Annotated in this window: 56 protein-coding genes and 1 riboswitch (2 of these 57 cut by a window edge); of the genes, 29 read left to right on the top strand and 27 right to left on the bottom strand. The window is 70.4% G+C overall.

Features of this window, described 5'->3' with window-relative positions; translation table 11 throughout:
* Positions 1-640, top strand: the 3' portion of a protein-coding gene (locus tag ACZ7OO_RS00525; RefSeq protein ID WP_471500045.1) for a hypothetical protein. It extends 341 nt beyond the left edge of the window; the window shows 640 of its 981 coding nt (coding positions 342-981); its start codon lies beyond the left edge, outside the window; its stop codon occupies positions 638-640.
* A 126-nt stretch (positions 641-766) separates the two neighbouring features.
* Positions 767-1,417: a peptide deformylase gene (def, locus tag ACZ7OO_RS00520; RefSeq protein ID WP_471500043.1), complete on the top strand. Its 651-nt coding sequence runs from the start codon at positions 767-769 to the stop codon at positions 1,415-1,417.
* A 42-nt stretch (positions 1,418-1,459) separates the two neighbouring features.
* Here the strand turns inward: def and ACZ7OO_RS00515 are convergent, their stop codons facing one another.
* Entirely contained in the window at positions 1,460-2,425 is a 966-nt protein-coding gene (locus ACZ7OO_RS00515; RefSeq protein ID WP_471500041.1) for a helix-turn-helix domain-containing protein, read from the bottom strand.
* A gap of 93 nt (positions 2,426-2,518) precedes the next feature.
* On the opposite strand from ACZ7OO_RS00515, the gene ACZ7OO_RS00510 reads away from it, so the two are divergent.
* Positions 2,519-2,770 (top strand): hypothetical protein, encoded by a 252-nt coding sequence (locus ACZ7OO_RS00510; RefSeq protein WP_471500039.1) that lies wholly within the window; start codon positions 2,519-2,521, stop codon positions 2,768-2,770.
* On the opposite strand, the gene ACZ7OO_RS00505 is transcribed toward ACZ7OO_RS00510, so the two are convergent.
* From ACZ7OO_RS00505 to ACZ7OO_RS00480, 6 genes are all read right to left on the bottom strand, one after another.
* On the bottom strand, positions 2,683-3,696 hold the full coding sequence (locus ACZ7OO_RS00505; protein ID WP_471500037.1) for a ribonucleotide-diphosphate reductase subunit beta: 1,014 nt from the start codon (positions 3,694-3,696) through the stop codon (positions 2,683-2,685). The two genes, ACZ7OO_RS00510 and ACZ7OO_RS00505, sit on opposite strands and share 88 nt — an antisense overlap.
* Complete coding sequence (locus ACZ7OO_RS00500; protein WP_471500035.1) at positions 3,696-6,050, bottom strand: ribonucleoside-diphosphate reductase subunit alpha; 2,355 nt, start codon at positions 6,048-6,050, stop codon at positions 3,696-3,698. Before ACZ7OO_RS00500 ends, ACZ7OO_RS00505 begins: the two co-directional genes overlap by 1 nt.
* A gap of 124 nt (positions 6,051-6,174) precedes the next feature.
* A riboswitch (cobalamin riboswitch) is annotated at positions 6,175-6,299 on the bottom strand.
* A 4-nt stretch (positions 6,300-6,303) separates the two neighbouring features.
* On the bottom strand, positions 6,304-6,858 hold the full coding sequence (locus ACZ7OO_RS00495; protein ID WP_471500033.1) for a GNAT family N-acetyltransferase: 555 nt from the start codon (positions 6,856-6,858) through the stop codon (positions 6,304-6,306).
* A 94-nt stretch (positions 6,859-6,952) separates the two neighbouring features.
* Positions 6,953-8,581 carry a monocarboxylate uptake permease MctP gene (gene mctP, locus ACZ7OO_RS00490; protein WP_471500031.1) on the bottom strand — a complete coding sequence of 543 codons (1,629 nt, stop codon included), beginning with the start codon at positions 8,579-8,581 and terminating at the stop codon, positions 6,953-6,955.
* Entirely contained in the window at positions 8,578-8,847 is a 270-nt protein-coding gene (locus tag ACZ7OO_RS00485) for a DUF3311 domain-containing protein (protein WP_471500029.1), read from the bottom strand. Before ACZ7OO_RS00485 ends, mctP begins: the two co-directional genes overlap by 4 nt.
* A gap of 123 nt (positions 8,848-8,970) precedes the next feature.
* On the bottom strand, positions 8,971-9,735 hold the full coding sequence (locus ACZ7OO_RS00480) for a GntR family transcriptional regulator (protein ID WP_471500027.1): 765 nt from the start codon (positions 9,733-9,735) through the stop codon (positions 8,971-8,973).
* A gap of 358 nt (positions 9,736-10,093) precedes the next feature.
* Between ACZ7OO_RS00480 and ACZ7OO_RS00475 the strand changes: the two genes are divergently transcribed.
* From ACZ7OO_RS00475 to ACZ7OO_RS00460, 4 genes are all read left to right on the top strand, one after another.
* Positions 10,094-11,380: an extracellular solute-binding protein gene (locus tag ACZ7OO_RS00475; RefSeq protein WP_471500025.1), complete on the top strand. Its 1,287-nt coding sequence runs from the start codon at positions 10,094-10,096 to the stop codon at positions 11,378-11,380.
* A gap of 197 nt (positions 11,381-11,577) precedes the next feature.
* A complete protein-coding gene (locus tag ACZ7OO_RS00470; RefSeq protein ID WP_471500023.1) occupies positions 11,578-12,564 on the top strand; it encodes a carbohydrate ABC transporter permease in 987 nt (328 codons plus the stop codon).
* Entirely contained in the window at positions 12,561-13,397 is an 837-nt protein-coding gene (locus ACZ7OO_RS00465; RefSeq protein ID WP_471500021.1) for a carbohydrate ABC transporter permease, read from the top strand. The genes ACZ7OO_RS00470 and ACZ7OO_RS00465 overlap by 4 nt, the downstream gene beginning before the upstream one ends.
* 8 nt (positions 13,398-13,405) lie before the next feature.
* Entirely contained in the window at positions 13,406-14,908 is a 1,503-nt protein-coding gene (locus ACZ7OO_RS00460) for a glycoside hydrolase family 3 protein (protein ID WP_471500019.1), read from the top strand.
* An 11-nt stretch (positions 14,909-14,919) separates the two neighbouring features.
* On the opposite strand, the gene nagB is transcribed toward ACZ7OO_RS00460, so the two are convergent.
* The gene (gene nagB, locus ACZ7OO_RS00455) at positions 14,920-15,705 is read right to left on the bottom strand and encodes a glucosamine-6-phosphate deaminase (protein WP_471500017.1); all 786 of its coding nucleotides are present in this window, start codon (positions 15,703-15,705) and stop codon (positions 14,920-14,922) included.
* A gap of 570 nt (positions 15,706-16,275) precedes the next feature.
* Here nagB and ACZ7OO_RS00450 point away from each other — a divergent pair.
* Entirely contained in the window at positions 16,276-17,739 is a 1,464-nt protein-coding gene (locus tag ACZ7OO_RS00450; RefSeq protein WP_471501204.1) for a sensor histidine kinase, read from the top strand.
* A gap of 175 nt (positions 17,740-17,914) precedes the next feature.
* Here the strand turns inward: ACZ7OO_RS00450 and ACZ7OO_RS00445 are convergent, their stop codons facing one another.
* Both ACZ7OO_RS00445 and ACZ7OO_RS00440 read right to left on the bottom strand, forming a co-directional pair.
* Positions 17,915-18,172 carry a WhiB family transcriptional regulator gene (locus ACZ7OO_RS00445; protein WP_006142322.1) on the bottom strand — a complete coding sequence of 86 codons (258 nt, stop codon included), beginning with the start codon at positions 18,170-18,172 and terminating at the stop codon, positions 17,915-17,917.
* Positions 18,173-18,491: 319 nt separating this feature from the next.
* Positions 18,492-19,460: a diacylglycerol/lipid kinase family protein gene (locus ACZ7OO_RS00440; RefSeq protein WP_471500015.1), complete on the bottom strand. Its 969-nt coding sequence runs from the start codon at positions 19,458-19,460 to the stop codon at positions 18,492-18,494.
* 136 nt (positions 19,461-19,596) lie between these two features.
* On the opposite strand from ACZ7OO_RS00440, the gene ACZ7OO_RS00435 reads away from it, so the two are divergent.
* On the top strand, positions 19,597-20,037 hold the full coding sequence (locus tag ACZ7OO_RS00435) for a hypothetical protein (protein WP_471500013.1): 441 nt from the start codon (positions 19,597-19,599) through the stop codon (positions 20,035-20,037).
* A gap of 69 nt (positions 20,038-20,106) precedes the next feature.
* Here the strand turns inward: ACZ7OO_RS00435 and ACZ7OO_RS00430 are convergent, their stop codons facing one another.
* From ACZ7OO_RS00430 to ACZ7OO_RS00420, 3 genes are all read right to left on the bottom strand, one after another.
* Complete coding sequence (locus ACZ7OO_RS00430) at positions 20,107-21,180, bottom strand: RNA polymerase sigma factor SigF (RefSeq protein WP_471500011.1); 1,074 nt, start codon at positions 21,178-21,180, stop codon at positions 20,107-20,109.
* A 17-nt stretch (positions 21,181-21,197) separates the two neighbouring features.
* Positions 21,198-21,611 (bottom strand): ATP-binding protein, encoded by a 414-nt coding sequence (locus ACZ7OO_RS00425; protein WP_004925829.1) that lies wholly within the window; start codon positions 21,609-21,611, stop codon positions 21,198-21,200.
* Positions 21,612-21,882: 271 nt separating this feature from the next.
* Positions 21,883-22,143: a UBP-type zinc finger domain-containing protein gene (locus tag ACZ7OO_RS00420; RefSeq protein WP_471500009.1), complete on the bottom strand. Its 261-nt coding sequence runs from the start codon at positions 22,141-22,143 to the stop codon at positions 21,883-21,885.
* A 61-nt stretch (positions 22,144-22,204) separates the two neighbouring features.
* On the opposite strand from ACZ7OO_RS00420, the gene ACZ7OO_RS00415 reads away from it, so the two are divergent.
* Positions 22,205-23,800 (top strand): Na+/H+ antiporter, encoded by a 1,596-nt coding sequence (locus ACZ7OO_RS00415; RefSeq protein WP_471500007.1) that lies wholly within the window; start codon positions 22,205-22,207, stop codon positions 23,798-23,800.
* A gap of 20 nt (positions 23,801-23,820) precedes the next feature.
* On the opposite strand, the gene ACZ7OO_RS00410 is transcribed toward ACZ7OO_RS00415, so the two are convergent.
* Both ACZ7OO_RS00410 and ACZ7OO_RS00405 read right to left on the bottom strand, forming a co-directional pair.
* A complete protein-coding gene (locus ACZ7OO_RS00410) occupies positions 23,821-24,702 on the bottom strand; it encodes a 1-aminocyclopropane-1-carboxylate deaminase/D-cysteine desulfhydrase (protein WP_471500005.1) in 882 nt (293 codons plus the stop codon).
* Positions 24,703-24,735: 33 nt separating this feature from the next.
* Entirely contained in the window at positions 24,736-25,326 is a 591-nt protein-coding gene (locus ACZ7OO_RS00405) for an N-acetylmuramoyl-L-alanine amidase (protein WP_471500003.1), read from the bottom strand.
* Between the two features lie 286 nt (positions 25,327-25,612).
* Between ACZ7OO_RS00405 and ACZ7OO_RS00400 the strand changes: the two genes are divergently transcribed.
* The 4 genes from ACZ7OO_RS00400 (at position 25,613) to ACZ7OO_RS00385 (ending at position 28,994) form a co-directional block, all read left to right on the top strand.
* Complete coding sequence (locus ACZ7OO_RS00400; protein ID WP_471500001.1) at positions 25,613-27,019, top strand: family 2B encapsulin nanocompartment shell protein; 1,407 nt, start codon at positions 25,613-25,615, stop codon at positions 27,017-27,019.
* A gap of 113 nt (positions 27,020-27,132) precedes the next feature.
* Complete coding sequence (locus ACZ7OO_RS00395; RefSeq protein WP_471499999.1) at positions 27,133-28,233, top strand: family 2 encapsulin nanocompartment cargo protein polyprenyl transferase; 1,101 nt, start codon at positions 27,133-27,135, stop codon at positions 28,231-28,233.
* Between the two features lie 171 nt (positions 28,234-28,404).
* A complete protein-coding gene (locus ACZ7OO_RS00390; protein ID WP_471499997.1) occupies positions 28,405-28,614 on the top strand; it encodes a hypothetical protein in 210 nt (69 codons plus the stop codon).
* Positions 28,615-28,661: 47 nt separating this feature from the next.
* Positions 28,662-28,994, top strand: a complete 333-nt coding sequence (locus tag ACZ7OO_RS00385) for a DUF952 domain-containing protein (RefSeq protein WP_352219858.1) — start codon at positions 28,662-28,664, stop codon at positions 28,992-28,994.
* Here the strand turns inward: ACZ7OO_RS00385 and ACZ7OO_RS00380 are convergent.
* The 4 genes from ACZ7OO_RS00380 to ACZ7OO_RS00365 form a co-directional block, all read right to left on the bottom strand.
* Entirely contained in the window at positions 28,991-29,731 is a 741-nt protein-coding gene (locus tag ACZ7OO_RS00380; protein ID WP_471499995.1) for a VOC family protein, read from the bottom strand. The genes ACZ7OO_RS00385 and ACZ7OO_RS00380 overlap by 4 nt on opposite strands.
* Before the next feature lie 19 nt (positions 29,732-29,750).
* The gene (locus ACZ7OO_RS00375) at positions 29,751-30,167 is read right to left on the bottom strand and encodes a VOC family protein (RefSeq protein WP_471499993.1); all 417 of its coding nucleotides are present in this window, start codon (positions 30,165-30,167) and stop codon (positions 29,751-29,753) included.
* Between the two features lie 55 nt (positions 30,168-30,222).
* Positions 30,223-30,654 (bottom strand): effector-associated constant component EACC1, encoded by a 432-nt coding sequence (locus ACZ7OO_RS00370; RefSeq protein ID WP_471499991.1) that lies wholly within the window; start codon positions 30,652-30,654, stop codon positions 30,223-30,225.
* A gap of 88 nt (positions 30,655-30,742) precedes the next feature.
* Entirely contained in the window at positions 30,743-31,141 is a 399-nt protein-coding gene (locus ACZ7OO_RS00365; RefSeq protein ID WP_471499989.1) for a helix-turn-helix transcriptional regulator, read from the bottom strand.
* Positions 31,142-31,232: 91 nt separating this feature from the next.
* On the opposite strand from ACZ7OO_RS00365, the gene ACZ7OO_RS00360 reads away from it, so the two are divergent.
* The 4 genes from ACZ7OO_RS00360 (at position 31,233) to ACZ7OO_RS00345 (ending at position 34,189) form a co-directional block, all read left to right on the top strand.
* Positions 31,233-32,387, top strand: a complete 1,155-nt coding sequence (locus ACZ7OO_RS00360; protein ID WP_471499987.1) for an inorganic phosphate transporter — start codon at positions 31,233-31,235, stop codon at positions 32,385-32,387.
* Between the two features lie 19 nt (positions 32,388-32,406).
* Positions 32,407-32,637, top strand: coding sequence for a hypothetical protein (locus ACZ7OO_RS00355; RefSeq protein ID WP_471499985.1), 231 nt, complete (start codon positions 32,407-32,409; stop codon positions 32,635-32,637).
* 34 nt (positions 32,638-32,671) lie between these two features.
* A complete protein-coding gene (ppk2, locus tag ACZ7OO_RS00350; protein WP_471499983.1) occupies positions 32,672-33,586 on the top strand; it encodes a polyphosphate kinase 2 in 915 nt (304 codons plus the stop codon).
* A gap of 120 nt (positions 33,587-33,706) precedes the next feature.
* Complete coding sequence (locus tag ACZ7OO_RS00345) at positions 33,707-34,189, top strand: GNAT family N-acetyltransferase (RefSeq protein ID WP_471499981.1); 483 nt, start codon at positions 33,707-33,709, stop codon at positions 34,187-34,189.
* Between the two features lie 445 nt (positions 34,190-34,634).
* Here the strand turns inward: ACZ7OO_RS00345 and sodN are convergent, their stop codons facing one another.
* A complete protein-coding gene (gene sodN, locus ACZ7OO_RS00340; protein WP_471499979.1) occupies positions 34,635-35,030 on the bottom strand; it encodes a superoxide dismutase, Ni in 396 nt (131 codons plus the stop codon).
* Positions 35,031-35,175: 145 nt separating this feature from the next.
* On the opposite strand from sodN, the gene sodX reads away from it, so the two are divergent.
* Positions 35,176-35,619 carry a nickel-type superoxide dismutase maturation protease gene (gene sodX, locus ACZ7OO_RS00335; protein ID WP_471501202.1) on the top strand — a complete coding sequence of 148 codons (444 nt, stop codon included), beginning with the start codon at positions 35,176-35,178 and terminating at the stop codon, positions 35,617-35,619.
* On the opposite strand, the gene ACZ7OO_RS00330 is transcribed toward sodX, so the two are convergent.
* A complete protein-coding gene (locus tag ACZ7OO_RS00330; protein WP_471499977.1) occupies positions 35,514-36,152 on the bottom strand; it encodes a CGNR zinc finger domain-containing protein in 639 nt (212 codons plus the stop codon). The genes sodX and ACZ7OO_RS00330 overlap by 106 nt on opposite strands.
* A 100-nt stretch (positions 36,153-36,252) precedes the next feature.
* Between ACZ7OO_RS00330 and ACZ7OO_RS00325 the strand changes: the two genes are divergently transcribed.
* Positions 36,253-37,023: a class I SAM-dependent methyltransferase gene (locus ACZ7OO_RS00325; RefSeq protein WP_352219869.1), complete on the top strand. Its 771-nt coding sequence runs from the start codon at positions 36,253-36,255 to the stop codon at positions 37,021-37,023.
* 127 nt (positions 37,024-37,150) lie between these two features.
* Here the strand turns inward: ACZ7OO_RS00325 and ACZ7OO_RS00320 are convergent, their stop codons facing one another.
* The 3 genes from ACZ7OO_RS00320 to ACZ7OO_RS00310 are packed head-to-tail and all read right to left on the bottom strand — an operon-like array spanning position 37,151 to position 39,869.
* Positions 37,151-37,951 carry an amino acid ABC transporter ATP-binding protein gene (locus tag ACZ7OO_RS00320; protein WP_471499974.1) on the bottom strand — a complete coding sequence of 267 codons (801 nt, stop codon included), beginning with the start codon at positions 37,949-37,951 and terminating at the stop codon, positions 37,151-37,153.
* Complete coding sequence (locus tag ACZ7OO_RS00315) at positions 37,948-38,877, bottom strand: amino acid ABC transporter permease (RefSeq protein ID WP_352219871.1); 930 nt, start codon at positions 38,875-38,877, stop codon at positions 37,948-37,950. The genes ACZ7OO_RS00320 and ACZ7OO_RS00315 overlap by 4 nt, the downstream gene beginning before the upstream one ends.
* Positions 38,878-38,909: 32 nt before the next feature.
* Positions 38,910-39,869 carry an ABC transporter substrate-binding protein gene (locus ACZ7OO_RS00310; RefSeq protein ID WP_471499972.1) on the bottom strand — a complete coding sequence of 320 codons (960 nt, stop codon included), beginning with the start codon at positions 39,867-39,869 and terminating at the stop codon, positions 38,910-38,912.
* Positions 39,870-40,521: 652 nt separating this feature from the next.
* On the opposite strand from ACZ7OO_RS00310, the gene ACZ7OO_RS00305 reads away from it, so the two are divergent.
* Positions 40,522-41,754: an NAD(P)-dependent malic enzyme gene (locus tag ACZ7OO_RS00305; protein WP_352219873.1), complete on the top strand. Its 1,233-nt coding sequence runs from the start codon at positions 40,522-40,524 to the stop codon at positions 41,752-41,754.
* A gap of 197 nt (positions 41,755-41,951) precedes the next feature.
* Positions 41,952-42,917 (top strand): zinc-binding dehydrogenase, encoded by a 966-nt coding sequence (locus ACZ7OO_RS00300; protein ID WP_471499969.1) that lies wholly within the window; start codon positions 41,952-41,954, stop codon positions 42,915-42,917.
* Between the two features lie 109 nt (positions 42,918-43,026).
* Here ACZ7OO_RS00300 and ACZ7OO_RS00295 read toward each other — a convergent pair whose 3' ends face one another.
* Entirely contained in the window at positions 43,027-44,130 is a 1,104-nt protein-coding gene (locus ACZ7OO_RS00295; RefSeq protein WP_471499967.1) for a PadR family transcriptional regulator, read from the bottom strand.
* A gap of 1 nt (position 44,131) precedes the next feature.
* On the bottom strand, positions 44,132-45,064 hold the full coding sequence (locus tag ACZ7OO_RS00290; protein WP_471499965.1) for a DUF4097 family beta strand repeat-containing protein: 933 nt from the start codon (positions 45,062-45,064) through the stop codon (positions 44,132-44,134).
* Between the two features lie 213 nt (positions 45,065-45,277).
* On the opposite strand from ACZ7OO_RS00290, the gene ACZ7OO_RS00285 reads away from it, so the two are divergent.
* Positions 45,278-46,072 carry a hypothetical protein gene (locus tag ACZ7OO_RS00285; protein ID WP_471499963.1) on the top strand — a complete coding sequence of 265 codons (795 nt, stop codon included), beginning with the start codon at positions 45,278-45,280 and terminating at the stop codon, positions 46,070-46,072.
* Between the two features lie 180 nt (positions 46,073-46,252).
* On the opposite strand, the gene ACZ7OO_RS00280 is transcribed toward ACZ7OO_RS00285, so the two are convergent.
* Positions 46,253-46,432: a DUF6104 family protein gene (locus tag ACZ7OO_RS00280; RefSeq protein WP_152776632.1), complete on the bottom strand. Its 180-nt coding sequence runs from the start codon at positions 46,430-46,432 to the stop codon at positions 46,253-46,255.
* A 226-nt stretch (positions 46,433-46,658) separates the two neighbouring features.
* Here ACZ7OO_RS00280 and ACZ7OO_RS00275 point away from each other — a divergent pair, with 226 nt between their 5' ends.
* The 6 genes from ACZ7OO_RS00275 to ACZ7OO_RS00250 form a co-directional block, all read left to right on the top strand.
* Entirely contained in the window at positions 46,659-47,108 is a 450-nt protein-coding gene (locus tag ACZ7OO_RS00275) for a CU044_2847 family protein (protein ID WP_471499960.1), read from the top strand.
* On the top strand, positions 47,105-49,324 hold the full coding sequence (locus tag ACZ7OO_RS00270; RefSeq protein ID WP_471499958.1) for a VMAP-C domain-containing protein: 2,220 nt from the start codon (positions 47,105-47,107) through the stop codon (positions 49,322-49,324). The genes ACZ7OO_RS00275 and ACZ7OO_RS00270 overlap by 4 nt, the downstream gene beginning before the upstream one ends.
* A gap of 112 nt (positions 49,325-49,436) precedes the next feature.
* Positions 49,437-50,468, top strand: a complete 1,032-nt coding sequence (locus ACZ7OO_RS00265; protein ID WP_471499956.1) for an AAA family ATPase — start codon at positions 49,437-49,439, stop codon at positions 50,466-50,468.
* A 7-nt stretch (positions 50,469-50,475) separates the two neighbouring features.
* Positions 50,476-53,976 (top strand): SAV_2336 N-terminal domain-related protein, encoded by a 3,501-nt coding sequence (locus ACZ7OO_RS00260; protein ID WP_471499954.1) that lies wholly within the window; start codon positions 50,476-50,478, stop codon positions 53,974-53,976.
* A 37-nt stretch (positions 53,977-54,013) separates the two neighbouring features.
* Entirely contained in the window at positions 54,014-54,166 is a 153-nt protein-coding gene (gene fxsA / locus ACZ7OO_RS00255) for an FxSxx-COOH cyclophane-containing RiPP peptide (protein ID WP_471499952.1), read from the top strand.
* A 166-nt stretch (positions 54,167-54,332) separates the two neighbouring features.
* Positions 54,333-54,719 carry the 5' end (the start) of an FxsB family cyclophane-forming radical SAM/SPASM peptide maturase gene (locus ACZ7OO_RS00250; protein ID WP_471499950.1) on the top strand. Its footprint extends 768 nt past the window's final position, so 387 of the gene's 1,155 nt are visible here — the first part of the coding sequence; the start codon lies at positions 54,333-54,335; the stop codon falls past the right edge of the window.

Genomic DNA, 54,719 nt, shown 5'->3' with positions numbered 1-54,719 from the left:
GGTGCCCGGGGGCGCCACCGCGTCCGGTGAGCCGACCGGGATGGACCTGGGCAGTGCCGCTGTACGGCTGTCCCCGGAGGGGGAGGCCGAGGTGGTGTGGGGGCGGCGGCTGGACCCCGCCCGCATCGAGGTGCAGTCCATTCCGCTGCCGTCGTCCGGGCGGCGCTGGGGCGAGGTCGTGCTGCACGACGGCGTGCCGCACGGCGAGCGGACCACGGCGACCGGGCACGCGTACCCCGTCTTCGACGAGATCGAGCTGTGGGCGCCGTCGCCGGTGCCGACCTGGGTGGTGCTGCTGGAGGCGGCGACGGAGACCGACCGGGACGCGCTGGAACAGCTGGCCGGGGACGCCGGGTTCGCGGCGGAGGACTGGTCGTCGTCGGTGCGGTTGCTGTGCCGCATGTGCTCCGAGTCGCGGATGCCGTCCGACGAGGGCGACGGGGTGCATCTCGATCCGCACGACCACAGTGAGCCGGGGCATCCGGGGCCGCTGGGGCACCGGACGGACGGGCAGCTGTGGGTGCCGGAGCGGGAGTGCGGGGTGGCTGCGCCGGCTTCGCTGGTGAGGGGGTTGCTGGACGGGTGGGTTGCCGACAGCCCTGACTCTCGGGACTGGCGGGATCTGGAAGAGGTTTGCTGAGCTTTGTGCTTCGGCTGCCCGCGCGGCGGAGTCGCATACGTCACAGCCCCGCGCCCCTGAAAGCATCCCCGTACCCTGTACCTGCAACATCTCTCCCCGCTTTACCTAGGAAGGCTTACGTCGGTCATGGCGCAGCAGGACACCGATCAGCAGCACGCGGCCGTGCTCCCCGTGGATGACGAGGGGTTCGTCATCGACACCGAGGGGACCGAGGAGCGCGAGAACGCCTGGCGTGCGCGGGGGACCTCGCGGCCCATCACCGTCGTCGGGAACCCGGTGCTGCACAAGGAGTGCAAGGACGTCACCGAGTTCGGGGACGAGCTGGCGCAGCTGGTCGCCGACATGTTCGCCAGCCAGCGGACCGCCGAGGGCGTCGGCCTCGCCGCCAACCAGATCGGCGTCGATCTGAAGGTGTTCGTCTACGACTGCCAGGACGACGAAGGTGCCCGGCACGTGGGCGTGGTGTGCAACCCGAAGCTGGTCGACCTCCCGGCGGACAAGCGGCGGCTGGACGACAGCAACGAGGGGTGCCTGTCGGTGCCCACCGCCTACGCCCCGCTCGCCCGGCCCGACTACGCCGAGGTCACCGGGCAGGACGAGAAGGGCAACCCGATCAAGGTGCGCGGCACCGGCTACTTCGCTCGGTGTTTGCAGCACGAGACCGATCATCTGTACGGCTACCTGTACATCGACCGGCTCTCCAAGCGTGAGCGCAAGGACGCCCTGCGGCAGATGGCCGAGAACGAGCCCCGCTACCCCGTGGTCGCCAACGACTGAGGCGGAGCAGGGCTGTTGTCGGGAACGCGCGCCGGTAGGCGTTCAGGCGGCCGCCGGCCCCCGGAAGGCGCGCCGGTAGGCGTTCGGTGTGGTGCCCAGTTCCTTCACGAACTGGTGCCGCAGCGCGGCCGCCGTACCGAAGCCGGTGCGGCCCGCGATGGCGTCCATCGTCTCGTCCGTCCCCTCCAGCAACTCCTGGGCCAGCAGCACCCGTTGCCGCAGGATCCAGCGGTACGGCGTGGTCCCGGTCTCCTGCTGGAAGCGGCGGGCGAAGGTGCGCGGGGCCATCAGGGCGCGGGCGGCCAGCTGCTCGACGGTGACCTCCTCGTCGAGATGCTCCGCCATCCAGGCCAGCACCTCGCCGACCGTGTCGCAGGGACCCTCCGGCAGCGGGCGCTCGATGTACTGGGCCTGGCCGCCGTCCCGGTGCGGGGGCACCACCATCCGCCGGGCGATCTTCTTGGCGATCTCGGGGCCCTGTTCCTTGCGGACGATGTGCAGACAGGCGTCGATGCCGGCCGCGGTGCCCGCCGAGGTGATGACCGGGTCCTCGTCGACGTACAGCACGTCCGGCTCGACCCGGGTGCGCGGGAAGCGGCGGGCCAGCAGCTGGGCGTGCCGCCAGTGCACGGCACACCGGCGCCCGTCCAGCAGCCCGGCCGCGCCCACCACGAAGACGCCGGAGCAGATGCTGAGCACCCGGGCACCCCGGTCCACCGCCCGGCGCAGCGCGTCGAGCAGTTCGGGCGGGTACTCCCGGTCGACATTGGCGTCGGAGGCCGGCACCGCGATCAGATCGGCCTCCTCCAGCCGGTCCAGACCGTACGGCGTGGAGACGGTGAGGCCCGGCACATGGGTGCCGAGCGCCGGCCCCTCCGCCGAGACCACCGCGAAGTCGTACACCGGCAGCCCCTCGTCGGAGCGGTCGAGGCCGAAGACCTCGCAGACCACCCCGAGCTCGAAGGGGTGCACACCGTCCAGCAGCACTGTGGCCACGTTATTCAGCATGCTGCCAGTGTGCCTCGCCGCTGGCAGTAATTCGAGGCTGCATGGCAGTGCTGCCACTCACGGTAAGGAGTATCCGGCGCGACAGTGGTGTCCATGAACGGAAACCAGATCGAAGGTCTCGTCGGAATGGTCCTGGTCCTCGGAATCCTGGTCCTCATGGTCCTCCCGTCCGTGCTCGGCATCCTGCGCGACAGGCGCATCGACCGGCAGATCAGGGAGGCCCATGAGGCCCGCGGGGAGCGGGAGACTCGGCAGGCTCAGAAGTCCTCGTCCAGGTCGACGGTGCCCTCCACCGCGACCTGGTACGCGGACGGGCGCCGCTCGAAGAAGTTCGTCAGCTCCTGAACGCCCTGCAGCTCCATGAAGGAGAACGGGTTCTCCGAGCCGTACACCGGAGCGAAGCCGAGGCGGCCGAGCCGCTGGTCGGCGACGCACTCCAGGTACTGGCGCATCGACTCGGTGTTCATGCCGGGCAGGCCGTCACCGCACAGGTCACGGGCGAACTGCAGCTCCGCCTCGACGGCCTCCCGCAGCATGTCGGTGACCTGCTGCTGAAGCTCGTCGTCGAAGAGCTCCGGCTCCTCCTTGCGGACCGTGTCGACCACGTCGAACGCGAAGCTCATGTGCATCGTCTCGTCGCGGAACACCCAGTTGGTGCCCGTGGCGAGACCGTGCAGCAGACCCCGGCTGCGGAACCAGTAGACGTACGCGAACGCGCCGTAGAAGAACAGGCCCTCGATGCACGCGGCGAAGCAGATCAGGTTGAGCAGGAAGCGGCGCCGGTCGGCCTTGGTCTCCAGCCGGTCCAGGTTCTCCACCGAGTCCATCCACCTGAAGCAGAACTCCGCCTTCTCGCGGATGGAGGGGATGTTCTCGACGGCGGCGAACGCGGCCGTCCGGTCCTCCGGGTCAGGGAGGTAGGTGTCAAGGAGCGTCAGATAGAACTGGACGTGCACGGCCTCCTCGAAGAGCTGGCGGCTCAGGTACAGCCGCGCCTCGGGGGAGTTGATGTGCTTGTACAGCGTCAGCACCAGGTTGTTCGCCACGATCGAGTCGCCGGTCGCGAAGAAGGCGACGAGCCGGCCGATCAGGTGCTGCTCGGAGGGGCTGAGCTTGGCGAGGTCCGCGACGTCCGAGTGGAGGTCGACCTCCTCGACGGTCCAGGTGTTCTTGATGGCGTCCCGGTAGCGCTCGTAGAAGTCCGGGTAGCGCATGGGACGCAGAGTCAGCTCGAAGCCCGGGTCGAGCAGGTTCTTGTGCTGGGTGGTCATTACTGGCAGGCCTCGCAGGACTCGGGGTTTTCCAGGGAGCAGGCGACGGCGTCCGTCGTTTGCTGTACGGGGACGGTCGCCTGGGCGGCGCGGGCGATCCGGGTCGCCGGGCGCGAGCGCAGGTAGTACGTCGTCTTCAGGCCCGACTTCCAGGCGTACGCGTACATCGAGGAGAGCTTGCCGATGGTCGGCGTCTCCAGGAACAGGTTCAGGGACTGGGCCTGGTCCAGGTAGGGGGTGCGGGCGGCGGCCATGTCGATCAGTCCGCGCTGCGGGATCTCCCACGCCGTGCGGTACAGCGCCCGTACGTCCGCCGGGATCCATGCGAAGTCCTGCACCGAGCCGTTGGCCTCGCGCAGCGCCTCACGGGTGCGCGCGTCCCAGACGCCCAGGTCCTTCAGCTCCCGCACCAGGTAGGAGTTGACCTGGAGGAACTCACCGGACAGCGTCTCGCGCTTGAAGAGGTTGGAGACCTGCGGCTCGATGCACTCGTACACGCCGGCGATCGAGGCGATGGTGGCCGTCGGCGCGATGGCGAGCAGGAGGCTGTTGCGCAGACCGGTCCTTGCGATCCGCGCGCGCAGCGCCGCCCAGCGTTCCGGCCAGGTGAACTCGACGCCGTAGTGGTCGGGGTGCAGCACACCCTGCGCGGTACGGGTCTTCCCCCAGGCCGGCAGTGGGCCGCCGCGCTCGGCGAGGTCGGCGGAGGCCTCGTACGCGGCGAGCATGATCCGCTCGGCGATCCGGGTGGAGAGCGCCTTGGCCTCGGGGGAGTCGAAGGGCAGCCGCAGCTTGAAGAAGACGTCCTGGAGGCCCATCGCGCCCAGGCCGACCGGCCGCCACTTGGCGTTGGACCGGCCCGCCTGCTCGGTCGGGTAGAAGTTGATGTCGACGACCCGGTCGAGGAAGGTGACGGCGGTGCGGACGGTGTCGTCCAGCCGCTCCCAGTCGAGGTCACCTGTCGATGTGTCGACGAAGGCACCGAGATTGACGGACCCCAGGTTGCAGACGGCCGTCTCACCGTCGTCCGTGACCTCCAGGATCTCCGTGCAGAGGTTGGAGGAGTGGACGACATGGCCCGCGGTGGCCGTCTGGTTCGCGGTCCGGTTGGCCGCGTCCTTGAAGGTCATCCAGCCGTTGCCGGTCTGCGCGAGGGTACGCATCATCCGGCCGTACAGGTCACGGGCCGGGATGGTCTTGCGCGCGAGGCCCTTCTCCTCTGCCGCGCGGTACGCGGCGTCGAACTCGTCACCCCACAGATCCACCAGCTCGGGCACGTCGGCGGGGGAGAAGAGCGACCACTGCCCGTCGGCGTTCACCCGGCGCATGAACTCGTCCGGGATCCAGTGCGCGAGGTTGAGGTTGTGGGTACGGCGGGCGTCCTCACCGGTGTTGTCGCGCAGCTCCAGGAATTCCTCGATGTCGGAGTGCCAGGTCTCCAGGTAGACCGCGGCCGCGCCCTTGCGCCGGCCGCCCTGGTTCACCGCGGCCACCGAGGCGTCGAGGGTCTTCAGGAACGGCACGATGCCGTTGGAGTGCCCGTTGGTACCGCGGATCAGCGAACCGCGCGAGCGGATCCGGCTGTACGACAGGCCGATACCGCCGGCGTGCTTCGAGAGGCGGGCGACCTGGTGGTATCGGTCGTAGATGGAGTCCAGTTCGTCCTTCGGGGAGTCGAGGAGGTAGCAGGACGACATCTGGGGGTGCCGGGTGCCGGAGTTGAAGAGGGTGGGGGAGGACGGGAGGTAGTCGAGGCGGCTCATCAGCCCGTAGAGCGCGGCGACTTCGTCGACCGACCTGTGGGTGTCGTCCTCGGCGAGGCCGGCGGCGACGCGGAGCATGAAGTGCTGGGGGGTCTCGATGACCTTGCGGGTGATCGGGTGCCGGAGCAGGTAACGGCTGTGCAGCGTGCGCAGCCCGAAGTAGCCGAAGCGGTCGTCGGCGTCCGGGTCGACCAGGGCGTCAAGGCGGGCCGCGTGCAGGCGCGCGAACTCGGCGGTGCGGTCGGCGATGAGGCCCTCACGGTGACCGACGGCCACGGACTCGGTGAAGGACGTCACGCCCTGCGAGGCGGCCTCGCCGCGGATCGAGATCGTCAGCAGCCGCGCGGCGAGCCGGGAGTAGGCGGGGTCCTCGGAGATGAGGCCGGCGGCCGCCTCGGTGGCCAGCTCACGCAACTCCGACTCGTCGGCCCGCGCGGACCGGCCGCGCAGCGCGGCGGCGGCGACCCGGCCGGGGTCGGCGTCGGGGAGGTCGGCGGTCAGCCCGGTCAGGGTCCGCAGCAGCGCGGTGCCGGGACCGTCCTCGTCCACAGAGATGGTCGCTGAAGCCGGTTCGGCTGGCGCGATGGTCACGTGGGGCTCTCCCTCGCTCGGCACGGGGCCTGGCGGAGGGCAGGGAGCAGCCACGAGCGCACACACGCGTGCCGCGTCCCCGGCCCACTCCACGAGGCCCGGACGTCAGAACACCCGGGCCGGACGGCCGGGCGTGCTGTCGGCAGGTCCTCGGACTGACGCTTGTGCACAGATGTGCGCAAGTACACCGTTGCGGGACAGTTCCGGATTCGCACCGGATTCCCCTGCGGCGACAGCGAGCATGAGCATACATCTAGTGCCGCGCTGTCGCGGCACCCCCACATGTTGTGTCGCGGCGGTGTCGCAGCGTCAACTCATAGGTGAGGAGAGTGATGTCGTCCAGCTGCGGCAAGGGATTCCAGTCCCGCTCGGGTGTGCGGACGAAGCCGAGGCGTTCGTAGATGCGGTGGGCGGATCTCATGGTGCGCTGAGTCGACAGGACGACCTTCCCGCAGCCGTCGAGGGCCTGCGCGCGGTCGATACAGGCGCGGACCAGTGCCTCGCCGGCGCCTTGGCCGCGGGCTGTCCTCGCGACCGCGAGCATCCTGATCTCGGCCTCTCCGGGGGCGGCGATGTCGGCCGTCGGGCCGGGGCCGGGGACGAACGTCACGCCGCCGAGGAGGGCGTTGCCGTTCACGGCGACGAGAACGGTGGCTGCGGCTGCCCGCTTTGCCACGTCCTTGAGTTCGGTGAGATACGAGTCGCTCTCGCCGAAGTCCAGGAGTCCGTCTTGGAGGTAGGCCTGGCCGGTTATCTCGCCGAGGAGGCCGTATTCGGTGGGGTGCGCTTCCCGGATCAGGATCGTCATGCGGGTGAGTGTGTACGACAGCGGGCCGCCGAGGGTGGTATTTCCCGGTGGCCCGCTGCGGGTTGTGCGTGGCTGGTCGCCGCCCCTGGTTGGTTCAGTGGGCGCCTCCCGCGACAGCCGGCGGAAGTTCGGCCTCCACCCCCGGGTCGCCGGCGTCCGCCGTGTAGTCCTGTGCCTTTGTCTCGTCGACGCCCTCCGGAGCCTTCAGCGCCTTCAGGGCGAACGTCAGGACCACCGTCACCACCACGTTCATCACGAACGCCGTCAGACCGATGTAGCCGATCTCGCCGATGCCCGGGATCTCCTTGGCCGAGCCGCCGAAGTGCTTCTGGGTGGGGGAGGCCACCCCGTACGCCGCGACCGTGCCGTAGACCATGCCGACCGCCCAGCCCGCCAGCAGGGCCCAGCGGTGGAACCAGCGGGTGAACAGGCCGCCGACCAGGGCCGGGAAGGTCTGCAGGATCCAGATGCCGCCCAGCAGCTGGAAGTTGATGGCGACCGTCTTGTCCATGGTGAGGACGAAGACCAGCGCGCCGACCTTCACCAGCAGCGACACGAGCTTGGAGACCTGGGCCTCCTGCTTCGGTGTGGCGTCCGGCTTGATGAAGTCCCGGTAGATGTTGCGGGTGAAGAGGTTCGCGGCCGCGATGGACATGATGGCCGCCGGGACCAGGGCGCCGATACCGATCGCCGCGAAGGCCACGCCCGCGAACCAGTCCGGGAACATGTTCTCGAACAACTGGGGGATCGCCAGCTGGCCGTTGGTGACCTTGACGCCGGCCGCGATCGCCATGAAGCCCAGCAGGGCGAGCAGGCCCAGCATCAGGGAGTACAGCGGCAGGATCGTGGTGTTGCGGCGGATCACCTCACGGCTCCTGGAGGAGAGCGTCGCGGTGATCGAGTGGGGGTACATGAACAGGGCGAGCGCGGAGCCCAACGCCAGCGTGGCGTACGTCCACTGGCCCGCCTCCGGTGGGGCGAGCGCGCCGCGCGGTTTGCCGGTCGCCGGGTTGACCTGGGCGAAGGCGTCGCCGGCCTTGGCGAAGATGTCGTCGAAGCCGCCCAGCTTGATCGGGATGTAGATGATCGCCACCGCGATGACGATGTAGATCAGCGCGTCCTTCACGAACGCGATGAGCGCGGGCGCCCGCAGACCGGAGGAGTAGGTGTACGCCGCCAGGACGCCGAAGGCGATCAGTAGCGGGAGGTCCTTCACGAACCAGTTGGTGCCGTCGCTGCCGCCGACGCCCATGACGTCGAGGACGGCCTGGATGCCCACGAGCTGGAGCGCGATGTAGGGCATCGTCGCCAGGATGCCGGTCAGGGCGACGGCGAGCGAGAGGCCCTTGGAGCCGAAGCGGCCGCGCACGAAGTCCGAGGTCGTCACATAGCCGTGCTTGTGGGAGACCGACCACAGGCGGGGCAGGAACGTGAAGATCAGTGGGTAGACGAGGATCGTGTACGGCACCGCGAAGAAGCCGGCCGCGCCCGCCGCGTAGATCGCCGCCGGTACGGCGACGAAGGTGTACGCCGTGTAGAGGTCGCCGCCGAGCAGGAACCAGGTGACCCAGGTGCCGAACGACCGGCCGCCAAGGCCCCATTCGTCGAGGGAGTGCTCGTTCTCGGCCTTGCGCCAGCGCGCGGCCAGGAAGCCGATGACCGTGACGGCCAGGAAGAAGAAGATGAAGACGCCGAGCGCGACGCCGTTCACACCGTCCTTCACTTCTGCGCACCCCCGCTCGTGTTCCCGCTCTTGCGGGCACGCTGGTCCCGCTGCCACAGCTGGTACGCGGTCATCGTGAGCGCGGTGGAGATCAGCACCCAGAGCATCTGGTACCAGTAGAAGAACGGGATTCCGATGAACGCCGGGTCGGTCTTGGCGTAGGAGCCCACCCACAGCATCGCCACGAAGGGCGCGACGAGGCAGACGGTGATGATCACGCGTAGCGGTGTCACCACCGGGTGCCTCACTTCAGGTACATCCGACATACCGCGGCTCCGTCCCCTCACCGATCACCTGTGTAATGCGCAGGTAATCTAGGTCACGGTGTCACCGGAGCGGAAGTGGCCGTCCGTCTATCGGTATGTCGATTCTGTGAAGGGCGGTCCGCGTCAGTCCCGCGGTCGCTTGAGGCGGGCCACGAACTTGTAGCGGTCGCCGCGGTACACCGAGCGCACCCACTCCACCGGCTGGCCCTCGCGGTCCAGGGAGTGCCGGGAGAGCATCAGCATCGGCAGACCCACGTCGGTGCCGAGCAGGCCGGCCTCGCGGGGGGTGGCCAGCGAGGTCTCGATGGTCTCCTCGGCCTCGGCGAGATGGACGTCGTACACCTCGGCGAGAGCGGTGTAGAGGGAGGTGTACTTGACCAGGGAGCGGCGCAGGGCGGGGAAGCGCTTGGCGCTCAGGTGGGTCGTCTCTATGGCCATGGGCTCGCCGTTGGCCATGCGCAGCCGCTCGATGCGCAGCACGCGCCCGCCTGCGGTGATGTCGAGCAGGCCGGCGAGCCGGTCGTCGGCGGTGATGTAGCCGATGTCCAGCAGCTGCGAGGTCGGCTCCAGACCCTGGGCGCGCATGTCCTCGGTGTACGAGGTGAGCTGGAGCGCCTGGGAGACCTTCGGCTTGGCGACGAAGGTGCCCTTGCCCTGGATGCGTTCGAGCCGGCCCTCGACGACCAGCTCCTGGAGGGCCTGGCGGACGGTGGTGCGGGAGGTGTCGAACTCGGCGGCCAGCGTGCGCTCGGGCGGGACCGGGGTGCCGGGCGTCTGTGTCTCCGTCATTTCGAGGAGATGTTTCTTCAGGCGGTAGTACTTGGGCACACGCGCGGTACGGACGGCTGTCCCGCTCTCGTTCTCCGCACTGCTGACGTCGGTGCTCATGCTCCGCCTTCCCGGCTCCTGATCCGGCCACCTCGTGGCACGGCAGCGTACCGGGAGTTCCCCTGCACGCTGCGTGATCCCCTCTGTATACCGCCGCGGGCCCTTTTGGTCTAGTCCACCACTGGAGTGGTCTACCGGAATTGTCTCGTCCGCGCCCCGGGTTTTCGAGGGCTTCTTACTTAAAGGTTCCTGCATATATAGGTCGCATAACGGCTGGTCGGAGGCCATTCGGCCCCCCTTGACAGGCCTGCTGGTCTGGGCCAGGCTTCCCGCACTGGTCTACACCATTGGTCCAGGTCCCGGCCCAACGCTCGCGCGGGGAGGCAGGGGGGTTTGTGGCATCCCTGAGGAGGGTGGCGTGAAGCGCAAGCTGATAGCCGCGATTGGTATCGCGGGCATGGTCGTCTCCATCGCGGCGTGTGGCAGTGACAACAAGGACGGCAACAAGGCGCAGGGGGCGGACGCCAAGGAGCTGACCGTCTGGCTCACCGTGGACGCGCAGAACAACTGGCCCGACCTGGTGAAGGCCGCCGACGCGGCCGTGCAGAAGAAGCACCCCGGCATCAAGATCAAGCACGAGTACTACGGCTGGCCGGACAAGAACACCAAGCTGGACGCCGTCCTCGCCACGGACAAGGCCCCCGACGTGGTCGAGATGGGCAACACCGAGATGCTCGGCTACATGGTCAAGGGCGCCTTCGCTCCCGTCGAGACCTCCCAGTTCACCAATTCCGGCCAGTGGCTCGACGGCCTCAAGGCCTCGGTGACCTACGACGGCAAGACCTACGGCGTGCCGTACTACGCCGGTGGCCGCGTGGCCAACTGGCGCAAGGACATCGCCGCCTCGGCCGGCATCAAGACCACGCCGAAGACCTACACCGAGCTGACCGCCGACCTGGACAAGATCCAGAAGAAGGAAGGCGACAAGTTCAGCGCCTGGTACCAGCCCACCCGCGACTGGTACGCCGCCATGTCCTTCGTCTACGACGCCGGCGGCTCCATCGCCGCGGAGTCCGGCGGCCAGTGGAAGGGCAACCTCTCCTCGCCCGAGTCCATCAAGGGCCTCACCGAGTTCAAGAACGTCATCGACAAGTACATGCACGGTGACAAGACCAAGGACGAGTCCGACCGGTACATCGTCTACGGCCAGGGCAAGTCGGCCATGATCTTCGGTGCCGCCTGGGAGGGCGCGACCTCGGCCGACCCGAAGAACGACAAGACGGGCGGCAAGCTGAAGAACAACCTCGTCAACTTCGTGATGCCCGGTCCGTCCGGCAAGAACATGCCGGTCTTCCTGGGCGGCTCGGACCTCGCCATCCCGGTGAAGTCCAAGGCCCAGGGCGTCGCCGCCGAGTGGATCAACGCGTTCACCGGTCCCTCCGGCCAGAAGGGCCTGATGGCCAAGGGCAACCTGCCCAACAACAAGACCGACCTCGCGACGCTGAAGAACGACCCGGCGACGGCGGTTCCGGCCACCGCGGCCGAATCCAACTGGTTCGTCCCGATGGCGCCGGGCTGGGGCCAGGTCGAGAAGGCGCAGGTCCTGCAGACCATGCTGCAGAACATCGGCACGGGCAAGCAGACGGTCGACGCGGCGGCGAAGGCCGCGGACGCGGCGATCGACAAGGTCATCAACAAGGCGTAGTGGCCTGCGGCCGGGCCTGGCCCACGGGGGCGGGTCCGGCCGGTGCTTGAAGTCGGAAAGTGCCGCGACGGTTGGTGGGTTGGTGCCGGTGCGTTGTGGCTGGTCGCGCATACGCGGCGGTAGTCGCATATCGATACTGCCCGCCCCTGGAGGGGCGCGTTGATGCCGGCCTCTCTTCATCTGCTTAGGAGCTCGCGATGAGTGCCGCTGATACCACCACACCCGCCAAGGTGCCGCCGCAGCGGCAGGCGCCACCCCCGGCCCCCCAGGCCAGACCACGTACCAACCGACGCTCGGGCGGTCCCGCCGTCCCCTGGATGCTGCTCGCGCCCTGTCTCGCCATTCTCGGGCTCGTGCTCGGCTACCCCCTCTACCGGCTGGTCGCCCTCTCCTTCCAGTCGTTCGGGCAGTCCCAGCTGTGGGGGTTCAAGCCGGCCGAGTGGGTCGGGTTCGGGAACTTCTCCGACGTCCTGGGTGACACCGAGTTCTGGCAGGTCGTGCTGCGCACGATCGTCTTCGCGGTCGGCTGTGTGGGCTTCACCATGGTTGTCGGCATGCTCGTCGCCCTGCTGCTGCAGCGGGTCTCCGGCTGGGTGAAGACGCTGGTCAACATCGTGCTGGTGGCCAGCTGGGGCATGCCGGTCATCGTCGCCACCACGCTCTTCAAGTGGCTCTTCGACTCCGACTACGGCATCCTCAACGCCCTGCTCAGCAAGATCCCCGGGGTCGAGCTGATCGGCCACAACTGGTTCGCCAGCGGGCCCGAGGGACTCGCGGTGATCATGCTCCTGGTGGTCTGGGGAGCGGTTCCCTTCGTGGTCATCACCCTCAGCGCCGGTCTGACCCAGGTCCCGGCGGAGCTGGAGGAGGCCGCCCGCCTCGACGGCGCGGGCGCCTGGGGCGTGTTCCGCTACGTCACGCTCCCCATCCTCAAGCCGATCATCGTGATGCTCACGACCCTCTCGGTCATCTGGGACATGGGCGTCTTCCCGCAGGTCTTCGTGATGCGCGGCGGCCACCCCGAGCCCGAGTTCCAGCTGCTGACCACCTACTCCTACGACCGCGCCTTCGTGGTCAACGACTACGGACAGGGCTCCGCGATCGCCCTGCTCACCGTGCTCCTCCTGCTCGGTGTCGTCGCCGTGTACATGCGCCAGATGCTGAAGATCGGAGAGGTCGAATGAGCACCGCAGCCGCCCGCAGGGGACCACATCTGGGCTGGAACCTCCTCGGCCTCCTGGTCTTCGTCATCGTCGGCTTCCCCGTCTACTGGATGCTGAACACGGCGTTCAAGCCGGCGAAGGACGCCATCGACCCGGACCCGAGCCTGCTGCCCACGGGGCTGACCCTGTCCAACTTCCGCCGCGCCCTGGACATCGGCGACTTCTGGGGCTCGGTGGGCCGCAGCCTGATCGTCTCCCTGTCCGTCGTCGTGATCGGCATGGTCATCGGCCTGCTGGCCGCCCTGGCCATCTCGCGGTTCGCCTTCCGCGGCCGCCGGATCGTGATCGTCGGCATCCTCGCGGTCCAGATGGTCCCGCTGGTCGCGATGATCATCCCGGTCTTCCTGCTCCTCAACGACCTGGGGCAGTACGACAAGCTGACCGGCCTGATCATCACCTATCTGACCTTCATCCTCCCGTTCACGGTGTGGACCATGCGCGGCTTCATCGTCAACATCCCCAAGGAACTGGAGGAGGCCGCGATGGTCGACGGCTGCTCCCGCACCGGTGCCTTCGTCCGGGTGGTCTTCCCGCTGCTGGCCCCGGGCCTGGTCGCCACCTCGGTCTACGCCTTCATCCAGGCCTGGAACGAGTACATCTACGCCCTGATGCTGCTCAGCCAGGAGCACCAGACCGCGACCGTCTGGCTCGCCAACTTCACCACCAAGCACGGCACCGAATACGCCCCGATGATGGCCGGCTCCACGATGATGGCCGTGCCGATCGTCGTCCTGTTCCTCCTCGTCCAGCGCAAGATGGCCGCGGGCCTGACCGCGGGCGCCGTGAAGGGATAACGCCCCCGATGACGACACTCGCAAGCGGCACCGCCGCGTCCGATCCGAAGGACGGCCTGACCCGCGACGCGCTGACGGTCCTCCAGCCCGGCTTCACCGGCACCACCGCCCCCGACTGGCTGCTGCGCCGGCTCGGCGAAGGCCTCGCCTCCGTGGGGGTGTTCGGCCGCAACGTCGCCTCGCCCGAGCAACTCGCCGCCCTCACAGCCCAGTTGCGCGCCGAACGGGACGACGTCCTGGTGGCGATCGACGAGGAGGCAGGTGACGTCACCCGCCTCGAGGTGCACACCGGCTCCTCCTTCCCCGGCAACCACGCCCTCGGCGCCGTCGACGACGTGGAGCTGACCAGGGAGGTCGCCCTCGAACTGGGCCGTCGCCTCGCCGCCTGCGGGGTGAACTTCAACTGGGCGCCCGCCGCCGACGTCAACTCCAACCCGGCCAACCCGGTCATCGGCGTCCGCTCCTTCGGCGCCGACCCCGACCTGGTCGCCCGCCACACGGCGGCCTATGTCACCGGCCTCCAGGCGGCCGGGGTGGCGGCCTGCACCAAGCACTTCCCGGGCCACGGCGACACGGCCGTCGACTCCCACCTCGCCCTGCCCCGCATCGACGCCACCGCCGATGTCCTGCGCGCCCGCGAACTTGGCCCGTTCCGCGCCGCCATCGCCGCCGGTTCCCGCGCCATGATGAGCGCGCACATCCTGGTCCCGGCCCTGGACCCGGCCCGACCGGCGACGTTGTCCCGCACGATCCTCACCGATCTCCTCCGCGGCGAACTCGGGTACGACGGTCTGATCGTCACCGACGGCATCGAGATGCAGGCCATCTCCGCCACCTATGGCATCGAACACGGCAGCGTCCTCGCCATCGCAGCCGGAGCCGACGCGATCTGCGTCGGCGGCGGCCTCTCGGACGAGGAGACGGTACGACGCCTGCGCGACGCCCTGGTCGCCGCGGTCCACTCCGGCGAACTCCCCGAGGAACGCCTGGCGGAGGCGGCGGACCGGGTACGGTCGCTGGCCCGCTGGACGGCGACGACATCGGCTCCGGACCCGAACCCGCAGTTCACCGACATCGGCCTGGTGGCGGCCCGCCGCGCACTCGATGTGACGCGCGTCGACTCCTACACGCCGCTGACCGCGGCCCCCTTCGTGGCCGCGTTCACCTCGGAGTCCAATATCGCGGTGGGCACGGAGACCCCCTGGGGGGTGACGGCGGAGCTGTCCCGCCGGCTGCCCGGCACCGAAACGGCCTGCTTCACGGGCGACCACGCAGGCGAGGAGGCCCTGGCGGCGGCGGGCGACCGCAGGATCGTGGCAGTGCTCCGAGACGAACACCGCCACCCCTGGATGACAACGGCCCTGGACGTGCTCCTCAAGTCCCGCCCCGACACGGTCGTGGTGGAAATGGGCGTCCCCCAGGCACCACCCAGGGGTGCCCTGCACATCGCCACCCATGGAGCGGCAAGGGTCTGCGGCACGGCGGCGGCAGAGGTAGTAGCGCCCCGGTAGGGGCAGATCCGCTAGATCCCCTGCCAGGCAGGCTTGTTGGCGAACGTGTACCGGAAGTAATCCGCAAGCTTCAGCTTCGACGCGGCGGCCTCGTCCACCACCACCGTCGCATGCGGATGCAACTGCAACGCAGACGCGGGACACACCGCGGCGACCGGCCCCTCCACGGTCGCCGCGACCGCGTCGGCCTTCCCCTCACCCGTCGCGAGCAGCACCAGATGCCGCGCCTCCAGGATCGTCCCGATCCCCTGGGTGATCACATGGTGCGGCACCTGCGAGATGTCCCCGTCGAAGAACCGCGCGTTGTCGACCCGGGTCTGCTCGGTGAGCGTCTTGATCCGCGTCCGCGACGCGAGCGACGAGCACGGCTCGTTGAACCCGATGTGCCCGTCGGTCCCGATCCCGAGCAACTGCAGATCCACGCCGCCTGCCCGGCCCAGCGCCCCGTCGTACGCCTCGCAGGCGGCCTGTACGTCCTCGGCCGCGCCGTCGGGGCCGAGGAACGCGTCCATCCCGATCCCGAGCGGCTCCAGCACCTCGCGCCGCAACACCGAGCGGTAGGACTCCGGATGCTCGGCCGGCAGCCCCACGTATTCGTCGAGCTGCGCTATGCGCGCCCGCGAGGCGTCCACGGCACCGGACCGCACCTTGGCCGTGAGCGCCTGGTAGATGGGCAGCGGGGTCGAACCAGTGGCCACTCCGAGCAGCGCGTCCGGCTTGCGGCGGAGCAGTTGGGCCATGGTCTCGGCGACCAGCTCGCCACCCGCGGCGGCGTCCGGAACGATGACAACTTCCACGCTGGGCCTGCCGTTCTGTCTATGTGGTTTAGACCAATCTGATGGGACCAATCTAACAGAACCGGCCCCCGTCCCCCGGAGCGGGCGCAGGAAAAGAGGACAAGTGTGAGGTTACGTGAATGCGTCAGATCGGGTGAATCAAGGAAAATTCCCACCCGTGGACCGGAGTGTCGGAAATTGCGGCGCCCATCCGGCCCCCACAACCGTCTCCGGCGGGCTACGCTGCGATCGCGTCAACTGTGAACAGTCTCCAACGCATGGACACACACCGTGGTCTAGTCCACAATTGCGTACGAGGGCTGAAGGAGTACGGCGGGACCGTACGACACAGTCACACTCTTCCGTCTTCCCCGCACAGGAAGGCGGACCGAGGAACCGGAGCTCTCTGCCCTGACTGCCCCGGCTCCTCACCTTCGGCCGATCGGGACCGCACACCCCGTGGCCGTTGCTGCTCCGGGCTGCGGTGCCGGGAGGGTTGAGGGTCCCTCTCAGGCGCCGCGGCCCGCGGGTGTTCCAAGCCGCTTTTAGGCCATGAACAGACCCGCGGGTACGCTCGCAGATGTGCCCTCCATGAACGAACTGGTCCGCCAGCACACCGCCCTCGGCGACTCCGACCTCGAGTGGCTCCATCTGCTGGTCTCGGAGTGGCAGCTGCTCTCCGACCTCTCCTTCGCCGACCTGGTCCTATGGGTCCCCACCCACGACGGCACTCGGTATGTCTCGGTGGCGCAGATGCGCCCCAACACCGGTCCCACCTCGTACCAGGACGACATGGTCGGCCACCTGGTCCCGCGCGGCCGCCGTCCCATGCTGGACATCGCCCTGGACGAGGGAAGGATCGTCCGTGAGGGTGACCCGGAGTGGCGCGAGGAGGTCCCCGTACGGGTCGAGTCCATCCCGGTACGGCGCGAGGGGCGGGTGCTCGGGGTCATCGCCCGCAACACCAACCTGCTGACCGTGCGCACTCCGAGCCGGCTGGAGCTGACCTACCTCCAGAGCGCCTCCGATCTCGCGCAGATGATCGCTGCCGGATCGTTTCCCTTCCCGAACCAGCAGGTCGACATGGATGCCTCGCCGCGCGTCGGCGACGGCCTGATCCGGGTGGACGCGGACGGCATCGTCCAGTACGCCTCCCCGAACGCCCTCTCCGCCTACCACCGTCTCGGCGCCGCCGACCTGTTGGGCCACGACCTCGGGCAGACCACCGCCGAACTCGCCCCGACCAGGGGGCCGGTGGACGAGGCACTGGCCAAACTCGCCAGCGGCTGGGCGCCCCGCGAGTTCGAGATCGAGTCCAGCGACGGTGTGATCCAGTTCCGGTCGATCCCGCTCAAGCCCAAGGGCACCCGCATCGGTTCCCTGGTGCTGCTCCGGGACGTCACCGAACTCCGGCGCCGCGAACGCGAGTTGATCACCAAGGACGCGACCATCCGGGAGATCCACCACCGGGTGAAGAACAACCTCCAGACGGTCGCCGCGCTGCTCCGCCTCCAGGCCCGCCGGATCGAGTCGGAGCGCGGCCGGGAGGCCCTGGAGGAGGCCGTACGCCGGGTCGGCTCGATCGCGATCGTGCATGAGACGCTGTCCCAGAACCTGGACGAGCGCGTGGAGTTCGACGAGATCGCCGACCGGGTGCTCGCGATGGTCGCCGAGATCTCGCCCGGCAAGGTCACCGGCCGGCGCACCGGACGCTTCGGCATACTCGACGCGGAGGTGGCGACCCCGCTGTCGATGGTCCTCACCGAGATCCTGCAGAACGCCCTCGAACACGGCTTCCGCGAAGGCGACACCGGGACCGTCGAGGTCACGGCGGTCCGTGGCGGCACCACCAAGGAGGGCCGCCTTCTGGTCACCGTCCAGGACGACGGCGTCGGCCTGCCCGAGGGCTTCGACCCGCACCGCTCCGGCAACCTCGGTCTGCAAATCGTACGGACACTGGTGGAGGGCGAGTTGGGCGGCACGTTCGACATGGTGCCGGCGCCGGAGCGGGGGACCCGGGTGATCCTCGACGTACCGGTGCAGACACAGAAGTAGCCCGATGCGGGTACCGGGGCACAGCAAAGAGCCCCGGACCTGGTGGGTCCGGGGCTCACTGCTCGTTGCTGCTCGTTCCAAGCGCATCGGGGGTACTGCGCGCTGCGGCTCGGGGGCGGGAGATGCGTACTCGCTGTACGCGCCGCCAAGCTCAGGCTGAGCGGGGTGGGTTGCGTCAGGCGGAGGCCTGACGAGCCCGGTTGCGGGCGGCACGGCGCTTCATCGCGCGACGCTCGTCCTCGCTGAGACCACCCCAGACGCCGGAGTCCTGACCGGACTCAAGCGCCCACTGCAGACACTGGTCCATAACGGGACAGCGACGGCAGACGGCCTTGGCTTCCTCGATCTGCAGCAGCGCAGGACCGGTGTTGCCGATGGGGAAGAAGAGCTCGGGGTCTTCCTCGCGGCAAACGGCGTTGTGACGCCAGTCCATGGCTGCTACCTCTCCTTGGTATTACATGCACGTTGCTTGTGAATGTGAACGCTTTCACGAATCCCTCAACAAGTGAAGGGCCGACCGCCAGGTTCCCTGGCAGGGGTCCTGTGAGTTGAAGGGGATTCCGGTGATCAGTGGACGCCAGTCTTGCGGGCTGTCCCGACCGCCACGTAGAGCCTCGCAAACCTCAGCGACGGATACAACCCCTTCCGGAAAGTTTTTTTTGATTCCTCGGTGTCGACTGGGTCACAGCCGTACTTCCATGGGGTGGATCCTGGCCTAAACGTTCGAGTGAAAGGACTTTGGCCCGTTCCGCTCACACAATCACACGCAGTGCGCGGCGTACGCCTGTGAACGTCACGCTCGTACGCAGTCCTAGATGGTCGCCGTCCATCTGAAGGGGGAGGGGGACCTTCGAATGCAAGGTGAACTGGTCCAGATCGTGCAGGGACACCGCGTGCTTGCCATGGGGTCCGCGCTCGGGGGACGAATTGAGCAACTGCGTGCCATACCGGGCAACCGCGGCGGTCGACAGACGGCTGAGACCGAGTACGTCGATGCCCTTATCGAACGAGGCCTTAGGCGACGTGTACATCGGGCGATTGCCGAGATACGTCCAGGGCGACGCGTTCGAGACTATCGCCACGACCAGATCCTTGATCGGGTCGGCACCCGGCCGCTCGAGCGTGATCGCGCCGTGCCGGCGGTGCTGCTCACCGAAGAACTGCCGGACGACCTGCCGTACGTACAGTGCGTGCGTCGATTTCTTGCCGAGCTCGCGCTGCTGCTCGACCCGCCCGACCACGCCGGCGTCGAAGCCGAGTCCCGCGTTGAAGGTGAACCAGCGGGCCGGGACCGCCTCGTCCTCGGTACCGGGTGTACCCGCGGTCAGGCCGAGGCCGACGAGCCGCTCCTGTTTGTCGCGCAGCGCGTCCAGCAGCGCGCCGGTGGCCTCGATCGGGTCGTTCGGCAGGCCGAGGGCGCGCGCGAAGACATTGGTTGAGCCGCCGGGGACCACCGCGAGGCCGGGCAGCCGGTCCGGGTCGGGGCCGGCGTGGAGGAGGCCGTTGACCACCTCGTTGACCGTGCCGTCGCCGCCGAGGGCCACGACCAGGTCGATGTTGTCGCTCTCCGCCGCCTGCCGGCCCAGGTCACGGGCGTGGCCGCGGTACTCGGTGGTGACGGCCTCCAGCTTCACTTCGCTCGCGAGCGCGTGGATCAGGACATCGCGCCTACGTGCGCTTGTGGTGGTTGCCGCCGGATTGACCACGAGAAGTGCACGCATGGATTGCAGCGTACCTACTCGAAAGTACTGGGCCCAGGGCGCGTTAGAGATCCGGTAAGAGAAAGGGGCGTGAGTCTGAACACGTGGTCCTGCGGGGCGGGGGCCGGTGTTTTCGGGCGAGGGCTACCCTTCTGGCGTGAGCAATGCGCCTACGGCTGAGAAGGCCGACGTAACCGACGGACCCCGTCCTCGGCGGCTGACGTATGCGGCCGCGCTGAACGGGCTGGAAGGCCTCACGCTGGCGGTCGGCGGGGTGTGGATGCTCGTCCTCGGGTTCACCGGATCTCCGGACGACCGGGGCCAGGCGGTCACCGGGGGCATCACGGTGATGCTGCTGGCGCTGCTGCCGCTGCTGGCGGCGCGGGGGTTGCTGCTGCGGAAGAGCTGGAGCCGTGGCCCTGCGGTGATCACGCAGATCATGGCGCTGCCGGTGGCCTACAGCTTGCTGCAGGCCGACAGTGCGGCCGTGCCGGCGGGGATCGTGCTGGCCGTGGTGGCCATTGCCTCGCTGGTGCTGCTGGTGAACTCCGCCACCACCCAGGCCCTTGGGATCAAGGGGCCGGGGCGTAGCGGCTGATCTCTGGTCCTTGACGGAAAGATCTGCGACGGAAAGATCTACGGAGAGCTACGGAGATCTACGGAAGATCTACTCCTCGACCAGCAGCTTCTCGCGCAGCTGGGCCAGCGTCCTCGCCAGCAGCCTCGAGACGTGCATCTGGCTGATGCCGACCTCCTGGGCGATCTGGGACTGGGTCATGTTGCCGAAGAAGCGGAGGAGAAGGATCCGCTTCTCTCGGGGCGGGAGGTCTTCCAGGAGCGGCTTGAGGGACTCGCGGTACTCGACGCCCTCCAGAGCCTCGTCCTCCGCGCCGAGCGTGTCGGCGACCGCCGGGGACTCGTCGTCGGTGTCGGGGACGTCCAGGGACAGGGTGGAGTACGCGTTGGCCGACTCCAGGCCCTCCAGGACCTCCTCCTCCGAGATGGCCAGCTTCTCGGCCAGCTCGTGCACCGTGGGGGAGCGGCCGTGCTGCTGGGACAGCTCCGCCGTGGCGGTCGTGAGCGCGAGGCGCAGCTCCTGGAGACGGCGCGGGACGCGGACCGCCCAGCCCTTGTCGCGGAAGTGGCGCTTGATCTCGCCGACCACGGTCGGGGTGGCGTACGTGGAGAACTCCACGCCCCGCTCCGGGTCGAACCGGTCGACCGACTTGATCAGGCCGATGGTGGCGACCTGGGTGAGGTCGTCCAGCGGCTCGCCGCGGTTGCGGAAGCGGCGCGCGAGGTGCTCCACGAGCGGCAGATGCATCCGGACCAGCTTGTTGCGCAGCTCCGCGTACTCGGGGCTGCCGTCGTTCAGCTTGCGCAGCTCGATGAACATGGCGCGGGCCCCGCTGCGGTCCTGAGGTACGTGCTGGGTCGCCTGCACAACCTCCGCGGCCAGCGCCTCGTCCTCGGCGTATCGCTCGTGCTCGCTCATCGTCCCGCCCGTCGCCCTTCCACGAGCCGTCGCCCCGGCCCGGTCCGGGGCCGCGACCCCGTTCCGCCCTTCCGGGGGCGCGCTCTGCACGGCACCGTCCGGCCCGATCCGCCCGGAGGGTTCCTCCGGGTGCGGCCTGGCCTGTTCCGGGATGCCGTCGATGCCGTCAGCCATGCGTCGGGAGCCGGCCTCGGGGTCTTCGCCCCCGGCCGGCAGCTCCCGAGTGCCGCGCTCTTCGTCCCGCACCGGCCCGTCCCCGTTCCTCACGCCGGCCCGGGTCCCGCGCCGCGCTGTTTGTAGAGGCTGATCGACACGGTCTTGTCCTCGTCGACGGCCGACGAGACCTTGCCGGCGAGGGCCGAGAGCACGGTCCAGGCGAAGGTGTCGCGCGACGGGGCGTGACCGTCAGTGGTCGGGGCGGAGACCGTGACCTCCAGAGAGTCGTCGACGAGGCGGAAGACACAGCTGAGCACCGAGCCGGGAACGGCCTGCTGGAGCAGGATCGCGCAGGCCTCGTCCACCGCGATGCGCAGGTCCTCGATCTCGTCCAGGGTGAAGTCCAAGCGGGCGGCGAGACCGGCCGTGGCCGTCCGCAGCACCGACAGGTAGGCACCCGCAGCCGGCAGCCGGACTTCCACGAAGTCCTGGGTCGCGGGCTCGCCTGCGATCTGGGACACCCTCACCTCCATGGTGGTACAAGCTTTTCGGGGCCGAGGGTCGCCCCCCGGGGTAACGCACTACATGCTTCAGCGGTGACGCTACCGCGCTCCGAACTTTTCTGTCCCGGGACCCCAACCCCCTGGCGTCACTCACAGTAAACCTGTGGATACGCTCCGTGTCTAGGGGTCCGGCTTGCCCAATTGGGAAGAGCGCGCGCCGGGTTGACGTACCCCGGCGTCGAACCGTCGAACCGTCGCCGCGGCCGCCGTCGGCAGCCGTAGTGCAGTGTCACACGAGGACGTGGTCGACGAAGCACCAGCGCCAGTCCTCACCTGGCTCGAAGGTCCGCATCACCGGGTGACCGGACGTCTCGTGGTGACCCGTCGCGTGTCTTCCCGGTGACGAGTCGCAGCACGCGACATGGCCACAGGTCAGACAGATCCGCAGCTGGACCGGGTGCCAGCCCCGGGCCAGACACTCCGGGCAGGTCTTGTTCTGCGGCTCGGGTTCCGGGTGCGGCAGCGCGGAGGCGTGCGTGCACTGTTTCATGATTGCCAGATTACGACGGGTGTGCGGGTGGCCGCGCGGAAAATGAGGGCGGGCGAGGATCATGGACGTGTTGCCACTGCTGTTGCTGGTTGCGGGAAGCGCGGCGATCGCCGGCGCGGCGCGGCGCACCCCGGTGCCGGCGCCCCTGCTGCTGGTCGCCGTCGGCCTGGCGGTGTCGTACATTCCCGGAGTTCCCGACTACACGCTCGAGCCGGACATCGTGCTCCCGCTGGTGCTGCCTCCGCTGCTGTACAAGGAGGGCACCGAGAGCTCGTATCTCGACCTGCGGGCGAACATGCGGCCCGTGGCGCTGCTGTCGGTGGGGTACGTGCTCTTCGCGACCTTCGTCGTCGGCTGGGCCGCCTACGCGATCGTGCCCGGGCTGCCGCTGCCCGCGGCGCTGGCGCTGGGCGCGGTGCTTGCGCCCACGGACGCCGTCGCGGCCGCGTCGATCGCCCGCCGGGTGGGACTGCCGTCCCGGCTCACCACGATCCTGCAGGGCGAGTCCCTGCTGAACGACGCCACGGCGATCACCGCCTACCGGGTGGCCGTCGCGGCCGCCCTCGGCGAGAGCGCCTCCTGGATCGACGGGGTCGGCGAGTTCCTGCTGGCCGCGTTCGGCGGCGTACTGGTCGGCGTGGCGCTGATGGTGCCGATCCACTGGCTGCGCACCCATCTGAAGGAGCCCCTGCTCCAGAACACGCTGTCGCTGCTGATCCCGTTCGTCGCCTACGGCGTCGCCGAGCAGTTCCACGCCTCCGGTGTGCTGGCGGTCGTGGTGGTCGCCCTCTATCTCGGCCACCGCGCCTGGGAGGTCGACTTCGCCACCCGCCTCCAGGAGGAGGCGGTGTGGCGGATGGTCGCGTTCCTGCTGGAATCGGCGGTCTTCGCACTGATCGGACTGCAGCTGCCGGTCGTCCTGAAGGGTCTCGGGGCGTACAGGGTCATCGACGCCGCCTGGTACGCGATCGCCCTCTTCCTCGTCGTGGTCGCGGCCCGGTTCGTGTGGATCTACCCGGCGTCCTTCCTGCCGCGCCTGCTGTTCCGGCGGATTCGTGAACGCGAGGAGGACCTCAACTGGAGGAGCCCCATCGTCGCCTCCTGGGCCGCCATGCGTGGCGTGGTCTCGCTGGCCGTCGCCTTCTCGATCCCGCTCACCGTGCACGGCGGCAGCCCCTTCCCGCAGCGCAACCTGATCCTGTTCCTGACCTTCACGACCGTCATCGGAACCCTGGTGGTGCAGGGCCTCAGCCTGGCTCCGCTGATCCGCCTGATGAAGTTCCCGCCCCGGGACGTGCAGGCCGAGACCCTCGCCGAGGCCAACGCCCAGGCGCAGGCGTCCCGCGCGGCCGAGAACCGCCTCGACGACCTCCTCGCCGACGACCGCAACCAACTGCCGCCGCCGCTCGCCGACCGCCTGCGCACGGTCCTGGAACGCCGCCGCAACGCCGTCTGGGAACGGCTCGGCCAGACCAACCCCATCACCGGCGAGTCGGTCGACGAGACCTATCGCCGTCTGTCCCGTGACATGATCAGCGCCGAACGCGAGGTCTTCGTCCGCCTCCGCGACCACCGTTACATCGACGACGAGATGCTCCGCACGCTGCTGCGCCGACTGGACCTGGAGGAGGCGGCGGCATACCGGGAGGCGGCCTGAACTCGCAGGAGAAGCGCTGGTCAGGCGGTGATGACCGCCGCCACCCGCGTCCCCCGCCCCCACGCCCCTTCCGCGGCCAGCTCGACAAGCCCGTACAGCAATTTGGCGACATACAACCGCTCCACCGCGACCCCGTGCCGGTCCTCGAAGTCCCTGGCGAAGTCCTGGAGTTCGGGCGTCGTCCGCGCGTACCCGCCGAAGTGGAACCGTCCGTCGAGCGACCACTCCCCTCGTCGCCCCCCGAACGCCTCCGTCTGGAGCCGCTCCGTCTCCCCTTCCAGGAACCCGCCCTTCAGCACCGGCACCCCCAGCGCCCGCTGCCCCGTGCCCAGCCCGGCGGCGAGCCCGGCCAGCGTGCCCCCGGTTCCGCACGCGATCGCCACCACGTCGGCCCGTCCGCGCAACTCCTCGCCGAGGGCGCGGCATCCCCGTACCGCGGCGGCGTTGCTGCCGCCCTCCGGCACGACATACGCGTCCTCGGCTCCCGCCGCGCGCGCCAGAGCGGCCAGCACCTCCGGCTCGGTCTTGCGTCGGTACGTCGACCTGTCGACGAAGTGCAGACGCATGCCGTCGGCCGCGCACCGCGCCAGCGAGGGGTTCAGCGGCCGGGCGGCCAGTTCCTCGCCTCTGACCACCCCCACCGTGGGAAAACCGAGCAGGCGCCCCGCCGTGGCCGTCGCCCGCAGATGGTTGGAGTACGCCCCGCCGAAGGTGAGCACCGGCCGTCCGTCCGCCGCCTCGATGTTCGGGACCAGTTTGCGCCACTTGTTGCCGATCAGCTCCGGGTGGATCAGGTCGTCCCGCTTGAGGAGGAGCCGGACGCCGTGGCGGGCGAACCGGTCGTCGGCCAGCTCCTCAAGGGGGGAGGGGAGCCGGGGGCTGAGTATGTCGGCGCTGGTCACGCCGTCATTGTCGCCCGGGGCGCGCACAAGCGGTCACTTCAGGCGGTCCCGGACGCGCTCGCGCAGCCAGTCCATGGTGAAGCCGCGGGGGTCCACCTTCCCCGGCTGCCACTCCAGGTGGCCGATCACCGACCGCTCGGTCCAGCCGTGCCGCCGGCACACCGCCGCGGCCACCTTCTCGATCGCCTCCAGCTGGGCCTCGGGCCAGGGGTCCTCGCCGTCGCCCAGGTTCTCGCACTCGAAGCCGTAGAAGTGCCGGTTGCCGTCCGTGTTCGCCTCGTTGTCCGGGGGCAGCGCCTTCTCGGCGATCACGGCGCGCAGCACGTCGTCGTCGCCCGGTCCCGCGTGATTGGCGCGGCCGTGGCCGACCAGATGGACCGTGCCGTCCTTGGCGATGACGCCGTGGCACAGCGGGCCGGGGAGGTCAGGGCGGCCGTCGTAGCAGATCCGGACCGTGTGTTCGGTGCCGTGGGTCACCGTGTGGTGGATCATCACGCCGTGGACCGGGCCCCAGGGCCCCTTGTGGTTCCGGTTGTGTTCTCTCCACTCGCCGACCTCGACGACCGTGACGCCCTCGGTGCGCAACGCGTCGAGGAAGGCGTCCGCGGACATGGGTAGGGCCATGACCGCCTCCTTCGCTTTTGTGCTGGCCTGTACCGAACTTCTACAGAAGCCGGATCTCCGGGACCAGCTCCCACGAGGGCGTTCGGATGGCGTGCGAGCCGATCAGGACAAGTCGCCATATCGCGGGTCAGGTGAGTGGATATTCGCCCGGCATGCCCACTCGTTCGATGATCTATTCCCGCTCTTTTGGGTAATGGCACCAGCACGCTGCGTGATGACAGGGTGGTCGGCGAGACCGATGCGCGGGCAGTTCGGCGTCCGTGCAGGTATGGGAGGGCATTTCCTTATGTCGGTAGGCGAAGAGGTCCGCACGGATCAGGGCAAGCCGCAGCAGTCTCTGGACACCGCGGCCGCGCGGAACCTGGCCACCACGACCAAGTCCGCGCCCCAGATGCAGGAGATCAGTTCCCGCTGGCTGCTGCGGACGCTGCCCTGGGTCGATGTCCAGGGCGGCACGTACCGAGTGAACCGGCGGCTCACCTACACGGTCGGCGACGGCCGTATCACGTTCCTGAAGACCGGCGACCGTGTCGAGGTCATCCCCGCGGAGCTGGGCGAGCTGCCCATTCTGCGGTCGTACGAGGACCAGGAGGTGCTGGGCGAGCTGGCCCAGCGCTGCCGGCAGCGCGACTTCGCCGCTGGCGAGGTCATCGCCTCGTTCGGGAACCAGGCGGAGGAGGTCCATCTGCTGGCCCACGGCCGGGTCGAGAAGATCGGCACCGGCCCCTACGGAGACGACGCGGTGCTCGGCGTCCTCGCCGACGGCGCGCACTTCGGCGAGCAGGGCCTGATCGACCCGGACGCCATCTGGGAGTACACCGCCCGCGCGGACACGGCCTGCACCGTGCTGACCCTGTCCCGGCAGGACTTCGAGCAGGTCGCGGAGCGCGCCGACTCACTGCGCGAGCACCTTCAGCAGCTGCGCGCGATCCCCGAGCAGCGCACCAACAAGTACGGCGAGAAGGAGGTCGCCCTCGCGGCCGGCCACAGCGGCGAGCCCGAGATCCCGCACACCTTCGTCGACTACGAGGCCCGGCCGCGTGAGTACGAGCTGAGCATCGCCCAGACCGTGCTGCGCATCCACACCCGGGTGGCCGACCTCTACAACCAGCCGATGAACCAGACCGAGCATCAGCTGCGGCTCACCGTCGAGGCGTTGAAGGAGCGCCAGGAGCACGAGCTGATCAACAACTCGGAGTTCGGGCTGCTCAGCAACTGCCAGTACGACCAGCGGCTGCAGCCGCACGACGGCGTGCCCAGCCCGGACGACATGGACGAGCTGCTCAGCCGCCGGCGCGGCACCAAGCTCTTCCTCGCCCACCCGCGCGCGATCGCCGCCTTCGGGCGTGAGCTCAACAAGCGCGGACTCGTCCCCGAGTCCGTCGAGATCGGCGGCAACCGCATCCCGACCTGGCGCGGGGTCCCGATCTACCCGTGCAACAAGATCCCCGTCTCCGAGGCCCGGACCACCTCGATCATCGCCATGCGTACGGGCGAGGCGGACCAGGGCGTCATCGGGCTGCGCCAGTCCGGGATCCCCGACGAGATCGAGCCGAGCCTCTCGGTCCGCTTCATGGGCATCAACGAGCAGGCCATCATCAACTACCTGGTCACGGCCTACTACTCGGCGGCCGTCCTGGTCCCTGACGCGCTCGGCGTGCTGGAGAACGTCGAGATCGGCCGCTGGAGGTGACGTTTCCGCACTTGGCGGCCGTGTTCCCGCCCTCCGGGGCGGGTACATCCTCGGGGTACGTGCCGAGCCGGGGCGGAGACGCCACCGTTTGCGCACTCCGCGAGGGGGAGGCCATGACCGAGTTCGTGACGGAGCGGCAGCAGCGTGCCGCGGGGGTGCCGCCGGAGAGGCCCGAGCCCCTCGACGGGGCCGAGGCGGCGGCCGTCCTGGAGCGCGCCCGGGCGTCCGTCGACCCCGAACTGCACGCGGCCGTCGACTCGTTGCCCGGTTCGATGCGGCGGATCGCTCGCTACCACTTCGGGTGGGAGCACGCGGACGGCACCCCGGCGGCCGGCAACGCGGGCAAGGCCATCCGGCCCGCCCTCGTCCTCACCGCCGCCGACGCGCTCGGCGGACCCGCGGCCCGGGCGTCCGCCGTGCGGGCCGCGGCCGCCGTGGAGCTGGTGCACAACTTCACCCTGCTGCACGACGACGTCATGGACCGGGACACCTCCCGCAGGCACCGGCCCACGGCGTGGACCGTGTTCGGCGACGCCGACGCGATCCTCGCCGGGGACGCCCTCCAGGCGCTGGCCCTGCGGCTGCTCGCCGAGGACCCGCACCCGGCGTCCGGGGCCGCCGCCTCCCGGCTCGCCCAGTGCGTCATCGAACTGTGCGCCGGTCAGCACGCGGACACGGCCATGGAGGACCGGGCCCCCGGCGAGGTCACCCTCGACGAGGTGCTCGCCATGGCCGAGGCCAAGACCGGGGCGCTGCTCGGCTCCGCCTGCGCCCTGGGCGCGCTGTACGCGGGGGCGGGAGCGGAGGAGGTGGCGGCGCTCGACGGCTTCGGACGGCAGGCCGGGCTCGCCTTCCAGCTGATCGACGACATCATCGGGATATGGGGTGATCCACGGCGCACCGGCAAGCCGGCCGGCGCGGACCTGGCGGCCCGCAAGAAGTCCCTGCCGGTCGTCGCGGCCCTCACCTCCGGCACCCCGGCCGCGGGCGAACTCGCCGAGCTGTACGCCAAGCCGCGGGTGCGGGCCGACGCCGACGAGATCGCACGTACGGCACTGGCCGTGGAGCGGGCGGGCGGCCGCGACTGGGCGCAGGCCGAGGCGGCCGACCGGATGGCCCGGGCGATGCAGGAGCTCGCCCGTGCCGTACCCGACCCCGAGTCGGCCACAGGCCTGCTCGCGCTCGCCGAGTTCGTGACCCGGCGCAGCAGGTGAAGACCCCGGAGCCCCCGGGACCGCGCGGCTCCTGACCCCGCACGGCCCCCCGGGGGCTCCGGCCCGACGGGTCCCGCACATCCCCACGGTGTGCGGGGCCCGCCGACTTACGCCCCGGGAAGCGCGCGTGGGCAGGAAGCGCTGAACCCGGCCCCGGCCTACGCTGGGAGCATGGACAGCCAGGACCCGGTCTGTCCGGTCTGCGGACAGGCCGTCGAGAGTGTGGTGCGGCGCCACAAGACGCTGGGTGCCTGGGTTCCGGTCTGGGTGCCGGGGCCCTGCCGCAACCCCCACTGCGCCGAGTACACCGGACCGCCGAGCCCGCGGGAGCAGTCACCGCCACCACAGCAGCCGCCCGAATCCGCCGGGAGGAGATCCTGACCGGTGACGCGGCCCGCGCCGCCCGGCCGACGCCGTAACGTGATCACATGACCGGACTCCCGAACATCCTGCACATCACCGAGCGCGCCCTGTGGGAGGAGGCCCGTGCGCGGGGCACCTACGAGCTGTCCACCCGCGGACGCACCCTCCAGGAGGAGGGCTTCATCCACTGCTCCACCCGCGACCAACTCCCGCGCATCGCCGCCTTCTTGTACGGCTCCTACGACGGCCCGGACGAACTGGTGGTGCTGGTCATCGACCCGGCCCGGGTCGGCGTACCGGTGAAGTGGGAGGCGGCGGAGCCGGGCGGCGAGGAGTTCCCGCACGTGTACGGGCCGGTGCCGGTCACGGCCGTGGTGGACGTGGAGCCCTGGGGCTAACCCCGGCTCGGGAGTCCGCCGGTCTCCGGGTCCCGGCCGGTCAGGCAGTAGACGCCGCCCGCCGGGTCCCGCATCACCGTCCAGTGCCGGCCGTCGGCCACCTGTACGGCGCCGAGTTCCTCGTGCCGGGCCCGGGTGGCCGCGATGTCCGCACAGGCCAGGTCGAGGTGGGCGGCGGCGGGGCGCTCGTCGTCCAGCCGCTGGAGCAGGATCCGCACGGGCAGCCCGGCCGGCGGCCTCAGCCCCCGGAACTCCGGCAGTGAACCGGTCAGCAGTTCCCAGCCGGTCAGCTCCGCCCAGAACGCGGTCTCCGTCTCGTACGCGGACGGCGGGATGTCGAGGCTGACCTGGTCGAGCCGGCTGCCCGCGACGACCGGCGGCCGTACCGACTCCCCCTGCCAGGGCACCGCGCACCACAGCTGCCCGGCGGGCGAACCCAGTACGGCCCATCCCTCGTGCTCCGCGACCGGCTCGGCGCCGAGTTCCCGGGCGTGCTTCACCAGGCCCGGCACGTCCTCGACGCAGAGGTCCAGGTGGGCTCCGCCGGGGCCCGAGTCGACGCCCTGGAGCTTGACGCAGGCGTCGACGCCGGTGGCCGGCAGCAGCGTCACGAACTCGTCGTTCTCCCCGCGGGGTGCGGAGAGGAAGGTGCCGGTCACGGCCGTCCAGAACGCCTGGGCGGCGGCGAGGTGCGCGGCGGGGCGGTCGGCGAAGGCGTACGTCCAGCTGATGGTCATGGACGGGATCGTAGGGGTCCTACTTGCCCCGGCGTTCCGTGAAGCGGAGCAGGTTGCCCGCCGGGTCCCGGAACGCGCAGTCCCGTACGCCCCAGTGCTGGTCCGTCGGCTCCTGGATCACGTCACCGCCGTGTTCCCGCACCCGCTCGTACAGCGCGTCACAGTCGGTGGTGGAGAAGATCACCCCGCGCAGCATGCCCTTGGCGAGCAGTTCGGCCATGGCCTGCCGGTCGGCGGGGGAGGCGTCCGGGTTGGCGCCGGGCGGCTCCAGCACGATCTCCACGCCCGGCTGCTGGGGCGACCCGACCGTCACCCACCGCATCCCCTCGAACGCCACGTCGTTGTGGACCTCCAGGCCGAGGACGTCCCGGTAGAAGGCCAGGGCCTTGTCATGGTCGTCGACGGCGATGAAACACTGCGCGAGTTTTACGTCCATGGGGTCAGGCTAGGAGGAAACGGCCGGCCGTGCCGGGTCGGCTGATGACCTCAGCTCACGGCCGAGACGTAGGGGTCGGTCGGGGGGCGAGGTGGCCCGAGCGATGAGGGCCGGAGCACAGATGCCCGAGGTGGTGGCGGGGGCCCGGGTGACATGGGCGGCCGTGACGGTCGACGGGCCGTCCGGGGCTGTGCCCGCGCGGGCGGTGTGGGTCCGGGCCAGAGCCGCCGCCTGGTCCACGCTGCGGCGCGGCTGGGTGATCAAGGCGCGCAGGCAGGAGGCAGGAGGCGAGCACGGTGAGCGGGCCGCCCGCGCCCAGCAGTACGGACACCGTGTCGAGCGGGGCGCCCAGCCGGCCCTCGGCCGGGGCGTCCCGGGTCAGCCGGACCTTGCCGGCGAGGGCCGGCTCGCCGTGGAGCCAGTCGGTCAGGGACTCCGCGTCCGAGACCGGGTGGGGGCTCAGGACGGAGAAGATTGCAGTTGCCACGTATCCCCGATGCGTTCAATGGCCCCGTCGGACAACGGTGTTGACCTTGACGGCCAGTGCAGGGCCGGGGCAGCGCACAGTGACCTGGTCAGTACGGGCGGCGACGGGGCCGGGTGAAGGTACGGGCCACACAGGACGGGATCACCGTGCTCTCCCCGTGGTCCCGCGCCCGGTACGCGCTCGGCGTCTCCCCGACCAGCTCGGTGAACCGCGAGCTGAAGGACCCCAGCGACGTACAGCCGACGGCCATGCACACCTCCGTCACCGTGAGGTCGCCGCGCCGCAGCAGCGCCTTGGCCCGTTCGACCCGGCGGGTCATGAGGTAGCTGTACGGCGTCTCACCGAAGGCCTTGCGGAAGCTGCGCTGGAAGTGTCCCGGCGACATGAGGGCCGTCCGCGCGAGCTCGGTCATGTCGAGCGGTTCGGCGTACTCGCGGTCCATGCGGTCGCGCGCCCGGCGCAGCCGCCTCAGGTCCTCCACGGTCATGGCCCCAGCATGACATGCACACCGCGCAGTTCTGGAACCTTCTTCGCCTCCGGTTCTCGTGCAATTGGCTCGCACTTGTTTGCATAAAAGAATGGACCACATCGCGTTGCTCGTGGCGGTCGTCATCGTCACGGCACTTGCCTTCGACTTCACCAATGGGTTCCATGACACGGCGAACGCGATGGCCACGTCCATCGCCACGGGTGCGCTCAAACCGAAGACGGCCGTCCTGATCAGCGGGGTACTGAACCTGGTCGGAGCCTTCCTCTCCACGGAGGTCGCCAAGACGATCTCCGGCGGCATTGTGGACGACGCCAAGGTGACTCCAGCGATGATCTTCGCGGGGCTCGTGGGTGCGATCCTGTGGAACCTGCTGACCTGGCTGGTCGGACTGCCCTCCAGTTCCTCGCACGCCCTGTTCGGCGGGCTGATCGGCGCGGTGTGGGTCGGTGCGGGCTCGGGCGCCGTGCACTTTGACAAGGTTGTCGAGAAGATCCTGATCCCCGCCGTGGCCTCGCCGGTCGTGGCGGGCGTCGCCGCTCTGATCGCCACGTACTTCGCCTACCGGCTCACCGCCCGCGGCCGCGCGGACTCCGTCACCCGGGGCTTCCGGCTCGGGCAGATCGGCTCCGCCTCGCTGGTCTCGCTCGCGCACGGAACGAACGACGCGCAGAAGACCATGGGCATCATCACGCTGGCCCTGATCTCCACGGGCGCGCTCAGCCACGACGCGGGCCCGCCGGTCTGGGTGATCTTCAGCGCCGGTCTCGCCATCGCCCTCGGCACCTACATCGGCGGCTGGCGGATCATCCGCACGATGGGCAAGGGGCTGACCGAGATCCAGTCCCCGCAGGGCTACGCGGCGGAGACGGCCTCCACGGCGGTCATCCTGACCTCCGCCCACCTCGGCTTCGCCCTCTCCACCACACAGGTCGCCTCCGGCTCGATCCTCGGCGCGGGCCTCGGCCGGCGTCTCGCGGAGGTCCGCTGGGGCGTGGCGGGCCGCATGGTGGCCGCCTGGCTGGTCACGCTGCCCTGCGCCGCGCTGGTCGGCGGCGTCTCCGCGGCCACGGTCAAGCACGGCGGCAACTTCGGCACGGTCGTGGTCGCGCTGGTCGGCGCGGCGCTCGCGACCGGCATCGTCATCCTGTCGCGCCGCAACCCGGTCCACGCCGACAACGTCAACGACCACCACGAGGTCGCCATCCGCACCCCGGCACCGAGCAACGTCGGCACCGCCGCCTGAGACACGGGAGCACCGCACAATGAGCATCGACTGGACCGCACTCGGGCAGGTCACCGCGGTGAGCATCGGCGTTACAGTCGCAGTGGTGGTCGTCTTCGCCCTCGGTGTCCTCGGGCTCGCCCGTTACGAGGGTGCCAAGGAGCAGGGCGGCACCGGCACCGTGGGCGCCGCCCAGGCAGGGCTCTGCTTCCTCGCCTGTGTGGCGGTGGTGGCGTACAGCATCTACCTGATCGTGCCGCAGTTCCACTGACCCGTTACCCCACTGAGCCGCTGAGGAGGACTGGATGACGACGCCGGACCTGCTGTCCGACCTGGCCGACCTGGCCGACCTGAAGGTCGACTACAGCGACCCGGACGACCCCGTACTCATCCGCCCGGACGGGTCCCCGATCGACACCTGGCGGGAGAACTACCCGTACCCGCAGCGCATGGAGCGCAAGGAGTACGAGTGGCACAAGCGGCTCCAGCAGATCGAACTGCTGAAGTTGCAGACCTGGATCAAGGAGACGGGGCGCCGGATAGTCATCGTCTTCGAGGGACGGGACGCGGCCGGCAAGGGCGGCACCATCAAGCGCTTCACGGAGCACCTGAACCCCCGTGGTGCGCGCGTGGTGGCACTGGAGAAGCCCACGGAACGCGAGAGCGGCCAGTGGTACTTCCAGCGCTACGTCGAACACCTCCCGACGGCCGGTGAGATCGTCCTCTTCGACCGGTCCTGGTACAACCGGGCAGGCGTCGAGCGGGTCATGGGCTTCTGCTCGGACGACGAGTACCGGCGCTTCATGCGCCAGGCGCCACTGTTCGAGCGGATGCTGGTGGACGACGGGGTGGACCTGGTGAAGTTCTGGTTCTCGGTCTCGCAGGGCGAGCAGCGGACCCGCTTCACCATCCGCCGGGTCGACCCGGTACGGCAGTGGAAGCTCAGCCCGATGGACCTGGCCTCGCTGGACCGCTGGGACGACTACACGGCCGCGAAGGTCGCGATGTTCCGGGAGACGGACACCGAGTACGCCCCCTGGACGGTGGTCAAGAGCAACGACAAGAAGCGCGCCCGCGTCGAGGCCATGCGCAGCGTCCTGGCCCGCTTCGACTACGCCGACAAGGACGAGGAAGTCGTCGGCAGGCCTGACCCGCGGATCGTGGGTGCGGCGGCGGGCCTCCTGGAGGCCGGCGAGGACGACCACGACCGCCGGCACTGACACCGACGGGCATGGCAGAGGCCGACCGGATCTCCGGTCGGCCTCTTTGCTTCGATTTGCTTCGGCTTGCTTCTGGAATCGGATGGACACGGCTCGGCACGGTGCCCCAGGCTCTTCCGCATGATCCGTGCCGCCACCGAGGACGACGTCGCCGAGATCCACACGATGATCCGCGAACTCGCCGAGTACGAACAGGCCCTGGAACAGGCCCGGGCCACCGAGGACCAGCTGCGCGAGGCGCTGTTCGGCCCCCATCCCGCCGCCTACGCCCTGATCGCCGAGGACGACACCACGGGCGAGGTCGTGGGCTACGCCCTGTGGTTCCCACGCTTCTCGACCTGGACCGGCACCCGGGGCATGCACCTGGAGGACCTCTACGTACGGCCGCAGGCCCGCGGCGGGGGACATGGCAGGGCCCTGCTCGCCTCCCTCGCCACGCTCTGCCTGCGCAGCGGCTACGAGCGCTTCGAGTGGTGGGTCCTCAACTGGAACGAACCTGCGATCGACTTCTACAAGTCGCTCGGCGTGGAGTTCCTGGACGAGTGGCGGGTATGCCGCCTGACCGGCACCCCGCTCAAGAACCTGGCTGCTGCTGCCTCGTAGGTCATCGTCGTCGAACTCCCCGTCGAGGAGCGACATCGGGCCGCGCAGCACCGTACGCGCAAGGCGCTCAAGGGTCTTCGGGATCCCAGTTGGTTTCCCCGATCTCCGTCAGCAGCGCCTCACGCTGCCGAGGAGGCAGCGATTCGCCGTTGACGCTGTGCATGCCCCAGCGGACGGGGCAGGGCCCTTCATGGCCTGGGTCGGGGCACAGGACCTCCGAGATCCGGTCCATCAGCTCCTCGTGCCGGGCCGCCGTGGTGCGCGATCTGCACCTGCCAGAGCCCGGGTTGCTCCGCAGGGTCTTGCGTGGGTCGGGCGCGACGGCTGTCCTCGTCTCGTGGAGTCCCCTGGAGCCTGCGGCCGGGCAGAAAAGACCGCACCCGGGCCGTCATGGACGCCGTTCTCGGCGGCCTGCGGACCGGGTGCGGTCAGGTGGACCGGAAGGTCAGGCCTTCTTGGTCTCCCAGAAGATCTTGTCGATCTCGGCGATGAGCTCCAGGGCCTTCTCGCCGGTCTTCGGGTCCGTGGACGCCTTGGCGGCGGACAGGGCCTTCAGGGTGTCGTTGACCAGCTGGTGCAGGTGCGGGTACTTCTCGAAGTGCGGGGGCTTGAAGTAGTCGCTCCAGAGGACCGACACGTGGTGCTTGGCGAGCTCGGCGCGCTGCTCCTTGATGACGGTGGCGCGAGCCTGGAAGTGCGGGTCGTCGTTGGCGGCCATCTTTTCCTGGATGGCCTTCACCGACTCCGCCTCGATGCGGGCCTGGGCCGGGTCGTACACACCGCAGGGCAGGTCGCAGTGCGCGCTGACCTTGACCTTGGGGGCAAACAGGCGGGAAAGCATGGAGCATTCCTTCCTCGTGATCGTCTTCTCAGGTGGGACATTACTCCCTGGGAAGCCTGATTTCGCGAGTGCCCCCATGGGCTTAGGACAAAAGTCCAGGGTCAGACTGAGACTGGTGGAGGAACGGACCGGGGAGGTGCCGGCGATGCCGGAGCTGTCGCAGGAGACCGAGCGGGGGAGGGGCGCCGCGCCCTTCGGACTGGCCGAGGTGACCGGCCCGTCGATGGTGCCCACGCTCTACCAGGGGGATCAGCTCCTGGTCTGGTACGGGGCCCGGGTGAGGGCCGGTGACGTCGTCGTCCTGCGTCACCCTTTCCAGCAGGACCTGCTGGTCGTCAAACGGGCCGTGGAGCTGCGCGAGGGCGGCTGGTGGGTGCTCGGGGACAACGCGTACGCGGGCGGGGACAGCACGGACTACGGGACCGTGCCGGAGGAGCTGATCCTCGGCCGCGCCCTGTTCCGCTGGCGGCCGCGCAAGGCCGGTCAGCGTTCGCCGCTGGCGCTGGCAGGCTGGGCGCTCTCGGCCGCCCGCCCGGTGCTCGCCGACCGCTCCGGCCGGTCCGCCTCCAGGCGTTTGCGGGCCCGGTAGGCGGCCACGTTGGCCCTGGTCGCGCAGCGGTCCGAGCAGTAGCGCCGGGAGCGGTTGGTGGAGGTGTCGAGGTAGGCGTTGCGGCACGGCGCCGCCTCGCACAGGCCGAGCCGGTCGACGCCGTACTCGGTGAGATGGAAGGCCAGGCCCATCGCCGCGATCGCCGCATAGCCCGCGGTGGCGTTGGAGGGGTGGTCCGCCAGGTGCATGTGCCACAGCGGGCGGCCGTCCTCGTCCCGGTAGTCGTGGCCGGAGATCTGCGGCGACACCGGGAATTCGAGCAGCAGTGAGTTCAGCAGGTCCACGGCCAGCGTCTCGTCGCCCTGGTCGGCCGCCTCGAAGACCGCGCGCAGCCGGGCCCGCACCGAGCGGAAGCGGGTGACATCGGCGTCGGTGGTGCGGCGGGCCGCCGACGCGTTGACCCCGAAGAGGTCGCGGACGGCCTCGACCGAGGTGAGGGAGTCCTTGCCCCGGGCCGGTTCCTCGCTGTTGACGAGTCGGACGGCGTAATCCGAGTAATAGGCCAGTTCCACTTGTAGTCCTTACGGGGGTGCTCTACGGTCAGTGGTGCGGTCGGGTAACAGCCGGTCGTGCTTCCAGGGTATTACGGGACTTGTGCGGTGGAGGGTTGCCATGACGGACGCGCAGACGACCACGACCGGGGCCGACTGGGGCGCCTGGCAGAAGAGCTGGGACCGTCAGCAGGAGTGGTACATGCCGGACCGCGAGGAACGCTTCCGGATCATGCTCGACATGGTCGAGGCGCTCGTCGGTACGGCCCCTCGGGTCCTGGACCTGGCGTGCGGCACCGGAAGCATCACCGCCCGGCTGCTCGCCCGCTTCCCGGAGGCGGTGAGCGTCGGAGTCGACCTCGACCCGGCCCTCCTCGCCATCGCCGAAGGCACCTTCGCGGGCGACGACCGGGTCACGTTCGTCACCGCCGACCTCAAGGACCCCGAGTGGCTCACGAGGCTGCCGTACGACTCGTACGACGCCGTCCTCACCGCCACGGCCCTGCACTGGCTGCACAGCGAACCCCTCGCGGCCCTCTACGGTCAGGTCGCGGAACTCGTTCGCGACGGCGGTGTCTTCATGAACGCGGACCACATGATCGACGACAGCACGCCCCGGATCAACGCGGCGGAACGGGCACAGCGGCATCGTCGTATGGATCAGGCCAAGGAGTCGGGGGCGCTCGACTGGGCCGAGTGGTGGCAACTGGCCGCGCAGGACCCGGCGCTGGCCGGGCCGACGGCCCGCCGGTTCGAGATCTACGGCGAGCACGCCGAAGGCGACATGCCCTCGCCGGCCTGGCACGCGCGCGTGTTGCGGGAGAAGGGGTTCGGGGAGGCCCGGGCGGTGTGGTGCTCGCCGTCGGACACCCTGCTGCTCGCGGTCAAGTAGCGCCGAGAGGGCGGTAGGAGCATGCCGAAAGGGCGGTACGAGCATCCTCGTACCGCCCCTTTCGCGTCGTACCGCGCCTTCGCGTCGTACCGCGCCTTCGCGTCGCGCCGCGGAACCGTCGTACTCGCTACAGCACCTTCGACAGGAACGACTTCGTCCGGTCGTGCTGCGGGTTGGTCAGTACGTCGCGCGGGTGGCCGGACTCGACCACCACGCCGTCGTCCATGAAGACCAGGCTGTCGCCGACCTCGCGGGCGAAGCCCATCTCGTGGGTGACGACGATCATCGTCATGCCGTCCTCGGCCAGGTCCCGCATCACGTCCAGGACCTCGCCGACCAGCTCCGGGTCGAGCGCGGAGGTCGGCTCGTCGAAGAGCATCAGCTTGGGCTGCATGGCGAGCGCTCGGGCGATCGCGACGCGCTGCTGCTGGCCGCCGGAGAGCTGCGCCGGGTAGTGGCCCCTGCGGTCGCCGAGGCCCACCCGGTCCAGGAGCCGCTCCGCGCGTTCCCGTGCCACCGCCCTGGACTCGCGCTTGACCTGGACCGGCGCCTCCATGACGTTCTCCAGGGCCGTCATGTGCGGGAAGAGGTTGAAGCGCTGGAACACCATGCCGATGTCCCGCCGCTGCGCCGCGACCTCCTTCTCCTTCAGCTCGTAGAGCTTGTCGCCGTGCTGGCGGTAGCCGACCAGGTGGCCGTCGACGTACAGACGGCCGGCGCTGACCTTCTCCAGGTGGTTGATGCACCGCAGGAACGTGCTCTTGCCGGAGCCGGACGGGCCGATCAGGCAGAACACCTCGCGCGGCAGCACCTCCAGGTCGATGCCCTTGAGGATGTGCGCCAGCCCGAACGACTTGTGCACGCCTTCGGCCTTGACCATCGGCGCGCCGCTGCTCGGCGGGGTGATGTCCTTGGCGAGACCGGTCATCGGGCCACCTCCGGGCGGCGGAACGAACCGAACAGTCGGAGGTTCTTCTTCAGACGCTGGAACGGCGTCGGTGGCAGGCTGCGCGTCGAACCGCGGGCGTAACGGCGCTCGAGGTAGTACTGGCCGACGCTGAAGACGCTGGTGAGGATCAGGTACCAGATCGACGCGACGAAGTACATCTCGACCACCGCCAGCGAGGTGCTGGAGATGTCCTGGGCGCGCTTGATCAGTTCGTTGAACTGCACCGCGTACGCCAGCGACGAGGTCTTGAGCATGTTGATGAACTCGTTGCCGGTCGGCGGCACGATCACGCGCATCGCCTGCGGCAGGATCACCCGGCGCAGTGTCTGCCCGCTGGTCATGCCCAGCGCGTGCGAGGCCTCGGTCTGGCCCTCGTCGACCGACTGGATGCCGGCCCGGACGATCTCCGACATGTACGCGGCCTCGTTCAGGCCGAGGCCCAGCAGCGCCGCCAGGAACGGCGTCATGACCTGGTTCATCTCGTCCTTGTAGAACCCCAGGTTGAGGATGGGGAACACGAGGGACAGGTTGTACCAGAGCAGCAGCTGCACCAGCACCGGGGTACCGCGGAAGAACCAGACGTACAGCCACCCCACGGTGCTGGTGACCGGGTTCGAGGACATCCGCATCACCGCGAGGATGATGCCGAGTACCAGGCCCAGGACCATCGCGAGCACCGAGATGTACAGCGTGTGCCAGACGCCGGACAGGATGGTCCCGTCCGTGAGGTAGTCCGGGATGATGCTGTAGTTGATGTTCGCGTTGGAGAAGGCGATACCGATCAGTACCAGGACGGCGATGACGGCGGCGCCCGCCACCCAGCGGCCGTAATGACGCACCGGGATGGCCTTGATCTGCTCCGGCGGCACCGACGGCGCCGGAGTCTTGTCGACCGTGTCAGTCACAGTGACAGCCCTTCAGTCGTGCCCGAGGCCGTTCAGGAGCCGCCGTTGATCTTCGCCTCGGTGACCGCGCCCTGCGTCACGTTCCACTTCGCCAGGATCTTCTGGTAGTCGCCGTTCTTGATGATCGCGTTCATGGCGGCCTGGAGGGCGTCACGCAGCTGGGTGTTCTCCTTGGTGACGGCGATGCCGTAGGGGCCGGCCTCGATCTGGTCGCCGACGACCTCGAAGTCCTTGCCGCCACCGGAGGTCTTGGCGTTGTAGGCCGCGACCGGGAAGTCGTTCAGGTCGGCGACGGACGCGCCCTGCTTCAGACGGAGCAGCGCCTCGGGGTCCGTGTCGAAGGTCTGCAGGGTGATGGCCTTCTTGCCGTCCTTCGTACACTTCGTGCTCTGCGCCTTGGCGATGCCCTCGGATGTGGTGCCCTGCTGCAGGGCGACGACCTGGCCGCACAGGTCGTCCAGGGTCTTGATGCCCTTGGGGTTGCCCTTCTGGACGAGGATCGAGGTGCCGGCGGTGAAGTAGTCGACGAAGCCGACGCCGTTGCCGACCTTCTTGCCGGTGTCGGAGTCGATGCCGTTCTGGCGGTCCTTGGTGTCGTTCATCGCCGACATGACCATGTCGAACCGCTTGGACTGCAGGCCCACGATGAGCTGGGCGAACTTGCCGTTCTGGAAGTCGAACCTCACACCCAGCTGCTTGCCCAGCGCCTCCGCGATGTCCGGGTCGACACCGACGGCCTTGCCGCTCTCCATGTACTCGACCGGCGGGTAGGCGATGTCGGAGCCCACCTTGATCACACCGGCCTTGCGGATGTCGTCCGGCAGCTTGCTCGCCAGCGGGGCCGAGGAGGACGACGAGGAGCCGGTGTCGCTGCCCTTGTCCGTCTGGTCACCGCAGCCGGTGAGTATCAGGGCGCCTGCGACCGCGATCGCACCGAACGCTGCGGTCCTGGAGCGCGCGACAGTGGTACGACGGGTGGAGCTTGCGGTCATGGTGGTTTCCTCCGGCGGTGGGTTGAACAAGCCGATATACCGATGTGCCCGATATGTCGATATGCCGATGGGTCGACGGAAACACACACCATCGGGTGTCGCGACCTCGTGGGTTTACGGCATCCTGCCATTGGGATTGCTCCATTCAGTCGTGTCACCATGTCAAAATCGGATAACGGGTGACCCCCGTGACACGTCAGGTCGGGCCCTCCGTAGCCCGTCGGCCCCGCACATCTGCGGGAATTCCACCTTCCGGCCGGAGGATCTTCGGTTCATCCCCGGTTCATCTCGCGATGCGCGCACGGCCGGCGTGCGGCTCTTCGCGCCCGCCCTTTCGAGCCCTCCGTCGCGTCGGCCTCGTGCCACACGTCGCGGCCGCCTGCCGGCCACCCGCCCGCTCATCTGTCGGTTACCTACGACATCCGTGATGTGACCTTGCGCCTATTCGACTCGTCGCGGGAGCGCTCCGTCCGGTAAGAAGGTTCTTTACACCCCTCATCCGGGGCTCAGGGCGCGTGTGCGGCGCGCCCGTCGCGCAGGTGCTCGTACGTGCCACTCGTACGTATCAGTGATCGGGCCCTGCGCGGTGCCCGTCCACTTCCTCACCGGGAGTGGCTGACCCTCAACCATGCATACCTAAGGGGTAAGACAAGTGGCAGCGGAGATCGTCAATCCTCGCAGCGACAGCAGGCCGGGCAATTCGGACCAGGACGGCGGGGCCGAGCCCCTCGATTCCATCGATCCGGCTTTCGCGCTGCACCGCGGCGGCAAGATGGCCGTGCAGGCCACCGTGCCGATCCGTGACAAGGACGACCTTTCCCTCGCGTACACGCCCGGAGTCGCGCGCGTGTGCACCGCGATCGCGGAACAGCCCGAGCTGGTCAACGACTACACATGGAAGTCGTCCGTCGTGGCCGTCGTCACCGACGGCACGGCCGTGCTCGGCCTCGGGGACATCGGCCCCGAGGCCTCCCTCCCCGTGATGGAGGGCAAGGCGATCCTCTTCAAGCAGTTCGGCGGCGTGGACGCGGTCCCGATCGCCCTCGACTGCACCGACGTCGACGAGATCGTGGAGACCGTCGTCCGGCTCGCCCCGTCCTTCGGCGGGGTCAACCTGGAGGACATCTCGGCACCGCGGTGCTTCGAGATCGAGCGCAAGCTCCAGGAGCGCGTCGACATCCCGGTCTTCCACGACGACCAGCACGGTACGGCCGTCGTGACGCTGGCGGCGCTGCGGAACGCGGCGCGGCTCAGCCGCCGGGAGATCGGTCAGCTGCGGGCGGTGATCTCGGGCGCCGGCGCGGCCGGGGTCGCGATCGCCAAGATGCTGGTCGAGGCCGGCATCGGGGATGTCGCCCTGGCCGACCGCAAGGGCATCATCTCGGTGGACCGTGACGACCTCACCGACGTCAAGCGCGAGGTCGCGGGCTTCACCAACAAGGCAGGGCTCAAGGGCACCCTGGAGGACGCGCTGGCCGGCGCCGACGTCTTCATCGGCGTCTCCGGCGGTACGGTCCCGGAGGAGGCCGTCGCCTCGATGGCCGAGGGGGCGTTCGTGTTCGCCATGGCCAACCCGAACCCGGAGGTGCACCCCGACGTCGCCCACAAGTACGCGGCGGTCGTGGCGACCGGGCGGTCGGACTTCCCCAACCAGATCAACAACGTGCTGGCGTTCCCCGGGATCTTCGCGGGTGCGCTCCAGGTGCGGGCCTCCCGGATCACCGAGGGGATGAAGATCGCGGCGGCGGAGGCGCTGGCGTCGGTCGTCGGCGACGATCTTGCCGCCGACTATGTCATTCCGTCGCCGTTCGACGAGCGGGTCGCTCCGGCCGTGACCGCGGCGGTGGCCGCGGCTGCGCGGGCCGAAGGCGTTGCCCGACGGTAACTCGTGTGGCCCCGCCCGCTCGGGCGGGGCCATTTCCTTACCCACTCGCCCATCCGCTCGGGTGGTCACGGGGTGACCGTCGCCCTGAGCCGCGAGTGTCACAGCCCGCGCCCCTGACGGTGCGCTGTGCGCAAGAGGGGATGTGTCACAGCGGCCCCCGGTTTCGCCCTCGGCCCCGGGAACCTATCGTCGGCCCTATGTTCGCCGTCTACGCCGCCCGAATCGACCGCGACCAGCCGCTCGCCGGCCTTGAGTTGGGGGAGCGTCCCGCCCCCGAGGCCCGCCCCGGCTGGAGTACCGTCGATGTCCGGGCCGCCTCCCTCAACCATCACGACCTCTGGTCCCTGCGCGGCGTCGGTCTCCCGGAGGACCGGCTGCCGATGATCCTCGGCTGTGACGCCGCAGGTGTCGACGCGGACGGCAACGAGGTCGTCCTGCACTCGGTGATCGGCCAGACCGGTCACGGGGTCGGGCCCGACGAGCCCCGCTCCATCCTCACCGAGCGCTACCAGGGCACCTTCGCCGAGCAGGTCGCCGTGCCCACCTGGAACCTCCTGCCCAAGCCCAGGGAACTGTCCTTCGCGGAGGCCGCCTGTCTGCCCACCGCCTGGCTGACGGCGTACCGGATGCTGTTCACCAACGCGGGTGTACGTCCCGGTGACTCGGTCCTGGTGCAGGGCGCGGGCGGCGGGGTCGCCACGGCCGCGATCGTGCTCGGCAAGGCCGCGGGGCTGCGGGTATTCGCCACCAGCCGGGACGAGGCGAAGCGGAAGCGGGCCCTGGAACTGGGCGCTGTCGAGGCGGTGGAACCGGGAGCCCGGCTGCCGCAGCGTGTGGACGCCGTGATCGAGACCGTCGGCGCCGCCACCTGGTCCCACTCGGTGAAGTCCCTGCGTCCCGGCGGCACAGTCGTCATCTCCGGCGCCACCAGCGGCGACCGGCCCTCGCACGCCGAGCTGACCCGGATCTTCTTCCTCGAGCTGAAGGTCGTGGGCTCGACGATGGGGACCAAGGACGAGCTGGAGGACCTGCTCGCCTTCTGTGCCGCCACCGGAGTACGCCCGGTCATCGACGAACTGCTTCCGCTCGACCGTGCCCGCGAGGGCTTCGAACGGCTGGAGTCCGGGGACCAGTTCGGGAAGATCGTCCTGACCAACTCCTGACCAACTCCTGACCAACTCCTGAGCGACTGGAGAACGGCCGAGTCCGGCGCGAGGAAGAGGGGAAGCGGGCGGGCCGGGTGTGGGCGGCCCGCTGTCGCTCGCCCGTTCCTCAGGACTTCGGGCCGCGCAGCAGCGCTCCGATGCGGGCCGCCGCCGTCGACAGGTGACGACGGGTGTCGTCGAACTGCTCCGCGGTGACGCCGTGGTCGCGGGCCGCGTCCCGGATGTCGTCGCGGAAGCGGTCCAGGAGCCGGTCCAGGTCGCGGGCCGGGTCGCCGGTGCCGTTCTCGTCGCCGTGCGCCCACTCGGGGACGTACTGTGCCGGGAAGTCCTCCGGGGTCTCCGAGTACTCCGGTGCCTGGGTCTGGGGCGGTGTCGGCTTGCGGAGGTCCGGGCCCGATCCGGGCTGCGGCTCGGTGCGGCCGCCGAAGCCGAAGTCCTTGCCGAACTCCCTCCCGAAGTCCTTGCCGTAGTCCTTTCCGAACTCGCCGAACTCCTTGGCGAGTTCGGTCAGGCCCTCACGGACCCCCGTCGGCCAGTCACCGCGTGCGAAGTGGTCCTGGACGTGGTCCTGCACCCGGCGGGCGATGCGCTGCATCTCCTCCTGGGCCTGGGCGCGGGCCCGGGCCTGGGCCTCCTGGGCCTGCCGGCGGGCCCGCTGGGCCTCGTCACGGGCCCGGCGGCTCTCGTCCTTGGCGCGGCGGGCCTGCTCCTTCCACTCCTGCTTGACGCGCCGCATCTCCTCCTTGGCGGCCCGCCAGGACTCCTTGTCACCGAGGTCGCCGAACTCCCCGGTCCCGGTCCCGGCCCCCGTCCCGCTGCCGCGCCGGGCCTCGGAGGCGGCCGCCCGCACCTCGCGGCGCAGATCGCCGGCCGCGCCGCGGACGTCGGCCCTTATCTCGGCGGCCAGCTCGGCCACCGACTCGCGGATCTCCAGCTCCAGGTCGGCCAACTCGCCACTGCGGTCGGCCAGTTCGGCGCGGCCGGCGTCCGTGATGGCGTAGACCTTGCGGCCGCCCTCGGTGGTGTGCGTGACCAGGCCCTCGGCCTCCAGCTTGGCGAGGCGGGGGTAGACGGTGCCCGCCGACGGGGCGTACAGGCCCTGGAAGCGTTCTTCGAGCAGGCGGATCACCTCGTAGCCGTGGCGCGGGGCCTCGTCCAGCAGTTTGAGGAGGTAGAGGCGGAGGCGGCCGTGGGCGAAGACGGCAGGCATCTCAGAGCACCTTCTTGTCGGTCGTACCGTCGGCCGGGGCTGCGGACTCGGACGCGGACTCGGACGCGGACCCGGAGGCGGTGGCCGGGCCCGTCGGTCCGGCCTCCCAGGCCTCCTTCTCCTCGTCCTCCTTGGGTGGGCGGCGCAGCAGGGCGATGGAACCGGAGACCGTGGTGGCGCGGAGCTTGCCGTTGCCCGCGCCGAGGCGGCCGGTGATCTTGTGGGCGCCCCACTGGCCGTGCACCCGCAGCCCGTCGAAGGCGTTGGAGATCGTGCCGCTCGCGGTGTTGGCCTCGACCTCGGCGTCGGCCGGATGGGGCAGCCGGATGGCGATCTCGCCGGAGACACTGGTCAGCCGGACGTCCGTCGGGCCGTCCGGATCCAGGTCGATGATCATGGAGCCGCTGACCGAGTCGGCGCGCACGGCGGAGCCCGAGCCCTCGACGACGGTCAGGTCCCCGGAGACGGAGTTGAACCGCAGGTCACCGGTGACGGCCTGGGCCTCCAGGTTGCCGGAGACGGTGTCCGCGCGGACCTCCCCGGAGAGGCCGACCAGGGTCGTGTCACCGGTGACGCCCTTGACCACCGACGTGCCGCTGATCCCGGAGACGACCGCGGCGGCGCCGACCACGCCCACCTCCACGCGGGTGTCCGCCGGGACGGCGAGCGAGACGACCGCGCTGCGCCGCCAGCCCTTGCGGTCGAGCCACTTGAGGAAGCCCTTCCAGGGCAGGTCCTCGTAGGCCACGGTGAGGGTGCCGCGCTCGTGCGTGACGATCAGGGGTGGGCCCTCGATCGCGGAGACTTCCAGGCGGGCGGAACCCTCGTCCGTGCCCACGACGTTGACTGTTCCGTTGACGACGCGCACGTGCAGATCGCTCACGGGGGTGTCGAAGGTGAGCTTCCTGGGCTCAGCGACGGACCACTCGGACATGGTGCGGACCTCCCTCGGCCGGGCATGACGGCTGAACGCGGGACGCGCATGCACGACTCGCGCCATATCGCGTCTTCCGTAAACACGATATATCGTGGCCGCCGGAAGTCAAGGCACCCTTCGGAGTGACAGGCCGGGCGCGGGATTGACTTCGTTGCGGCCTGGCGGGCCCTATATCGGGCGATAAGGGAAGTAATTGCCTACCGTGTGTCCATGCCGACCGACGAATCGAACGCTGTGTCCCGGTCCGCGTACGTCCCCGCCCCCGGTGCCTTGCTGCTGTGCCGGGCCGACCCCGGCTCCGTCGCCCCGCTCGCCCCTCTCCTGCGCGAACGGATGCTGCTGACCGGGGCCGGTGAGTGGAGCGTCCTCGTGCCCGAGGGTCGGCCGTGGCTGCGCGGGGGCGAGCCCGTCGACCGCGTCCTGACCGGCTGGGCCACCGCGCTCGCCGTGGGTTCCGGGTGGCCGGTACTGGCGCTGTGGTGGGACGCCGACCGAGCCGGCTACACGCTCGTGTCCGGCTTCCGCCGCCCGGTCGGCTATGTCTGGCTCGCCGACGGCACACCGGCGGGGGAGAGCGAGGCGATGCGCACGTTCGCCGCGCGGCTGGGTCTCGACCCGGTCCTCGACGCGCGGTCCCTGGACCGGCTGACCGTGCCGGATCCGGGCGTCGACGCACACGCGCGCCTGCGCGGGCTGATCGCGGTCCTCACGCGCGTGGGGGTGCAGCTGCGGGAGGGCCTGGCGCCGGGGCGGTCGGCGGAGCACCTCCGCGAGGCGGTTGCCACCGGGGCCGACGTGAAATACGTCGACGGTGTCGGAGACGGCGAGGCGCAGCGCGTGACACCGAGGGCACACCGGCTGGCCTTGGCCGAGGTGGCCGTGGGGGCGCCGGTCGCCGCGTGGGGGGTGCGGCGGCGCAGTGTGGGGTGGGCTGTGGTGGGGGCGGTGCTGACGGTGCATGGTGCGCTGGAGTTGTCGTACGAGACGGTGTTCCCGCGGGATTGACCGACCGGGAGGCTCGGGCCCGTACCTGGGCCGCGGGCCGGTGGGGGCTTGCCGTGCTTCGGCCGCGGGCCGGTGGGGGTGCGCCGCGCAGTTCCCCGCGCCCCTTACGGGGCGCTCTGCCCGCCCGGTATCTTCCCCGCGCGCCCCTGATGGGGCTGTCCCCCCGGCGTCCGGGGGCGCCTACTCCTCGTCCTCGTCGTCCAGCCGGGCCAGCCAGGTCGCCAGCCGCTCCACCGGGACCTCGAAGTCGGGGTTCAGGTCGACGAAGGTGCGGAGCTGTTCCGCGAGCCACTCGAAGGTGATCTCTTCCTCGCCGCGCCGCTTCTCCAGTTCCTCGATGCCTCGGTCGGTGAAGTACATGGGTTTGCTCTCCTGCGTACATGTGTGGGTGCCCGGTGATGGGCGCCTACCAGCCTAGGCCGATGACAAAGGTGTGCCGTCGGTGAAGGGTAGGGCTCGCCTCCGGGGGGAAGGACTCTTTCCCCGTGGATTGAAGCGGCGATGTCTTCCCGTGCGGGAAGGGCGGGAAACCATGAACGGTACGGCGTAGGGAGCACACGGGGCTCGGGGGGAACGGGGGAGCGGAATGGAGCAGGACGCTACGCGGATAGCGCGGGTGCGGTTGCCGGACGGTACACCGGTGTGGGCGCGGATCTCGGGGGCCGAGGAACTTGCCGTGCCGTCGGGCGAGTTGTCGTTCACGGACACCGGGTTCGCCGAGCGTGTGGAGGCGACGGTCGAGAGCCTGAACTCGCTGGTCGGCGGGGTCGCGCGGTCGCTCGCCGAGCCGTTGCGCGCGGTGCGGCCCGACGAGGTGAGCATCGGGTTCGGCATCGAGTTGACCGCGAAGGCAGGGAAGGTGGTCGGGCTGCTCGCGGACGGGGAGGCGAAGGCGGCCATCACGGTGACCCTTACCTGGAAAGGCGGCGGCCCACCCGAGCCCGGCATTCCCGACGGTCCCGAGGGCTCCGGCGCATCCCGCGGCGCCGCGGTGCACGGGGGCGCCCAGGGAGCCGGGGCCGGGGGCGCGGAATGACGGACCGGCACGACGGGGGCGCATCCGGGGGCTGGGATCCGGCCCACCATGCGCTGCGTGAACTCGTGATGGCGGCCACCGTACGCATCCATCGCACAGGTGTCGGGTATGCCCCGGAGGAGTCCGGGGCGTTCCTCGGCAGTGGCTTCTTCATCGCACCGAACTGGGTGCTGACCTGCGCCCATGTGATCCACGGCGGGGAAGGAGGCGAGGTCACGGTGGTCTATCAGCCCGGTCCCTTCGACGAGCCCTGCGCGGTGCCCGGCAAGGTCGCCGCGACCCTCCCGGAGCACGTGGAGCGCCCCGTCCAGGGCAGCTGGCCCGCCCCGGACCTGGCGCTCGTCCGGTTGCGCGAGCCGGTGGACCACGAGTGCGTGTACGTCTCCGAGCGGCCGATGCCGCACTACACCGAGGGCCGGGTGTTCTACGCCGGCTGGGCGCCCTTCCAGGGGCAGCCGCAGCCGCACGACGGCTTTCTGACCGTGCACGGCACCATCGGCGGCTGGTCGACGGGCGCCCAGATGCGCCTCGGCGAGAACGACCTGCCGCTCGGCGTCTCCGGCGGACCGGTGATCGACCCGGTGCGCGGCGAGGTCGTCGGCGTGCTCAAGTCACGCGCGGACCACGGATCGGGCGGCACGTCGATCGGGATCGAGCGGCTGCGCACCCTGCCGACGGCGCCGGGCGACCGGCGGCACGACCTGTACCGGCACGGCCTGCGCCACCACGACCCGTACCAGCACGACCTCTACCAGGCCGTCTGCCACGCCCACGACCGCTACCACCGTGACCGCCAGCAGCCCACCGACGCCGGGCGCCCCACCTGGACCGACCTCCAGGCCGAACTCGGTACCCGCCCCGGCCGCACCCTGAGCCCGGACGAGCGGGCGGAGCTGCTCGGCCGACTCGCCGACCTGCCGCCGCCGGACAGTACCCGTGGCCTGCTGGACATCCTCCACTCGCTGCCGAACTTCCGGTTGCCGACCCTGTCGCCCGCACCGCGCGGCTGGCGGGACGGCCTCGGCGCCCTGTACGAGAACGTGCGCAACGACGGCGCGCTCCGCCTCGTCGCCGAGTACGCGATGCGGGTCATGACCGCCGAACGCCCGGTCACGCCCTTCGTGCTGGACGCCGAGCAGGCCCTGTGGGAGTGGATCAAGCAGGCCGCGACCCGGCTGGACAGCGACTACCGCAGCGAGCTGGCCCGCAGGCGCGCCCAGCACCTCGGTGACCGGCTGCGCGAGCGGACCGGCCGCGACCGCGGTGAGCACCGGACCGGGGGCGCGGCGGGGGAGCAGGGCCGGGCGCATCCGCAGGGCACCGCGCGCGATCAGTCCGTCCTGCTCGAACTGGAGCATCTGGCCTGGAACCGCGGCCACTGCGACTGGTCGGTCGCGGTGGTACGGGCCGACGGCGAGGCGATGCGGCTCGACGACGGGCAGGGCGCTCCGCTCGCCGACCTCGCCGCCCGGGTCGCCGAGCCACTGGCCGAGGCCTTTCGCCGCTGTGACGAGCCCGGCCGGCCGGTCCCGCTGCATGCCGCCCTGCCGCATCTGCTGCTCGACCTCCCGGTGGACGAGTGGCGGCTGCGGCCCGGCGCCGACCCGCTGGGAGTCGAACGGCCGGTCGTGGTCCGCTGCAAGGACCGCGACCAGCTGCCGGGGGACGAGGACGGCTGGTACGGCGGTGAACGCCCCGGCGGCGGGGTCGCGGGCGACGGATTCCCCGGTGACGACGAGGAGACCGGCCGCCGCGACCGCTGGCACCGGGGACACGACGGGCGCGAGCGGGCCGAGCACCGCGCCAGAGCCGAGATACTGGACTGCGACGACGCGGTGCGCCGGCCGGTGTCCGACGTGGCCGTGCTGCGCGGCCTCGCGCCCGGGACCGTTCCGGTGCTGTGCCGGCAGGGCGACCGGCGCTACCCGGACGACGCCACCGCACTCGGCCGGATCGTCCGGGCGGGTTACGGGGTGGTGCTGTGGCGCCGCTGGAGAGGCCAGACCGACTCCGTGTGCGGGGAGTTCCACCGGGGCGCCAGGATGACCGTCTACGACGTGGACGGCGCCTGGGAGCTGCCCGAATCGGTACACAGGTTGCGCAAACAGGTGCGCGAGGGGCTCACGGAGGCGTTCTGGGCCAAGGACATCGCTCTCCTGTACGACGACCCGCACCAACCCCTGCCCGGTACGGGCGACCTGCTCCAGGCGCCGTGAGCTCGCGCGCCCTGTGTGAGGCCCTTACGGGGTCTCCTGAACGTCGATAACGTGAGGCACGTTCGATGGCTGCCGTGGGGACCGGACGGACGAGTGACGACGAGGACCGGACATGACCGAATCGAGTGAGTGGCTCATCTACCGAGGCGCCGGCGAACCCCACGACGGCATGAACAGGCTGCCCCCGCCGCCCCCTTGGCGGGACTTCTCCGGCCGGACCGCCGAGAGTGGCGCCGACGGCGGCGACGGCTCCCGGGACCGCAGGCTCGGCGCCAACCGGCATCTCGCCGAGCTGCACCGGCCCGGAGCCGAGGAGCTGGAGATGATCAACGCGGCGCTGTATCTGCGCCGCCCGCTCCTCGTCACCGGCAGCCCGGGCGCGGGCAAGAGCACCCTGGCGCACTCGGTGGCGTACGAACTCGGTCTGGGTGACGTACTGCGCTGGTCCATCGTCAGCCGCTCCACACTCCAGGACGGCCTCTACCACTACGACGCCATCGCCCGGCTCCAGGACGTCCAGATCGCCGCGCAGGGTGGGTACGGCACCGCCGGCGGCACCCCGGGTGCCGTGGAGGCGATCGGCAGTTACGTCCGGCTGGGCCCGCTCGGCACGGCTCTGCTGCCCTCCGACACCCCGCGCGTGCTGCTGATCGACGAACTCGACAAGAGCGACATCGACCTGCCCAACGACCTGCTGAACGTGCTGGAGGAAGGGGAGTTCGAGATCCCCGAGCTCCAGCGGATCGCCGACCGGCTGCCGGACGGCGAGGCCGAGGTGCTCACCGCCGACGGCACCAAGGTCCGGATCCGCGACGGCCGGGTGCGCTGCCGGGCCTTCCCGTTCGTGGTCCTCACCAGCAACGGCGAGCGGGACTTCCCGGCCCCGCTGATGCGCCGCTGCATCCATCTCGAACTGGACCGCCCCGACCACAACCGCCTCGCCACCTTCGTCCGCGCCCACCTCGGCGACGAGGCGGCCCGCGCGGGCGACGACCTGATCAGCCGTTTCCTGGAGCGTTCCCGCAGCGAACTCCTCGCCGCCGACCAGCTGCTGAACGCCGTCTACCTCACCGACGCGGCCGCCCCGCCCAGCCGCGACCGGCTCGCCGACCTGCTCATCCAGCGGCTCGACCGCCCGAGGTGAGCCGCTGATGCCGGACGCAGCGCCCCGACACGGCCCCCTTCCACCCGGCCAGGACCGGGCACCGGGCGAGCCCGGTCCCTCCCCCGGTGACCCGGCGGCAGGCCCCTCCGGTGTGCCCGAGACGGCCGGGAGGGCCGACGAGGACGCCGGACGGGGTGGCCCCGGCGGTGTCGGCGGCGGTCCGGAGCCGGGTGGCCTCGCCGACGGCGACCCGCTGGCCGAACTCGTCCGCAGACTGCGGGAGGTCGGGCTCGACCCGGACACCGAGGGGCTGAGCGACGCCCTCTGGTTGGCCCGGTGGGCTCGGCCCGCCGTCGAGACGGCGGCGGAGCAGGCGGTCCCCGAGCCCGGCGGCGGGCTGCCGAGGGGGGCCGCCGTACCGCCGAAGGACCCGTCGGGGGACACCCCGTCGGCAGGGGGTGAGAGCCGCCCGGCGCGGTCGGCGCCGGCCGTCCCCGAGGCCGGCGGAGCCGATCGCCGTACCTCCCTGTACCCCGTGCCGCAGCAGCACGGCGGCGGCCACAGCAGGCCGGCCGGCCGGATCACCGGGCTGCCGGTCGGCGTACCCGCCGCCCCCGCGCTGCCTGCGCCACTCGAACTCCAGCGCGCTTTAAGGCCGTTGCAGGCCTACCGCAGCGCCGCACCGCCGCTGCGCACCGAACTGGACGAGACGCAGACCGCCGATCAGAGCGCCCGCGCGGGTGGTCTGATCCTGCCCGTGTACCGCGCGGTCACCCGGGGCGACGCCCGGCTCCAACTGGTCCTGGAGGCCTCCCCGTCGATGCGGGTCTGGGATCGGATGTTCGCCGAACTGATCCAGGTCTTCGGCCAGTTGGGTGCCTTCGGGGACATCCAGATCAGCCATCTGCACACCGGCCCCGACGGCGAGCCGGCGGTTGGCCGCAGCGCGGACGTGCACGCGGCCCCGCTGCACACCGCCGACCGCCTCAGCGACCCGACCGGGCGCCGGATCACCGTCCTGATCAGCGACTGCGCCGGACCGCTGTGGCACAGCGGCCACGCGCACCGGCTGCTGCACCACCTGTCGAGGCAGGCGCCGGTCGCCGTGCTCCAGCCGCTGCCGCAGCGGATGTGGAGCCGCACCCGGCTGCCCGTGACCTACGGCGAGCTGAGCCGCGGCGAGACGCTGGGCGGCGCCACCGCGCTGCGGGTGCGCACCCCGGCCGGTGCCGCGTCCGGCGGCCCACGGGGTGCCGTACCGGTGCCGGTGCTGCCGCCCGAGCCGGTGGCGCTCGGGGCGTGGGCGAGGCTGCTGTCCGGGGTCGGCGCCGGGCCGGTGGCAGGCGCGGTGGGCTGGGTGCGCGCGGACCAGCCGCCCGCGCCGGCGGGACGCGCCGGGCGGGCGCTGTCGCCGATCGAGCGGGTCAGCAGGTTCCAGTCCGTCGCCTCCCCGAGCGCCGGCCGGCTCGCCGTCTACCTGGCCGCCGCCCCGCTCTGCCTCCCGGTGATGCAACTGGTCCAGCGGACCATGCTGCCCGACTCCGGCCCCTCCGAACTCGCCGAGGTGCTGCTCGGCGGCCTGGTCACCCGGGCCCGCGAGAACCACGGCGCCGACGGTACCCAGTGGTACGAGATGGCCTCCGAGGTCCAGGAGGCGCTGCTCTCCACGCTCGGCCGCGACGAGGCCCTGCTCGTCCTCAAGCACTGCTCCGAGTACATCGAGCAGCGCTTCGGCAAGGGCGGCCCCAACTTCCCCGCCCTCGCCCTCGCCCAGCTCGGCGACGGCGGCTCCGGGCGGCCGTACACCCCGCCGGGCACCGGCTACCCGGCGCGCAACGGCGACAACGGCGACGCGACCCTGGTGCCGCAGCCCTTCGCCGAGGTCGCCGCCCGCGTACTGGAGCGCTTCATGCCGCTGCCCGAACAGTTCCGCCTCTACGGCGGCCGCGACACCGCCGTACGACCGGGCGAACACCGCACCCACCAGGCGGTGGACCGGGCCCGCGCCCTGCTCGCCCGGTTCGACGCCGAGGGTATGGTGCAGGACCTGATCGACGCGGTTCAGCTGCTGCGCGGGGCCACCGAGCACGAGCAGCCCGTAGGGGCGGACCCGGAGTTGTGGGCGGAGTACGCGCACTGCACCCTGCGCCTGTGGGAGGTGCAGGGCGGCGCCGAGCTGCTGCGCGAGGCCGAGGAGGCGGCGGAGCGGGCCGTGGCCCACCCGCACGCCCGGCGCGAACGGGCCGTCCTGGCCCAGGTGTTGCGGGCCGCCGCCACCGACCGCAGGCGGCACGGCGATCGGACGGGCGCCCTCGACCTGCTGCGCCGTGCCGACCGGGAGTACGCGGTGGCCTGCGGCGCCCCGGACCTCGATCAGCGGGAGGCGCTGCGGCTGACGCTGGAGCGGGTCGGCGCGCTGGAGGCGCAGTGGAGCCTCGGTGGTGACAGCGCGCTGCTGCAGAGCGCGGTCGGCATGCTGGAGGCGTTCGCCGACGCCTGGCCGGACCGCCGGCACCGCCCGCCCGAACTGCCGCGTGCCCACGGCCGGATCCTGCTGCGCCTGTCGAACGCGACGACCGACCCCGAGCAGGCCCGCGGCTACGCGGAACAGGCCTCCCGCTCGCTGCGCGACGCGCTGGAGGCAGCTCCCGAGGCCCCGGACCGGGTCAGGGTACGGCTCGACCTGGTCGACGCCCTGCTGCGCGCGGGCGCGCCCCTGGACGAGGCCCAGGACCTGGTGGACGAGGCACTGGCGGTCACCCGCAGGCGCGGCCAGCGGGCCGCCCTGCATCTGCGGGCCGGGCGCGTCCGGGTCGCCCGGTACGCCGAGACCGGCGACCCGCGCGAACTCCAGGAGGCGGCCGCCGCGTTCGAGAACGCGGCGGGCGAGATGCCCCGGGACGACCCCGAGTACTCCCAGGTCCTCGCCGAGTGGGGCGAGGCGCTGCTGCGCCGGGCGGACTCGGAGCCCGGCGACCGCGCGTGGGCGCCGCTTTCGCAGGCGATCCGGGTGCTGCGGGACTGCCGCCGGGAGACGCCCGCCGGGCACCGGGAGACCGGCTACCGCCTGCTGCTGCTCGGCCGGTCCCTGATCCTCCGCTACCGGCAGCGCGGCGACCGGGTAGACCTCCGCGAGGCGGAGTACCTCTTCGGGCTCGCGGCGGACGAGGCGGACGACGCGGGTGCCCCCATGCTGGCCGCCCGTTGCCGTCTTGAGCTGGGTCAGGCGCAGTACGAGGCCTACCACAGCCTGGGCCGGCCGACCCGGCTGGACGAGGCGATGGACGCGTTCCGACTCGCCGCCGAGTCCGCCCGGGAGGCGGGGGAGGAGGCCCGCACCGAACGCGGCCGTCAGGAAGCGGTGGTGCTGGGCGCGCAGGCCCACCACTGGCGGGGTATGTCCTACGAGGCGGCCGCACGCCCACGGGCCGCCCGCGAGGCCTACCGGGCCGCCCGGACGGAGTGGTCGAAGCTGCCGGAGGGGACTCTGGGTCCGGGGGAGCCGACGGTGCACGACACGGCGGAGCGGCTGGCCGCGCTGGAATGACCGCCACACGGATCGGTCAAGGGAGAGGAACGGGGACATGACGGACGAGCCGTTGCCGGAGTTGCTGGACTTGGACCTGGAGGAGCTGAGGACCGTTCAGCATCCCGTCCTGCGCGAGGTGCTGGAGGGACTGCGCGAACGGGCGGAGCGGCCGAGCGAGATGCTCTGGGGCTTCAACAACGCGATGTGAACGTCACAGAGCGCGCTGTGAGCCAGATGACGCAGTACAGGGCGCTCACGTTCGGTCAAATGGAATCAGAAAAGGGCGAGTTCAATCGCGTCGGGTTTGCGTCCGGTCACCGACCGGGAATGCGGCCTGATACGGGTGGAAAGGTGTACGGCATGGGGGTGCTGGAGTGTCTACGACCGGTGACCCTTTCCGCCAGTTCATCGTGAAGGTGCACGGCCGCTGTAACCTGGCCTGCACCTACTGCTACCTCTACGAGGGCCCGGACCGCACCTGGCGCACCCGCCCCGCCACCGCCCCGCCCGCCGTCCTGGACCGCACCGCCGACCGTATCGGCGAACACGCCCGTACCCATGCCCTGACCACGGTCTCCCTGGTCCTGCACGGTGGGGAACCCCTGCTGGCGGGCGCCGACACCCTCGCCCGCTTCACCGAGGCCGTACGCGCGCGCGTGCCCGCGGGCTGCACGGTCCGCCCCACCGTCCAGACCAACGCCACCCTCCTCACCGAGGACCGGCTGAGCGTCCTGGCCCGGCACGGCATCCAGATCGGCATC

It is taken from the genome of Streptomyces sp. NPDC111744 (assembly GCF_055634995.1).
Note: the sequence above shows the minus strand (reverse complement) of the source record. Positions and strands in the feature narration are given on the sequence as shown.

Excerpts from the sequence above, each read along its gene's own strand:
- ACZ7OO_RS00510 (WP_471500039.1), top strand. The coding sequence starts at position 2,519 with ATGAACGGAAACCAGATCGAAGGTCTCGTCGGAATGGTCCTGGTCCTC.
- ACZ7OO_RS00395 (WP_471499999.1), top strand. The coding sequence starts at position 27,133 with ATGACCGAGTTCGTGACGGAGCGGCAGCAGCGTGCCGCGGGGGTGCCG.
- sodX (WP_471501202.1), top strand. The coding sequence starts at position 35,176 with ATGCCGGAGCTGTCGCAGGAGACCGAGCGGGGGAGGGGCGCCGCGCCC.
- ACZ7OO_RS00495 (WP_471500033.1), bottom strand. The coding sequence starts at position 6,858 with ATGACGATCCTGATCCGGGAAGCGCACCCCACCGAATACGGCCTCCTC.
- ppk2 (WP_471499983.1), top strand. The coding sequence starts at position 32,672 with ATGACGACGCCGGACCTGCTGTCCGACCTGGCCGACCTGGCCGACCTG.
- ACZ7OO_RS00325 (WP_352219869.1), top strand. The coding sequence starts at position 36,253 with ATGACGGACGCGCAGACGACCACGACCGGGGCCGACTGGGGCGCCTGG.
- ACZ7OO_RS00360 (WP_471499987.1), top strand. The coding sequence starts at position 31,233 with ATGGACCACATCGCGTTGCTCGTGGCGGTCGTCATCGTCACGGCACTT.
- ACZ7OO_RS00460 (WP_471500019.1), top strand. The coding sequence starts at position 13,406 with ATGACGACACTCGCAAGCGGCACCGCCGCGTCCGATCCGAAGGACGGC.
- ACZ7OO_RS00470 (WP_471500023.1), top strand. The coding sequence starts at position 11,578 with ATGAGTGCCGCTGATACCACCACACCCGCCAAGGTGCCGCCGCAGCGG.
- ACZ7OO_RS00290 (WP_471499965.1), bottom strand. The coding sequence starts at position 45,064 with ATGTCCGAGTGGTCCGTCGCTGAGCCCAGGAAGCTCACCTTCGACACC.
- ACZ7OO_RS00480 (WP_471500027.1), bottom strand. The coding sequence starts at position 9,735 with ATGAGCACCGACGTCAGCAGTGCGGAGAACGAGAGCGGGACAGCCGTC.
- ACZ7OO_RS00420 (WP_471500009.1), bottom strand. The coding sequence starts at position 22,143 with ATGAAACAGTGCACGCACGCCTCCGCGCTGCCGCACCCGGAACCCGAG.
- ACZ7OO_RS00300 (WP_471499969.1), top strand. The coding sequence starts at position 41,952 with ATGTTCGCCGTCTACGCCGCCCGAATCGACCGCGACCAGCCGCTCGCC.
- ACZ7OO_RS00320 (WP_471499974.1), bottom strand. The coding sequence starts at position 37,951 with ATGACCGGTCTCGCCAAGGACATCACCCCGCCGAGCAGCGGCGCGCCG.
- sodN (WP_471499979.1), bottom strand. The coding sequence starts at position 35,030 with ATGCTTTCCCGCCTGTTTGCCCCCAAGGTCAAGGTCAGCGCGCACTGC.
- ACZ7OO_RS00295 (WP_471499967.1), bottom strand. The coding sequence starts at position 44,130 with ATGCCTGCCGTCTTCGCCCACGGCCGCCTCCGCCTCTACCTCCTCAAA.
- ACZ7OO_RS00400 (WP_471500001.1), top strand. The coding sequence starts at position 25,613 with ATGTCGGTAGGCGAAGAGGTCCGCACGGATCAGGGCAAGCCGCAGCAG.
- ACZ7OO_RS00260 (WP_471499954.1), top strand. The coding sequence starts at position 50,476 with ATGCCGGACGCAGCGCCCCGACACGGCCCCCTTCCACCCGGCCAGGAC.
- fxsA (WP_471499952.1), top strand. The coding sequence starts at position 54,014 with ATGACGGACGAGCCGTTGCCGGAGTTGCTGGACTTGGACCTGGAGGAG.
- ACZ7OO_RS00445 (WP_006142322.1), bottom strand. The coding sequence starts at position 18,172 with ATGGACTGGCGTCACAACGCCGTTTGCCGCGAGGAAGACCCCGAGCTC.
- ACZ7OO_RS00485 (WP_471500029.1), bottom strand. The coding sequence starts at position 8,847 with ATGTCGGATGTACCTGAAGTGAGGCACCCGGTGGTGACACCGCTACGC.
- ACZ7OO_RS00270 (WP_471499958.1), top strand. The coding sequence starts at position 47,105 with ATGACGGACCGGCACGACGGGGGCGCATCCGGGGGCTGGGATCCGGCC.
- ACZ7OO_RS00385 (WP_352219858.1), top strand. The coding sequence starts at position 28,662 with ATGACCGGACTCCCGAACATCCTGCACATCACCGAGCGCGCCCTGTGG.
- ACZ7OO_RS00375 (WP_471499993.1), bottom strand. The coding sequence starts at position 30,167 with ATGGACGTAAAACTCGCGCAGTGTTTCATCGCCGTCGACGACCATGAC.
- ACZ7OO_RS00310 (WP_471499972.1), bottom strand. The coding sequence starts at position 39,869 with ATGACCGCAAGCTCCACCCGTCGTACCACTGTCGCGCGCTCCAGGACC.
- ACZ7OO_RS00405 (WP_471500003.1), bottom strand. The coding sequence starts at position 25,326 with ATGGCCCTACCCATGTCCGCGGACGCCTTCCTCGACGCGTTGCGCACC.
- ACZ7OO_RS00450 (WP_471501204.1), top strand. The coding sequence starts at position 16,276 with ATGAACGAACTGGTCCGCCAGCACACCGCCCTCGGCGACTCCGACCTC.
- ACZ7OO_RS00505 (WP_471500037.1), bottom strand. The coding sequence starts at position 3,696 with ATGACCACCCAGCACAAGAACCTGCTCGACCCGGGCTTCGAGCTGACT.
- ACZ7OO_RS00390 (WP_471499997.1), top strand. The coding sequence starts at position 28,405 with ATGGACAGCCAGGACCCGGTCTGTCCGGTCTGCGGACAGGCCGTCGAG.
- ACZ7OO_RS00265 (WP_471499956.1), top strand. The coding sequence starts at position 49,437 with ATGACCGAATCGAGTGAGTGGCTCATCTACCGAGGCGCCGGCGAACCC.
- ACZ7OO_RS00355 (WP_471499985.1), top strand. The coding sequence starts at position 32,407 with ATGAGCATCGACTGGACCGCACTCGGGCAGGTCACCGCGGTGAGCATC.
- ACZ7OO_RS00415 (WP_471500007.1), top strand. The coding sequence starts at position 22,205 with ATGGACGTGTTGCCACTGCTGTTGCTGGTTGCGGGAAGCGCGGCGATC.
- ACZ7OO_RS00365 (WP_471499989.1), bottom strand. The coding sequence starts at position 31,141 with ATGACCGTGGAGGACCTGAGGCGGCTGCGCCGGGCGCGCGACCGCATG.
- ACZ7OO_RS00285 (WP_471499963.1), top strand. The coding sequence starts at position 45,278 with ATGCCGACCGACGAATCGAACGCTGTGTCCCGGTCCGCGTACGTCCCC.
- ACZ7OO_RS00440 (WP_471500015.1), bottom strand. The coding sequence starts at position 19,460 with ATGCGTGCACTTCTCGTGGTCAATCCGGCGGCAACCACCACAAGCGCA.
- ACZ7OO_RS00515 (WP_471500041.1), bottom strand. The coding sequence starts at position 2,425 with ATGCTGAATAACGTGGCCACAGTGCTGCTGGACGGTGTGCACCCCTTC.
- def (WP_471500043.1), top strand. The coding sequence starts at position 767 with ATGGCGCAGCAGGACACCGATCAGCAGCACGCGGCCGTGCTCCCCGTG.
- ACZ7OO_RS00380 (WP_471499995.1), bottom strand. The coding sequence starts at position 29,731 with ATGACCATCAGCTGGACGTACGCCTTCGCCGACCGCCCCGCCGCGCAC.
- ACZ7OO_RS00465 (WP_471500021.1), top strand. The coding sequence starts at position 12,561 with ATGAGCACCGCAGCCGCCCGCAGGGGACCACATCTGGGCTGGAACCTC.
- ACZ7OO_RS00345 (WP_471499981.1), top strand. The coding sequence starts at position 33,707 with ATGATCCGTGCCGCCACCGAGGACGACGTCGCCGAGATCCACACGATG.
- ACZ7OO_RS00275 (WP_471499960.1), top strand. The coding sequence starts at position 46,659 with ATGGAGCAGGACGCTACGCGGATAGCGCGGGTGCGGTTGCCGGACGGT.
- ACZ7OO_RS00280 (WP_152776632.1), bottom strand. The coding sequence starts at position 46,432 with ATGTACTTCACCGACCGAGGCATCGAGGAACTGGAGAAGCGGCGCGGC.